The organism is Halobacterium sp. MBLA0001 (assembly GCF_049705385.1).
In the GTDB taxonomy this organism is placed as follows: domain Archaea; phylum Halobacteriota; class Halobacteria; order Halobacteriales; family Halobacteriaceae; genus Halobacterium; species Halobacterium salinarum.
The window spans coordinates 225922-282874 of sequence record NZ_JBNAMQ010000008.1 but is presented as its reverse complement, the minus strand read 5'-3'; the positions used below and the strand labels follow the sequence as shown (position 1 = coordinate 282874).

54 protein-coding genes and 5 pseudogenes (2 of these 59 running past the window's edge) are annotated in these 56953 nt (G+C 58.6%); 37 read left to right on the top strand and 22 right to left on the bottom strand.

What is annotated here, in order from left to right:
* Positions 1-74: 74 nt before the first annotated feature.
* Positions 75-635: a TATA-box-binding protein gene (locus tag ACOZ32_RS13820; protein ID WP_135823192.1), complete on the top strand. Its 561-nt coding sequence runs from the start codon at positions 75-77 to the stop codon at positions 633-635.
* A gap of 92 nt (positions 636-727) precedes the next feature.
* Here ACOZ32_RS13820 and ACOZ32_RS13815 read toward each other — a convergent pair whose 3' ends face one another.
* Entirely contained in the window at positions 728-1009 is a 282-nt protein-coding gene (locus ACOZ32_RS13815; RefSeq protein ID WP_135830702.1) for a PadR family transcriptional regulator, read from the bottom strand.
* Between the two features lie 138 nt (positions 1010-1147).
* On the opposite strand from ACOZ32_RS13815, the gene ACOZ32_RS13810 reads away from it, so the two are divergent.
* Together ACOZ32_RS13810 and xseA are read left to right on the top strand one after the other, a co-directional pair.
* Entirely contained in the window at positions 1148-1315 is a 168-nt protein-coding gene (locus tag ACOZ32_RS13810; protein ID WP_135823190.1) for a DUF1931 domain-containing protein, read from the top strand.
* A gap of 74 nt (positions 1316-1389) precedes the next feature.
* Positions 1390-2148: an exodeoxyribonuclease VII large subunit gene (xseA, locus tag ACOZ32_RS13805; protein ID WP_285253055.1), complete on the top strand. Its 759-nt coding sequence runs from the start codon at positions 1390-1392 to the stop codon at positions 2146-2148.
* Between the two features lie 12 nt (positions 2149-2160).
* On the opposite strand, the gene ACOZ32_RS13800 is transcribed toward xseA, so the two are convergent.
* Positions 2161-2697 carry a HEAT repeat domain-containing protein gene (locus ACOZ32_RS13800; RefSeq protein ID WP_424335321.1) on the bottom strand — a complete coding sequence of 179 codons (537 nt, stop codon included), beginning with the start codon at positions 2695-2697 and terminating at the stop codon, positions 2161-2163.
* A 730-nt stretch (positions 2698-3427) separates the two neighbouring features.
* Between ACOZ32_RS13800 and ACOZ32_RS13795 the strand changes: the two are divergent.
* A pseudogene (locus ACOZ32_RS13795) lies at positions 3428-3637 on the top strand (site-specific integrase); the annotation flags it as partial.
* A gap of 351 nt (positions 3638-3988) precedes the next feature.
* Here the strand turns inward: ACOZ32_RS13795 and sph1 are convergent.
* Together sph1 and rdfA are read right to left on the bottom strand one after the other, a co-directional pair.
* Positions 3989-5878, bottom strand: a complete 1890-nt coding sequence (gene sph1 / locus ACOZ32_RS13790; RefSeq protein ID WP_010904164.1) for an SMC-like protein Sph1 — start codon at positions 5876-5878, stop codon at positions 3989-3991.
* Positions 5879-5982: 104 nt separating this feature from the next.
* Positions 5983-6612 carry a rod-determining factor RdfA gene (gene rdfA / locus ACOZ32_RS13785; RefSeq protein WP_010904163.1) on the bottom strand — a complete coding sequence of 210 codons (630 nt, stop codon included), beginning with the start codon at positions 6610-6612 and terminating at the stop codon, positions 5983-5985.
* Between the two features lie 604 nt (positions 6613-7216).
* Here rdfA and ACOZ32_RS13780 point away from each other — a divergent pair.
* From ACOZ32_RS13780 to arcD, 5 genes are all read left to right on the top strand, one after another.
* Entirely contained in the window at positions 7217-8008 is a 792-nt protein-coding gene (locus tag ACOZ32_RS13780) for an IclR family transcriptional regulator (protein WP_010904162.1), read from the top strand.
* Positions 8009-8086: 78 nt separating this feature from the next.
* Positions 8087-9544: an arginine deiminase gene (gene arcA / locus ACOZ32_RS13775; RefSeq protein ID WP_285254546.1), complete on the top strand. Its 1458-nt coding sequence runs from the start codon at positions 8087-8089 to the stop codon at positions 9542-9544.
* A 238-nt stretch (positions 9545-9782) separates the two neighbouring features.
* Positions 9783-10706, top strand: coding sequence for a carbamate kinase (arcC, locus tag ACOZ32_RS13770; RefSeq protein WP_285254545.1), 924 nt, complete (start codon positions 9783-9785; stop codon positions 10704-10706).
* Between the two features lie 56 nt (positions 10707-10762).
* Positions 10763-11650, top strand: a complete 888-nt coding sequence (gene argF / locus ACOZ32_RS13765; RefSeq protein WP_010904159.1) for an ornithine carbamoyltransferase — start codon at positions 10763-10765, stop codon at positions 11648-11650.
* Between the two features lie 403 nt (positions 11651-12053).
* The gene (gene arcD / locus ACOZ32_RS13760) at positions 12054-13511 is read left to right on the top strand and encodes an arginine/ornithine antiporter ArcD (protein ID WP_010904158.1); all 1458 of its coding nucleotides are present in this window, start codon (positions 12054-12056) and stop codon (positions 13509-13511) included.
* Positions 13512-13661: 150 nt separating this feature from the next.
* Here arcD and ACOZ32_RS13755 read toward each other — a convergent pair whose 3' ends face one another.
* From ACOZ32_RS13755 to pyrB, 3 genes are all read right to left on the bottom strand, one after another.
* Entirely contained in the window at positions 13662-15557 is a 1896-nt protein-coding gene (locus ACOZ32_RS13755; protein ID WP_010904157.1) for an arginine--tRNA ligase, read from the bottom strand.
* 130 nt (positions 15558-15687) lie between these two features.
* The gene (gene pyrI, locus ACOZ32_RS13750; RefSeq protein ID WP_012289641.1) at positions 15688-16152 is read right to left on the bottom strand and encodes an aspartate carbamoyltransferase regulatory subunit; all 465 of its coding nucleotides are present in this window, start codon (positions 16150-16152) and stop codon (positions 15688-15690) included.
* A complete protein-coding gene (pyrB, locus tag ACOZ32_RS13745) occupies positions 16145-17077 on the bottom strand; it encodes an aspartate carbamoyltransferase (RefSeq protein WP_012289640.1) in 933 nt (310 codons plus the stop codon). Before pyrB ends, pyrI begins: the two co-directional genes overlap by 8 nt.
* Before the next feature lie 314 nt (positions 17078-17391).
* On the opposite strand from pyrB, the gene ACOZ32_RS13740 reads away from it, so the two are divergent.
* The 4 genes from ACOZ32_RS13740 to queC all read left to right on the top strand — a co-directional run bounded on the left by ACOZ32_RS13740 (position 17392) and on the right by queC (position 20842).
* Entirely contained in the window at positions 17392-18675 is a 1284-nt protein-coding gene (locus tag ACOZ32_RS13740) for a dicarboxylate/amino acid:cation symporter (protein WP_049892719.1), read from the top strand.
* A gap of 134 nt (positions 18676-18809) precedes the next feature.
* Positions 18810-19262, top strand: coding sequence for a 6-pyruvoyl trahydropterin synthase family protein (locus tag ACOZ32_RS13735; protein ID WP_010904153.1), 453 nt, complete (start codon positions 18810-18812; stop codon positions 19260-19262).
* Positions 19262-20035, top strand: coding sequence for a 7-carboxy-7-deazaguanine synthase QueE (locus ACOZ32_RS13730; protein ID WP_010904152.1), 774 nt, complete (start codon positions 19262-19264; stop codon positions 20033-20035). The genes ACOZ32_RS13735 and ACOZ32_RS13730 overlap by 1 nt, the downstream gene beginning before the upstream one ends.
* 117 nt (positions 20036-20152) lie before the next feature.
* Positions 20153-20842, top strand: coding sequence for a 7-cyano-7-deazaguanine synthase QueC (gene queC / locus ACOZ32_RS13725; RefSeq protein ID WP_010904151.1), 690 nt, complete (start codon positions 20153-20155; stop codon positions 20840-20842).
* Between the two features lie 54 nt (positions 20843-20896).
* On the opposite strand, the gene ACOZ32_RS13720 is transcribed toward queC, so the two are convergent.
* On the bottom strand, positions 20897-22276 hold the full coding sequence (locus tag ACOZ32_RS13720; protein WP_010904150.1) for a hemolysin family protein: 1380 nt from the start codon (positions 22274-22276) through the stop codon (positions 20897-20899).
* A 71-nt stretch (positions 22277-22347) separates the two neighbouring features.
* Between ACOZ32_RS13720 and ACOZ32_RS13715 the strand changes: the two genes are divergently transcribed.
* A complete protein-coding gene (locus ACOZ32_RS13715; protein ID WP_010904149.1) occupies positions 22348-23769 on the top strand; it encodes an alkaline phosphatase in 1422 nt (473 codons plus the stop codon).
* Between the two features lie 110 nt (positions 23770-23879).
* Complete coding sequence (locus ACOZ32_RS13710) at positions 23880-24902, top strand: AIR synthase family protein (RefSeq protein ID WP_012289639.1); 1023 nt, start codon at positions 23880-23882, stop codon at positions 24900-24902.
* 18 nt (positions 24903-24920) lie between these two features.
* Here ACOZ32_RS13710 and ACOZ32_RS13705 read toward each other — a convergent pair whose 3' ends face one another.
* From ACOZ32_RS13705 to ACOZ32_RS13690, 4 genes and pseudogenes are all read right to left on the bottom strand, one after another.
* Positions 24921-26471: an acyl CoA:acetate/3-ketoacid CoA transferase gene (locus ACOZ32_RS13705; RefSeq protein WP_010904147.1), complete on the bottom strand. Its 1551-nt coding sequence runs from the start codon at positions 26469-26471 to the stop codon at positions 24921-24923.
* A gap of 116 nt (positions 26472-26587) precedes the next feature.
* Positions 26588-27133, bottom strand: coding sequence for a PQQ-binding-like beta-propeller repeat protein (locus tag ACOZ32_RS13700; RefSeq protein WP_424335320.1), 546 nt, complete (start codon positions 27131-27133; stop codon positions 26588-26590).
* A pseudogene (locus tag ACOZ32_RS13695) lies at positions 27134-27346 on the bottom strand (hypothetical protein); the annotation flags it as partial.
* A gap of 59 nt (positions 27347-27405) precedes the next feature.
* Positions 27406-28746, bottom strand: coding sequence for an ISH6 family transposase (locus ACOZ32_RS13690; RefSeq protein WP_179908185.1), 1341 nt, complete (start codon positions 28744-28746; stop codon positions 27406-27408).
* 124 nt (positions 28747-28870) lie between these two features.
* Between ACOZ32_RS13690 and ACOZ32_RS13685 the strand changes: the two genes are divergently transcribed.
* The 3 genes and pseudogenes from ACOZ32_RS13685 to ACOZ32_RS13675 all read left to right on the top strand — a co-directional run.
* Positions 28871-30145 (top strand): IS4-like element ISH8A family transposase, encoded by a 1275-nt coding sequence (locus ACOZ32_RS13685; protein WP_006183907.1) that lies wholly within the window; start codon positions 28871-28873, stop codon positions 30143-30145.
* 978 nt (positions 30146-31123) lie between these two features.
* A complete protein-coding gene (locus tag ACOZ32_RS13680) occupies positions 31124-31276 on the top strand; it encodes a hypothetical protein (RefSeq protein WP_012289784.1) in 153 nt (50 codons plus the stop codon).
* Positions 31277-31746: 470 nt separating this feature from the next.
* Positions 31747-31940, top strand: a pseudogene (locus tag ACOZ32_RS13675) (hypothetical protein); the annotation flags it as partial.
* Here the strand turns inward: ACOZ32_RS13675 and ACOZ32_RS13670 are convergent.
* On the bottom strand, positions 31899-32039 hold the full coding sequence (locus ACOZ32_RS13670; RefSeq protein WP_158308645.1) for a hypothetical protein: 141 nt from the start codon (positions 32037-32039) through the stop codon (positions 31899-31901). The pseudogene ACOZ32_RS13675 and the gene ACOZ32_RS13670 sit on opposite strands and share 42 nt — an antisense overlap.
* A 391-nt stretch (positions 32040-32430) precedes the next feature.
* Here ACOZ32_RS13670 and ACOZ32_RS13665 point away from each other — a divergent pair, with 391 nt between their 5' ends.
* Entirely contained in the window at positions 32431-33696 is a 1266-nt protein-coding gene (locus ACOZ32_RS13665) for a Cdc6/Cdc18 family protein (protein WP_012289783.1), read from the top strand.
* 293 nt (positions 33697-33989) lie between these two features.
* Here the strand turns inward: ACOZ32_RS13665 and ACOZ32_RS13660 are convergent, their stop codons facing one another.
* Entirely contained in the window at positions 33990-35264 is a 1275-nt protein-coding gene (locus ACOZ32_RS13660) for an RNA-guided endonuclease TnpB family protein (RefSeq protein ID WP_424335319.1), read from the bottom strand.
* A complete protein-coding gene (locus tag ACOZ32_RS13655; protein WP_079234500.1) occupies positions 35261-35416 on the bottom strand; it encodes a DUF2080 family transposase-associated protein in 156 nt (51 codons plus the stop codon). The genes ACOZ32_RS13660 and ACOZ32_RS13655 overlap by 4 nt, the downstream gene beginning before the upstream one ends.
* Positions 35417-35469: 53 nt before the next feature.
* On the opposite strand from ACOZ32_RS13655, the pseudogene tnpA reads away from it, so the two are divergent.
* Positions 35470-35867: pseudogene (gene tnpA, locus ACOZ32_RS13650) on the top strand (IS200/IS605-like element ISH36 family transposase).
* On the opposite strand, the gene ACOZ32_RS13645 reads toward tnpA, so the two are convergent.
* Complete coding sequence (locus ACOZ32_RS13645) at positions 35864-36145, bottom strand: PQQ-binding-like beta-propeller repeat protein (protein WP_081477570.1); 282 nt, start codon at positions 36143-36145, stop codon at positions 35864-35866. The pseudogene tnpA and the gene ACOZ32_RS13645 overlap by 4 nt on opposite strands.
* Before the next feature lie 392 nt (positions 36146-36537).
* Between ACOZ32_RS13645 and ACOZ32_RS13640 the strand changes: the two genes are divergently transcribed.
* From ACOZ32_RS13640 to ACOZ32_RS13590, 11 genes and pseudogenes are all read left to right on the top strand, one after another.
* Positions 36538-36753, top strand: coding sequence for a hypothetical protein (locus tag ACOZ32_RS13640; protein ID WP_049892674.1), 216 nt, complete (start codon positions 36538-36540; stop codon positions 36751-36753).
* Positions 36754-36801: 48 nt separating this feature from the next.
* On the top strand, positions 36802-37425 hold the full coding sequence (locus ACOZ32_RS13635) for a hypothetical protein (RefSeq protein WP_424335318.1): 624 nt from the start codon (positions 36802-36804) through the stop codon (positions 37423-37425).
* A 97-nt stretch (positions 37426-37522) separates the two neighbouring features.
* Positions 37523-38797, top strand: coding sequence for an IS4-like element ISH8A family transposase (locus ACOZ32_RS13630; protein ID WP_424334857.1), 1275 nt, complete (start codon positions 37523-37525; stop codon positions 38795-38797).
* A 622-nt stretch (positions 38798-39419) separates the two neighbouring features.
* Complete coding sequence (locus ACOZ32_RS13625) at positions 39420-40364, top strand: PQQ-binding-like beta-propeller repeat protein (protein WP_424335317.1); 945 nt, start codon at positions 39420-39422, stop codon at positions 40362-40364.
* A 180-nt stretch (positions 40365-40544) separates the two neighbouring features.
* Positions 40545-41312: pseudogene (locus ACOZ32_RS13620) on the top strand (transposase); the annotation flags it as partial.
* Positions 41313-41629: 317 nt separating this feature from the next.
* Entirely contained in the window at positions 41630-42166 is a 537-nt protein-coding gene (locus tag ACOZ32_RS13615) for a helix-turn-helix domain-containing protein (protein ID WP_230890758.1), read from the top strand.
* The gene (locus ACOZ32_RS13610) at positions 42163-42690 is read left to right on the top strand and encodes a hypothetical protein (RefSeq protein ID WP_230890757.1); all 528 of its coding nucleotides are present in this window, start codon (positions 42163-42165) and stop codon (positions 42688-42690) included. The genes ACOZ32_RS13615 and ACOZ32_RS13610 overlap by 4 nt, the downstream gene beginning before the upstream one ends.
* Positions 42691-42712: 22 nt before the next feature.
* Entirely contained in the window at positions 42713-43240 is a 528-nt protein-coding gene (locus tag ACOZ32_RS13605) for a DUF7342 family protein (protein WP_230890756.1), read from the top strand.
* Positions 43241-43346: 106 nt separating this feature from the next.
* Positions 43347-44042: a nucleotidyltransferase domain-containing protein gene (locus ACOZ32_RS13600; RefSeq protein WP_230890755.1), complete on the top strand. Its 696-nt coding sequence runs from the start codon at positions 43347-43349 to the stop codon at positions 44040-44042.
* A complete protein-coding gene (locus tag ACOZ32_RS13595) occupies positions 44035-44544 on the top strand; it encodes a DNA-binding protein (RefSeq protein WP_230890754.1) in 510 nt (169 codons plus the stop codon). Before ACOZ32_RS13600 ends, ACOZ32_RS13595 begins: the two co-directional genes overlap by 8 nt.
* 30 nt (positions 44545-44574) lie before the next feature.
* Positions 44575-45813 (top strand): site-specific integrase, encoded by a 1239-nt coding sequence (locus tag ACOZ32_RS13590; RefSeq protein WP_424335316.1) that lies wholly within the window; start codon positions 44575-44577, stop codon positions 45811-45813.
* A 157-nt stretch (positions 45814-45970) separates the two neighbouring features.
* On the opposite strand, the gene ACOZ32_RS13585 is transcribed toward ACOZ32_RS13590, so the two are convergent.
* From ACOZ32_RS13585 to ACOZ32_RS13570, 4 genes are all read right to left on the bottom strand, one after another.
* Positions 45971-46846, bottom strand: coding sequence for a hypothetical protein (locus ACOZ32_RS13585; RefSeq protein ID WP_424335315.1), 876 nt, complete (start codon positions 46844-46846; stop codon positions 45971-45973).
* A gap of 351 nt (positions 46847-47197) precedes the next feature.
* A complete protein-coding gene (locus tag ACOZ32_RS13580) occupies positions 47198-48220 on the bottom strand; it encodes a two-component system sensor histidine kinase NtrB (protein ID WP_424335314.1) in 1023 nt (340 codons plus the stop codon).
* 90 nt (positions 48221-48310) lie between these two features.
* Entirely contained in the window at positions 48311-50482 is a 2172-nt protein-coding gene (locus tag ACOZ32_RS13575) for a PAS domain S-box protein (protein WP_424335313.1), read from the bottom strand.
* 454 nt (positions 50483-50936) lie between these two features.
* Positions 50937-52211, bottom strand: a complete 1275-nt coding sequence (locus ACOZ32_RS13570) for an IS4-like element ISH8A family transposase (RefSeq protein ID WP_006183907.1) — start codon at positions 52209-52211, stop codon at positions 50937-50939.
* Positions 52212-52335: 124 nt separating this feature from the next.
* On the opposite strand from ACOZ32_RS13570, the gene ACOZ32_RS13565 reads away from it, so the two are divergent.
* The 6 genes from ACOZ32_RS13565 to ACOZ32_RS13540 all read left to right on the top strand — a co-directional run bounded on the left by ACOZ32_RS13565 (position 52336) and on the right by ACOZ32_RS13540 (position 56048).
* Positions 52336-53676 (top strand): ISH6 family transposase, encoded by a 1341-nt coding sequence (locus ACOZ32_RS13565; protein WP_179908185.1) that lies wholly within the window; start codon positions 52336-52338, stop codon positions 53674-53676.
* A 25-nt stretch (positions 53677-53701) separates the two neighbouring features.
* Positions 53702-54181, top strand: coding sequence for a hypothetical protein (locus tag ACOZ32_RS13560; protein WP_424335312.1), 480 nt, complete (start codon positions 53702-53704; stop codon positions 54179-54181).
* Positions 54182-54388: 207 nt separating this feature from the next.
* A complete protein-coding gene (locus tag ACOZ32_RS13555) occupies positions 54389-55000 on the top strand; it encodes a hypothetical protein (RefSeq protein WP_010904228.1) in 612 nt (203 codons plus the stop codon).
* 47 nt (positions 55001-55047) lie between these two features.
* Complete coding sequence (locus tag ACOZ32_RS13550; RefSeq protein ID WP_010904227.1) at positions 55048-55290, top strand: hypothetical protein; 243 nt, start codon at positions 55048-55050, stop codon at positions 55288-55290.
* Positions 55291-55431: 141 nt separating this feature from the next.
* Positions 55432-55722 carry a hypothetical protein gene (locus tag ACOZ32_RS13545; RefSeq protein ID WP_424335311.1) on the top strand — a complete coding sequence of 97 codons (291 nt, stop codon included), beginning with the start codon at positions 55432-55434 and terminating at the stop codon, positions 55720-55722.
* Positions 55719-56048, top strand: coding sequence for a hypothetical protein (locus tag ACOZ32_RS13540; RefSeq protein WP_058984766.1), 330 nt, complete (start codon positions 55719-55721; stop codon positions 56046-56048). Before ACOZ32_RS13545 ends, ACOZ32_RS13540 begins: the two co-directional genes overlap by 4 nt.
* A 490-nt stretch (positions 56049-56538) precedes the next feature.
* Here ACOZ32_RS13540 and ACOZ32_RS13535 read toward each other — a convergent pair whose 3' ends face one another.
* Positions 56539-56953: the 3' portion of a PhzF family phenazine biosynthesis protein gene (locus ACOZ32_RS13535; protein WP_424335310.1), read on the bottom strand. It continues 2 nt past the right edge of the window; only the last 415 of its 417 coding nucleotides appear in the window; its start codon straddles the right edge of the window (only 1 of its three bases is visible, at position 56953); the stop codon is at positions 56539-56541.
* Positions 56903-56953: the 3' portion of an IS66 family transposase gene (gene tnpC / locus ACOZ32_RS13530; protein WP_203227929.1), read on the bottom strand. Its footprint extends 1386 nt past the window's final position; only the last 51 of its 1437 coding nucleotides appear in the window; its start codon lies beyond the right edge, outside the window; the stop codon is at positions 56903-56905. The genes ACOZ32_RS13535 and tnpC overlap by 53 nt, the downstream gene beginning before the upstream one ends.

The following is a 56953-nucleotide window of genomic DNA, read 5'->3' as shown; positions in this document are numbered from 1 at the left end:
CCGTTGAGAGTTTCAACAGAGCCCCAAATTTTCACCCGCCGTACTTTAAGTGAGTTGTCCGAGGAACACTCTGTATGAGCACGCTGGCAGACACGATTCACATCGAGAACGTTGTTGCATCCAGTGATCTCGGCCAAGAACTCGCCCTCGACCAACTCTCCACAGACCTTCCCGGCGCCGAGTACAACCCCGAGGACTTTCCGGGAATCGTCTACCGCCTCCAGGAACCGAAGTCAGCCACGCTGATCTTCCGGTCGGGCAAAGTCGTCTGCACTGGTGCGAAAAGCGTCGATGACGTTCACGAAGCCCTCGGGATCGTTTTCGATGATATCCGCGAGTTAGGCATCGATGTCGCGAGTAATCCGCCGATCGAGGTGCAAAACATCGTCTCCAGTGCCAGCCTCGAGCAGTCGCTGAACTTGAACGCAATCGCAATCGGGCTCGGCTTAGAGCAAATCGAGTATGAACCCGAACAGTTCCCTGGCCTTGTCTACCGGCTTGACGACCCCGACGTCGTCGTTCTCTTGTTCGGCAGTGGCAAACTCGTGATTACCGGCGCAAATGAATCTGAGGACGCCAAGCACGCGCTGGGACACGTCAAAGATCGCCTCACTGAGCTCGGCCTGCTTGAATGAGCCCATGGTCTCTAAACCGATAACTGTCCGAAAGAAGCAGTGTTGCTGGAGTGGGTGACATCCACCGTCCCTGATCGCTGGAAACAGAGGTGTTACTCGCTGAGGTCGACGTACTGGGTTTCCCAGTCGCGACGAGCAGCAATTTCACGGCGCCCACGCCGTGTGAGCGTGTACACGTTCGTGCGTTTGTCGAGTTGTCCCTTTTCGAGGAGGCCTTTGTCGACGAGGTCGTCGAGATTTGGATAAAGACGGCCATGATTGATTTCTTGTTCGTAGTAGTCCTCGAGTTCGTCCTTGACTGCGAGCCCATGTGGTTCGTCGAGCCCGGCGATCACGGTCAAGATATCCCGCTGGAATCCGGTTAAATCGTGCATCTGTCTATTTCTCTTCTTTTCGGGGATTGATTAAGTGTTCTCTGGTGCTCAGAGGGGAATACTCGATACTACTTGGCCGAAATCCGGGGTGAGAAAGTTCGAACCTTTATACGGTGGCCAAGCGAAACCTGCGATGGAATGTCTGACCTAATCGTCAAAGCAGCCGTGAAGGACGAACTTTCGGAGCACAACGTCTCGGCCGATTTCTACGACGCCCTCAACGAGGAAGTTGCCGAACTGCTCAACGACGCCGCCGACCGTGCCGAGGCCAACGACCGGAAGACGGTCCAGCCCCGCGACCTGTAGGCCTGCGTAACGCAGCTAACCCCGCACTCGAACGTAGCTTTTTGAGGTTCCTGTTCAGAAGTTAGGAAACGGAGATGGCGGACGCACCGGATACCGAACGGCAGGCGGTCGAACCCGATGCGAGAGAGGTCCTTAGCGTGTCACAGCTGAACGACCGGATCGCGTCGGTCGTCCAGGACACGCCTGCCCTCAACGGCGTCCGCTGTATCGGCGAGGTCACCGACCTCCACCAGAACAGCACGGCGCTTTACTTTACGCTCACCGACGGTGACGCCGAGCTCCCCTGTATGATCTGGGCGAACCGTTACCGGGAGATGGACGCCGACCTCGAGGACGGGACCGAAGTCATCCTCGAGGGCGATATCGACTACTGGACTGAAGGTGGGAAAATCGACCTAAAACCGTGGGAGGTGATCGTCGTCGGCGACGGCGACCAGGCGGCCGCCGTCGAGCGACTGCGAAGCGAGTTAGAAGAGCGTGGCTGGTTCGACGACGAGCAGAAACAGCGCCCGCCAGCGTTCCCGGAGCGGGTCGGCGTCGTCACGTCCCTTCGAGGAGACGCCCGGTACGACATCCAAAGCGCGATTCACGAACAGGACCCTACCGTCGATATCTTAGTGAAGGATGCCACCGTCCAGGGGTCGGACGCGCCGACCTCCATCGCGAACGGCATCCACCATCTCGACCGCTCGGCGGACGTCGATGCGATCATCGTCGGCCGCGGCGGTGGGAGTGATTCGAGCCTCCAAGCCTTCAACACCGAACGGGTCGCGGAGGCGATCTTCACCGCGAATACCCCGGTGGTCACCGCGATTGGACACACCGATTCCTGACTGCTAAGCGGTTCACTCTGGCCGCACAACCGTACTGTAGTCACACCAAGGACATTCCCACCGAGCCTTCGTATGCTCATAGACGGCAACAGACACCTGATGTGGTTCGATGCGATCACCACAGCGTGGGCACTCGGACAGAGATAAGAGCATTAATCCAGCGGTTGCTGCTGCCTGTACGTCTTCGACTTCAGTTTGCTCTCGAAGAGTTTGCAGTTCTGGTCGAGCGTCGTGGGCACCCATCCGACCCAACGCCCAACACGCGTTCAGCTGTGTCGGCGGATGATCTACTGAGAGAGCCTCTCGAAGCGCGTCTGTGGCTGGCTCAACGGCATCTGGAGCAACCGTGGCGACCCTGGCGAGAATCGATGTTGCATTGTATTTGACTAACTCGTCATCGTCTTCGAGAAATTCGCGTGCTTGTGGCGCGTATGGACGGAGTTTCTCGGGATATGTCTCAGCCAAGTCTGCGAGGACAGCGAGCCCATTTGCGCGGATCCGTGTCTCATCTGCATCAAGCCACTCCGCGAATGTCTCGATGGCTGGCACCGCAACATCTGGACGAGCCTTTGCGAGATGGCCGACAATCGCTGATGACCGGATCGGTAACGTTCGATCTTCAATGAACGTCAGCAAGGTTGATGCGAGCGGTTCAACGTGTTCTGGTTCGGCCTTCGCAAGCGAGAGAACAGCATCGAGCGCAGTCCGCTGGTCCGATGTCCGGCCATCTTTCAGAATGGTCTCAATAGTCGGAAGAGCATTCGTCTTTAGTTAAGAAATCGCGTGACAGCGGTAGGATCTCTTCGCTGTGCAAGACGCGGCTGAGATCTCTTTTGATAATATTTTAACCTAAATCGAAATAAGACGATAATCTTACCGTGCACCCGGTGCACGTATTTCTAAGAGCGTCTAAGACTATGGCTCGAACCAAAATGGGCGTCTCCATCCGAACTGAACTCGTTGATGAACTCGATTCACTCGTCGATGAGTGTTCAGATCTCGGAGCAAGCCGCTCCGAGATCGTTGAAGCCATCCTCACAGCATATTTTCAGAACGATGAAGACCAAATCAAACAGACGCGAGAGCTGATTATCCGCAACAGAAAACGCTCTAACTCGTAGAGAAGTTCGTGCACCGAGTGCACGAACTTCTTAGAGCGTCATTCAAAACCACGACCTAGCTAAATTAATATCGGATTGGTCTTGGGCGAATAGAAATCTTCTCTTCACTGTTCAGCCCTACGCCATGTGGCGGTTTCGCTCTTAACTAAAGACGAATGGGTGGGCGTCGCGGGATGGGGGAAATCCTCGTGCGGTCGTTCGGGTATACCGTTGCAGCTCGGTACCTGGATAACTCCGAGGAGATGGTTCGACAGCGGTATTCACACATCGAAGCCGGGAAGCTCGGTGATAAGGCTACAGCGGGGATCGAAGACGTGGACCCGGCGCCGCGTTCGTGGAATGGAGACGAGGACAACCCCTCGTCATAAATTATATACCGCGATATCTTTTGCCTGGGTGCTGTTTGGATAGGGTCCTTTGCGCGTGCCTGCAAAGCGCACAGCGTTCAGCATGGAAGGTCGCTCGTATCTGTATACGGGTCATGGACCAGACTCCCGCATGAATTTGAGACATAGTAAGTCTGTCCCAGATTGCGGTTCGATCCATCCACGGGACGTAGGAAGCCAGTGAATACACTCTCAGCAGCATTTCCCAATAAAAGCGACAACGTTCAACTGAAGCACGAGAGTGTCGATCACCCCCGACAGACGATGTACAGCGAGTCGTTCGGACACGTCCGACCCGCCTCTATGGTGCACGACCGAATGCAACGGTCGCTGTTAATTCGTGATTTGAGGGTGGTCTCTCGACTGGGCTGTCTCGTGTGAGATGACATCCCAGTGTTCCGGTGACACCGTTTCACCGTCGAACGATCCAGCTTCGGGATACGCGGTTGTCACCAGGATCTCGGCCGTGTTCTCTAGATACTCGATCATGTGCCGAATGTGTTCCGCTGCGAGCTGTCCGATACCATCCAAAAGAATGCACGGAACCCGGTCGCCGACACTGAACGTTCGGTAGCCCGCCAGCGCCGTCACGATCCCAACCAGCTCGCGCTCCCCCTCGCTGAGAGTGTCTAAATCGGTTGTGTGGCCGTCGCGCGCCAGATTGATTTCGAATCCGACAGTGTCGTTTGCATCGGTCTTCTGGTCGAGGTACGCCCCGTCAAAGCCGGGTGCGAACCGACCGATGATGTCCGCCATCGCTGCGTCGAACTGGTTGACGAGCTCGTTGTACTTCTGTTTCCGGCGCTGTCTGAGGGTTTCAAGCTCGTCTCGCTTCGTCTCCAGCTGTTCTTGGCGGTCGTTTCGCTTCTGCAGTTCCGCTTCGATACGCTCGAGTTCGGCTTGGGCTCGATCCAACTTGGTTTCCGTGCTGCCGATCTTCTGCTGGATCGTTTTCAGTTCGGCGCTGTGCGATTCGCCCGCCTTCTCAGCCGCTTCGTACTCGGCTTCGCGTTGTTCGATCTCCGCCTGAAGCTCCTCGATGGTCGCTTCGATCGACCGGACCTCGTGTTGGTCCTCCTGAATATCGACGCGGAGTCGTTTGATCTCGTCTTCGAGCTCTGCCTTTTGCTGTCGCTTCGACTCGATCTCACGCGTTCGTTGCTGCATCTGAGTCACCTCCTCGGTGAGCGTGGCCCGCTGTTCCCGCAACGATTCCTGTCGGTCACTGATCTCGTTCAGCCGCTCGGTGACCGCTTCCGCCGTGGTCTCCGCGCCGCAGACGAAACACGAGAACGTGTCCCCGGAGAGGGTGCGTTCGACGTCCGTTATGAGATCTATTTCTCCCTCGTCGATGATCGCCTTGGTGCTGCGGTGGAGATCGTCAAGCAGGTCGATTTTCACTGCTAATTCGTCGATTCGGGTCTGCTTTTCGGCGATGTCCGCCTCTGCTGTGGGGGAGTCTGGGATGTCGAGTGATTCGAGCGCCGCCTCCTTGTCGTCGAGTTGCGCTTTCCGGCGGTCGACCTGGTTTTCGAGGCGTTCGAGGCGGGCCTCCTCGCGTTCGAGATCCGACTGTTTGGCCGTCAGTTCGTCCCGGAGGGCGCGCTGATCGGTTTCTTCGTCGACCTTACGTTCGAGTTCGTCACGTGTCTCGTTGAGGTCGCGAAGCTCCCCTTGGAGCCGCGTCACTTTCTGCTGTGCCGCGGGCAGGTCCGCGGAGGCGGCTTCGGCTGCGGCGACTTCGTCTTCGAGCTCCTTGATCTCGCGTTGGAGCGCCTCGATACGCAGGTCGATGTTCTCAGTCTCAAGCGGCTTCTTCAAGAGCTCGGTCAGGCGTTCTTGGTTTTCCTCCCGCACGGCGGCACGGATGGGATTGTCCTCGCCCAGAACAGCAAACAAGCGAGCAGCGATCTGGTCTTGGTCTCGTGTGAGATATGGCGTTCCGCTGCGCGAGATCGCGGGTTCGTCGCTGTCGGTCGCTCGCGTGAGAGAGACGGTGTACGTCTCTTCGTCGGTTTCAAGCGTGACCTTGCCGTCGTCTTCGTTCTCCATCAACGGGTGATCCTCTGTGAGCAGCCCGGTGGTTCCGATTGCGGTCTGGATCGCAGCGAGGAAACTCGATTTGCCCTGGAAGTTCGAAGCTTGAACGATGTTTGGGCCGGGGCGCAGTGTTGCCTCGCCGGAACGAATGCCACCGATGCAAGTTACATCTACGTTCCACATACTCTGAGTTCTAGTTAGATCGATAATAAAAGGAGCGATGTTATACACTCACTAGATGATCCGAGCCGCGGAAACAATAGCGTACTAACAATAACCGGGGCGTTCTAGGCCACGTCGGAATGGGCTCGACAGATGAACCCACGTGTTCGTGCACGGCTGAGCCGGGTCTGCGTAGAACACCCGTCAACGTGGCACTGGAGAATAATCTGTGTTCGTACAGTGGCGTCCGCGCCGTTCGGAAGCTCTCCCTTTCGGTCAAGGGATTGGAGCACGTCTTCGATGTTCGTCCGCATCGTGTCCCGCGCGTATTCGATCTTATCCGATTCCCAGTCGCTGTTCGAGCGCTGTTTGCTTTTGTTCGCGCCGAGACACTGGGTGAGATGGCGGTACATCGTTGATCGCGTGGCGAAGTCGGTGGTGAGCTCCGTTCCGTCGATCCCGTCGTCCGCGAGGTCGTCGATGATTTCGCCGCGCGTCACCGCGTCGTCTGATTGGAGGGCATCGTACTCTGATTGGATGTGGACGTCGATCGCCTTTCGGTTGTGGCTGTCGTAAACCGATTTCAGCAGCTCCGTGTTGAACCAATCCGTAAGCGGTCGTGTAGCAGTCTCAGGGAAGCCGTGGTCACCAACCCAGCGTGCCGCGAGTTCCTCGTCGAATCCGTCTTCGATGGCGCGCTCCCCCAAGTCGTAGGTGGCGATCGTGCGCCCGATCTTACAGCAGTGGTCCGTCATGGTCGTCTCGGCATGCTTCGTTCTCTGTATTCAAACCTGCTGATCAGAGATTGTGCGAATCATCCACGCGTTATTCGGGCCATCACAGCCCAAATGACGCTCCACCCGAGCGACCAGTAGACCATCCCTGATCCCGGTGTGCGTTTCGACCTTGGCGCGTTGTTTGATGTGCTCAAATTCACCGAGCAGACAACGAATAAATCCGAGAGTGTCGTGCAAAAGACATTCAAAGCAGTGCCTGCAGCTATCTGTACACATAATTTAGTCGTATCAGGAGTGGTTACATGCCTTTTTTGAGTACTTCAAACACTCACGGGATGCAGATTTCCATCCTCAATTATCAAAATCTTGTACTGCTAGGACATCGTTAAAGCCTCGTTTCACCAGTTACTGTGCGATACCCGTCTACAATGTGTATAATCGACCGTTTTAGAGAACCAACCAGCGGTACTTGGTCACGGGCCCACCGGAGGCGGAATCGCTTGTACAAGGCGAAAGACTCCACAATAGTGCCATCTCACGATCAAGGACGGTGTTTTTGATAGTTTCAATCCCTGGCCGTGTATTCACGGGAGTATAAACAGTTGCTATCCATACGAGTAGTATGGACCCAGAAGCCGCCAACAACGGTGAGCCGCGACGGATAACATCCGTTCTCAACGCGGTCGAAATCATCGACGCGATCAAAGAACACCGCGGGATAACGCTCCAAGAGTTGACCACCGAACTCGACCTGACGAAAGCGACGATTCACACGTACATGGCGACCCTGCGGCAAGTCGGAATCGTCGAACAAGACGGGGACGGAACGTACCAGCTTGGGGATTGGTTCGTTCCGGTCTCGAACTATGCCCGAAACAGTACTGATCTCTACCGGCTCGGACGCGAAGAGATCGACAAGTTGGCGACCCAGACTCGGCACACGGCTCACCTCGTCACGGAGTCAGACGGCCGCCAGATCGTCCTCTACGAATCGATGGGCGAGGAGTCAGTGACCACCGAGTATCACCTCCGAATGCGGGAGACGCCACGGAAACTCCACACCAGTGCGGCGGGCAAATCGATACTCGCGTTCCTGCCCGAGGGCCGTCGGGAGACGTTGATCTCGGAGATCGAGTTCGGCACGGAGTCGTCCACCCCGATCGGCAGCCCTGATGCCCTCCGCGAGCAACTGGCGACCGTCCGCGATCAGGGATACGCGATCAACGACGAGGAGGAGATCCATGGCATCAGATCGATCGGCGCACCGATTCGTGGCCGAACGGAGGACGTCGCGGGCGCAGTGAGCGTTACCGCACCGAAGACCCGGCTGCAGAACGCGGAGTTCGCGGGGGAAGTCCCCGCACTCGTGATGGAAGCCGCAAACATAATCGAGGTGAGGTTAGAGACAGCGTAGCCGCCGCGTGTCATAAACATCGGTATATTTTGGCGACGGCTTTATCAGGCTATATCCAGAATACTCAACTGAATTCCCATGAGTAGTGAATCACCGGAGTCCGTAGATGACAGCACGAAGGTGCAGGCGACCGCCGAATGGGACCCGCTCCAAGCGGTCCGGATGCACCTCCCGGGGGCCGAAACGTTCGTTGGCATCATGGACCCCGAGCCGAACCTGTTTCTGAACGACTTCTCGCTTGTCGACGCCCAACAGGAGCATCTGAGTCTCAGCCAGGACCTGGAGGCGGCGCTTCCAGCATCGAACCCGATCCATTATCTCCACGACGATCTCGCCAACGGCAACGGCATGAACGCACTGCTCTCCTCGCGAGTCAACTTCGATCTCAGTGAACTCGGAGAGGACGAGCAGGTCAACCGGCGCGACAAGATGTGGGCACGGCTGCACGAGCTCAGCCCACATACGCAGATCCAGGCCGTGCTCGGGAACGCCGAGGTCATCCGGCACCACTCCCACTCCGACGAGGAGGTTCCTGGCTCGAACCCGGACCGCTGGGACACGACGAGTGTGCAGTTGGAGCAGCCGCTCACGAACATGTACTTCCAGCGTGACCAGCAGTTCGTCACGCAAAACGGCGTCGTGCTCTGCTCGATGAAAGAGGACACGCGCAAACCGGAGGTCGACATCGCTCGCGCGTCCTGGGAGGCCCTCGACGGGGACGAATTCGACGTCGACATCGTCGCCGACATGAGCCAGGTTCGGGAACACGACGTAACGGAGCACGTCCCCGAGCGCGACGACATCCAAGAGACGGAAGTGCTCGTTGAGGGCGGTGACTTCTATCCGGCTGGCGAGTTCTCGCTGCTCGGTGTCTCGGCGAAGATTCCCGAAGGAGAGGCGTACCCGAAACACGACATCGCCGAGGATGACACCGAGTACGTCCATCGGACCACGTACGCCGCAGGTCACCGACTCCTGATGGACGACGCCTTCGGATCCGAGGAAGTCGGCCTCGTTCGTGCGCCGTTCGAAGCCGCACAGGCCCACAAGGACGACAACGGGGAAGTCGAGATGGACATCATGCACCTCGACACGTGGTTCAACTTCGTCGACGACGATCTCGTTGTCGCCCACAAGGAACTCGTGGAGAACACGACGCTTGACGTGTACGCACGAACCCACGGCGGCGAGAAGCCGTACACGCTGGAACGACCCGACGTGAACTTCGGGGAGTACCTGCGCGAGAAGGGCTTCGAAATCGTCGACGTGTACGACTACGTTGACCCGTCCCATCCGGACACCGACATGGCGTTGAAGGCCATCACGAACTTCCTGACGGTTGGGCCACGGAAGATCCTGCCAGTCCGCTTCTCCGACGACGACGACGGCGTGATGAAGCAGTTCATCGATGGGATCCAGGAGGACTACGATGTCACGGTCATTCCGGACGGAGAGGGGCGCAAGATCATCAACCTCCGTGCGGGCTACGGGGCGATCCACTGTATGACGACGCCGCTTCGACGCACTCCGGAATAGCGGTCGACGCGGGCATCGGGAGTAGGCACGTCCACCGCGGTTGGGCTCTTCTTTGACTGCGTGTGTCTGCGGTGTACCGGGCACGTTCGTTCCGGCGGTGGGACGTTCACTGTGTTCTGCGGTCCGTGGCTGATCCGTTTCGTGTCAGTGCTGCGCTGTATCGCGGCTTCTGCACGGGGTCGACGGGTGGGAACCGGCGCAAGAGTTTTTGCGTCACCCGTGTAACTACGAGGCACCCATGAGTTACACCGTTGTAGCTCTGGGTGGGAACGCCCTACTCAGAGGTGGCGAAGGATCAATCCAGGACCAGCGAGACACGATCGAGCAGACTGTCCCCCACTTCGTGGATCTCTACGAACGCGGACACGAACTCGTCTTCACTCACGGCAACGGCCCACAGGTCGGACAGCTCCTGTTGCAGAACGAGGAGGCGGAGTCCGCCGCCGAGAAACCGCTGGACGTGCTCGGTGCCGAGTCACAGGCCCAGATCGGATACCTCCTCCAGCAGCAGCTCCGCGAAGAGCTCGGTGAAACACCGGCGACGGTCATCACACAGACGATCGTCGACGAGGACGACCCGGCGTTCGACGATCCGACCAAGCGCATCGGTCCGTTCTACGACGAGGACGAAGCCTCAGAGAAGGACTTCCCTGTCAAGGAGGGCACCGACGGCGACGGCAACGTGGGATACCGGCGGGTCGTTCCGTCCCCGAAGCCGGTCGACATCGTTGAGGCAGAACACATCAAGACGCTCGTCGAAACCGGGAAGCCGGCCATCAGCAGCGGCGGCGGTGGCGTTCCGGTCGTCGAAGACGGTGACAGCCTGACTGGTGTTGCGGCCGTCATCGACAAGGATCGTGCTGCCCAGTCGCTTGCGACCGACATCGGTGCCGATGAGTTCCTCGTGTTGACCGACGTCGATGCGGTCTACCGGAACTTCGGCACCGAGGATGAGGAGGAACTCAGCGAACTCACAACCGAGGAAGCGGCGGACATGCTTGCCGCCGGAGAGTTCGGTGAGGGGAGCATGGCGCCGAAAGTCGAAGCGTGCATCGAGTTCGTCGAAAGCGGCGGTGACCGTGCGATCATCACGAAGCCGGAGACCGCAACCGAGGCGCTCGATGGGGCGGCCGGCACGACAGTCGTGCCAGCCGACGAGTGACCGCGAGTTGGGAACAGTCGAAGGATTAAATAGTCGACCCGGAGATACACAACACGATGGAGCATCTAGTAGACATCAACGACGTCGAGAGCGAAGAGATCGAACAGCTGCTTGACCTGGCGGCGAGCATGAAGGAGAACCCGGGCGAGTTCTCCGGCGTGATGGACAACAAGTCTCTCGTGATGTTGTTCGCGAAGCCGTCGACGCGAACACGGCTGTCCTTCGAGACGGGAATGACCCAACTCGGTGGGCACGGCATCTTCTTCGAGATGGGGTCCTCGCAGCTCAGCCGCGGGGAGCCGATCTCCGACGTGAGCCAGGTGATGTCCCGGTACGAGGACGCCATCATGGCTCGGTTGTTCGAGCACGACGAGATGATGGAGCTTGCTGAGAACGCGGACGTGCCAGTCGTCAACGGGCTGACCGACTTCCTGCACCCGTGTCAGGCGCTCACCGACATGTTCACGATGCAGGAGAAAGACCGCCTCGATACGCTTGCGTTCGTCGGGGACGGAAACAACGTCGCCCACTCCCTGATGCAGGCGTCCGCGAAGATGGGCGTCGACTGTCGGATCGCGACACCCGAGGGAATGGAGCCCGACGAGGAGATCCAGGACCGTGTCAGCGACGCCAACGTGACCGTCACCAACGATCCCTACGAGGCGGTTGATGGCGCGACCGCAGTCTACGGCGACGTGTTCGTCAGCATGGGCGAAGAGGAGCAGCGCGAGGAGAAGCTCGCCGAGTTCGACGGGTTCCAGATCGATCAGGATCTCATGGACGCCGCCCGCGACGACGCGATCTTCATGCATTGTCTCCCGGCCCACCGTGGCGAAGAGGTCACGGCGGAGGTCGCCGACGGTCCGCAGTCGGTGATCTTTGACCAGGCCGAAAACCGCATGCACGTGCAGAAGGCCATCGTCCACACGCTCGTCAACCAATAACTGCATCGACCTCACTGCTTTTTTGTTGCCGTATGCGCTGTGTGAATGGCCAGCGTGAGCGGGACTTGTGGAACAAGCCGCGGTAGTAGTACGGAGGCGCTCATTAGTCTTGCCCACTGGCAGTGGTGTGATGAGCCGGCCTAGGTGTTTGACGTTGGCCAGCAGTGAGCTGACTCAGATGCCCCGAGCATCATATATGAATTATAATAATTATTGCTAGCTGTGGAGTTTGTAGACAATAATTTATCTGAGAATAGGATTAACTACGGCCGTAGGAATTGGCGGTAGCTTTATCCTACCCAGGGAATAACGCCAACACGTAGGAGAATAAGAGATGCTCCTGACGCCACAAACGGCAGCTGATGGATCGCCAACTAAAATGAAAACAAACAAATAATTACCAATGGTAGAATTCGAACCGAGAAGTTACGAGGACTTTGATCCGGAGAAACGACCGTCGTTCGGACAAGCGCTCCTCCCGATCGCTGGGATGATTACGTTCCTGGCCGTCGGTATCGTTCTTTTGGGCCTTGACGCCCAAATGCCCCTGCTTTGGGGGATCGCCTTCACTGGTGTGATCGCACGATACGGCTGGGGATACACGTGGGACGAACTCTTCGACGGGATTTCAAACAGCATTGTCATGGGATTGGGGGCGATATTTATCCTGTTTATTATCTACATGCTGATCGCGTCCTGGGTTGATGCTGGGACGATCCCGTTCATCATGTACTGGGGGCTGGAGTTCCTCACACCGGCGGTCTTCGTTCCGTTGGCAGCGCTCCTTTCGTTCGTGGTTGCGACGGCAATCGGTTCCTCATGGACGACAGCCGGCTCGCTCGGTATCGCGCTGGTCGGCATTGGCTCCGGACTCGGGATCCCAGCGCCGCTGACTGCGGGTGCGATCCTCTCCGGCGTGTACATGGGCGACAAGCAGTCGCCGCTTTCCGACACTACACTGCTCGCCTCGGGTGTCAGTGACGTTGACCTCTGGGATCACGTGCGCGGGATGTTCCCGAACACTATCATCGTTGGGGTTATCTCTCTTGCACTCTACGCCGTCCTCGGGTTGATGGCAGAGACCGGTGGCACTGGTGGTACAGGCGCGGAAGTCGCACAGATCCAGGGCGGTCTGGCAGGCACATACACGCTTTCTGTCCTGGTGTTGCTCCCGCTGGTCATTACCTTCGGGTTGGCGATCAAGGGGTACCCCGCGCTGCCGTCGCTCGGTGCCGGCGTGTTCTCCGCGGCAGGCGTCTCGATCCTCATCCAGGGTCGTGGGTTCGCTGAGGCATGGCAGATCATCTATAGCGGAACAGGACCGAAGACGGGTGTCGACCTCGTTAACAACCTCCTCAGTACCGGTGGGCTTGAAGGGTCGATCTGGGTTATTACCATTGTCTTCGGTGCCCTCTCGATCGGAGGTATACTTGAGGCGACAGGCGTATTGTCGGTTATAGCGCACAACACTGCAAAAGCTGTCGATAGTGTCGGAGGGGCAACTCTTGTCACCGCGCTCGGCCCGCTCGTGATCAACGCACTCACTGCGGACCAGTACATGTCCATCGTTATCCCTGGCATGACGTTCCGCGACCTCAACGACGAGTACGATCTCGACGGAACGAGCCTGTCCCGGACCCTCGAAGAGACTGGGACTGTCTCGGAGCCGATGATTCCGTGGAACTCCGGTGGCGTGTTCATGGCCAGTGCGCTCGGGGTGCCCGTGTTGAGTTATCTGCCGTACTACTTCGTGGGGATTCTCTCGCCCATCCTGGTTGTTATCATGGGTTTCACCGGCTGGAAGATGTACATGAAAGACCCCGAGGAGTCACCCGAAGAGTCGGCCGATACGGCCGCATAACGTCGGCGTCTCGGATCCGGTCTTCGAGCCGTCTTTTTTACTAGTCCGTACGGAAGACACCGGCGCTCCTGTGTCGTTCTTACAGCGATCGTAGTAGCTGCCAACCGAGTTTCACGGACCTCAAAACCGATTCAACGATGTCCAGCGCGGTTACATCTCTTCGAGCACGTCGATGCCGAGCAGGCCGAGGCCGTTGTCGAAGATCTGTGTCGTTGCCTTCGTCAGCAGGAGGCGCTCCGTGCGTGCGTTTTCGGCGTCCAAGACCGCGTTCTTGTGGTAGAAGGAGTTGAACACGTGTGCGAGCTGGAGGAGGTAGTGGGCAAGCGGTGCCGCGTCGTACCGTTCCTCACAGCGTTCCAGGACGAGTGGGTAGCGGGCCAGCTCGAACAGCAGCTCCACATCGGTGTCGTTGAACACCGATGGATCGAGGTCGTCGATCTCGGGAGCGGCGTCCGCTCCGTCCAGAATGCTGTAGCCACGGGTTGCCGCGTACTGAACGTACGGTCCGGTGTCGCCCTCCAGTGCAACCGACTCGTCGATGTCGAACGTCGTGTCGCGTTCGCGTTTGGCCGCCACCATCTCGTATTTGATGGTTGCGAGCGCGATCTTGGTTGCGACCGATTGGGCTTCGGCGTCGTCGATTCGGCCTTTCTCCGCGATGATCTCCTCGGCGCGGTCCTGGGCACGATCAAGGACTTCCCGGGCGGTGATGATCTGTCCTTTCCGTGTCGACATGCTCCCTTCGGGGAGGCTGATCAGCCCGTAATCGATGTGCTTAAGTTTGATGTCGTTGTATCCCATCTTTCGGGCAGCGACGAACAGCTGTTGGAAGTACTGGTTCTGTTCGTTTGCCACCACGTAGACCGACTGATCGGCGTCGTATTCCTCGATCCGGTACTCGATCGTCGCCAGGTCGCGGGTTCCGTACAGCGTCGATCCATCGGACTTGACGATGTAGAACGGATCGAAGTCGGCGTCTTCGAGGTCGTCGTTGGCCTCCCGCATCTGGCGTGCGCGATCGAGCGAGGCGTCCACGTCTGCCGCTTGCGGGTCGCCGACGTTCTCGTAGTCGTCAGGGTACACCGGGATGTACACCGACTCGCCCTCGCCGCGCATCGCGACGTCGTTCTCGATCGCCTTCTCGATGATGACGTCGTTCCAGCCCTCCTGAGCGTAGAAGCTCTCCCCGTTCCAAACGTCGAATGCGACATCGAGGTCGTCGTAGGTCTGCTTGAAGCGATCGATGCTCACGGTACGGAACCGCTCCCAGAGGGCAGTCGCGTCCTCGTCGCCCTGCTCGAGCCGGGTGAACCACTCCTTGCCGCTGTCGGCGTGGTAGTCACGTTCCTCGGTGACGGCGTCGGCGAACTGGTCGGTCACGGTCTCATCGTCTTCGAGATCCGCGAGCATCGAGTCCCGCTGCTCGAACTGCTGGTAGAGATCCAGGAGGTGTTCGATGGCGTCGTCTTCCAGCGTCGCTTCGTCGCCGAACTCGGTGTACTCGTGCATCAGGTTCCCGAACTGCACGCCCCAATCCCCGAGATGGTTGTCCCGCGTGACGTCGTGGCCGCGCGCCTCCAGGATGTTCATCACTGCATCGCTGAGGATCGTGTTCCGCAAGTGGCCGACGTGCAGCGGCTTGGCGATGTTGGGCGAGGACACGTCGGCGAGGATGGTGTCCGGGTCGGCGTCCGTCCGCGTGCCGTACTCCGAACCGTCGCGGAGGATCGTCGACAGCGTCGCGTCTGCCAGATCGGTCGTGTCGGCGTGGTAGTTGATGTGGCCGCCTTCGACGGTCACCGCCTCGACTTCAGCCGGCAGCCCGTTGGAGCGGTGGGCGTCGGCGATCGCCGCCGCGACATCGACCGGGGGCGCTCCGGCCGCGGCCGCGATCGAGAACGAGATCGGTGAGGAGAACTCGCCTTTCTCCTCATCGGTGATGTCTTCGAGTTCGATCGCGGACTGGTCGACTTCATAGTCGTACCCCGCGTCAGAGGTGGCAGCCCGGATTCCAGCGAGCAGTTCCTGCCGAAGGTTATAAAGCATTATATGCGAGCCTTCACCCTCCAGAACGATAAATTCTGCTACATCCGGGCCAGTGGTTCGCCCGGCAGCAGTCGAACAGTAATCAACACAATAACGAGAGAAAGCCACGAAAAACCACGAGTACGGCCGCCTACTCCGGATCTATCAGTGACGGGATGTCCTCACTGACGATCTGTTCGCAGTACTGACATCGCATCCCGTCGTCGAGCACGTCGAACCCGGATCGCACGGGCTCGTCGTTGGCGGTGATGCAGTTGGGGTTCGGACAGGAGAGCACACCCGCAACGACGTCGGGACGGTCGACGCGACGTTTCTCGTCGACCTCGTAGTCACGGACGATGTTGATCGTTGCGTCGGGCGCGATCAGCGACAGGACGTCGACTTCGTCCTGGCTCAGCTCTCGACCCTCGATCTTGACGATGTCCTTGCGGTGGTGGCGTTCCGAGGTGACGTTCATCCCGACGGTGATCTGGTCGTCGCTTGCTCCGTTGGTCCCGAGGATCTGAAGCACTTGCAGCGCCTGCCCGGCCGGGATGTGGTCGATGACGGTTCCGGCCTGGATTTTGCTGACCTGGAGGTGTTGGTCGCTACTCATCGTCGACACCCCCATCGGCGGACAGCACCAGATCCAGCAGTGCCATGCGAACCGGCACCCCGTTGTGTGCCTGCTCGAAGTAGGCCGCGTGGTCGGTGTCGTCGATTTCGGGTGCGATCTCGTCGACTCGCGGGAGCGGATGCATGATGGTCAGGTCGTCTTTGGCGGCTTCGAGGTGGGTGGCGGTGAGTTGGTACTCTCCGGCAACCTTCTGGTACTCGTTTTCGTCGGGGAACCGCTCGCGCTGGATCCGAGTCACGTAAAGGATGTCCAGCTCCGGGAGCACGTCCTCGAAGGAGTCGTGTTCGCGGACACGAGTGCCGGACTCCTGTTCGAGGTCGTAGACGACGTCTCGGGGGAGCTGGAGGCTCTCGGGACTGATGAAGTGTTGGTCGACGTCGAAGTTCGTGAGCGCGCGGGACAGCGAGTGGACCGTCCGCCCGTACTTGAGATCCCCCATGATGCCGATCGTGAGGTCTTCGAGGCCGGCGTTCTCGCGGATGGTGTAGAGGTCCAGGAGGGTCTGTGTCGGGTGATGGCCGGCGCCGTCGCCGGCGTTCAAAAGCGGAACGTCGACGAACTCGCTCGCCATCTGGGCTGCTCCCTGGTTGGGGTGGCGCAGCACCAACGCGTCCGCGTACCCTTCGATGACGCGAACCGTGTCTGCGAGTGTCTCCCCCTTCTTGACGCTTGAGGAGTCTACGGACCCCATATCGACGATGTCGCCGCCCAGGCGTTTCATCGCGGTGTCGAAGCTCATCTTGGTGCGGGTGCTCGGCTCGAAAAAGAGGAGTCCGAGCACGGTGTTTTCGTACCGGTCGGCGAACGCCGACGGGTCGGCGTCGATCTCTGCCGCGCGGTCGAGCACGGTCTCGATGTCCGCCCGGGAGAGTTGTTTGCTCGTGATGATGTGGTCGAGATCCATCACTCTGTGTCTCCGGTCCAGGTGACTTGAATCTTCCTTTCTATCATGAACAACTAACTGATCGAACGTTTCAACGGCATCCGTCGACAGCATCCGCCGATCCCGCTGTGGTCTCGCTAGCTATGGCGCGTTTTTCCGGAATATCCAAACAGGAGCTTTATTCGTGGGAGTTCAAACGCGTGTTGAGTTCCCGACGATCCCATAGCGAATGTGACGAGAACGCCACGGATACGAAGCAGTCGTCATGTGTTTTTGAAACGACGCCAGCATATGGTATCGTTAGCTTTACAGCCAGCATTTCGGAATGCTGTGCTATGTTGAACCGCCTTCGAGACGCATGGGCTGCGTATCGATCCGTTGCGATCATCTACCGGATCGCGGTCGCGTTCGTTCTCGGCTCGGTCTGTGGGCTCGCGGTCGGCGCGCCAGCCGCACAGCTTGAGCCGCTCGGAACGCTGTTCGTTCGGTTGCTCAAAATGATCATCATTCCTGTCGTCGTGTTCACGCTGCTCATGGGAGCGCGGCAGCTTTCGCCGACCCGCATCGGCAAGATCGGCGGCGAGGTGATCGCGCTCTACCTGGGGACGACGGCGGTCGCGATCGCCATCGGGCTGTTGGCGGGCAACCTCATCAACCCGGGAGTCGGGCTTGAGGTGGCTGATGCCGCCGTGGAGACGACGCAAGCCCCGGATCTGGGGACGGTGCTGATGAACGTCGTTCCGACGAACCCGATCGGTGCGATGGCCAACGGGGACGTGTTGCCGACGATCTTTTTCACGATCGCGCTCGGCATTTCGTTCGCGATCCTGCAGGACGAGTTCGAGCCCGGCACACCGGTGCACGACGGTGCACAGGCCGTGTTCAAGATCGCAGAGGCGGGCTCGGAGGCGATGTTCAACGTCGTCTGGGGCGTCATGGAGTACGGCGTGATCGGCGTGTTCGCGTTGATGGCGACGACGTTCGGGGAGGCAGGCGTCGACGCCATCCTGCCGTTCGCAAAACTCATCGGTGCGCTGGCGCTCGCCGTGGTCCTCCACATCGGGGTCACGTATCTGTTCGTCATTCAGTGGGGGCTGCTGCGTGAATCGCCGCGGGCGTTCCTCGCCGGCGCCAAAGAAGCGATGGTGACGGCGCTGAGCATCCGTTCCAGCAGCGGGACGCTGCCCGTCACGATGAACAACGCCGACGAGAACTTCGGGATCGACGAGGAGGTGTACAGCTTCTCGCTGCCGCTCGGTGCGACGATCAACATGGACGGAACGGCGATGTATCAGGGCGTGGCGGCCATCTTTGCGGCCAATCTGGTGGGGCAAACGCTCACGCTCGCCGAACAGGCGACAGTCATCGTGACCGCCCTGCTCGCGAGCGTCGGCACTGCGGGTGTCCCGGGCAGCGGGCTGATCATGCTCACGCTGGTGCTCACGCAGCTCGGGTTGCCGCTTGAGGTCGTCGGCATGGTCGCCGGTGTCGACCCGATCCTCGACCGGCTTCGGACCATGAACAACGTGACCGGTGATCTGGCGGTCACGACGCTCGTCGCGGACTGGAACGACCGGATCGACCGCGAGAACACGGTCTGGGAACGCACCGACGACTGAGCCGGTGTGGCGGGCAACGATGCCCGGACGGGCGCGGCCGCCCGTGACGTGTCCCGGATCGTGGGTCGGCGACGGCAGAGCATCGTGGATATGACTTCGATATTCTTTACCGCATACTCGAAGAATAGGGAGACATGCGTTCAGCACAGTCCAAACGATCACAGTCCACAGCCACCGGGGAGCGGACGCTGCACATCGGGCGGGATCGCCCGATCCGGATCAGCGCCGGCCACCGACTGCAACACCACGACGGCAAGTGTAGCCGCCCACACGGCCACAACTACGAGATCAGCGTCGAAATCACGGGGCAGCTCACGGACGAGGGGTGGGTTGTGGACAAGGGCACAGTCACGGCGGTGGTGTCCGACTGGGACCACCGGTTCCTGCTTGAGGACGGCGACCCGCTCGTTGACGCGTTCCGGGAGGCGGGCGACGGCGACGCGGTTGTCGTGCTCGAACAGCCGCCGACCGCCGAGGTGATGGGCGTCGTGCTGGAGCGGAAGCTCCACGACGCGCTCCCTGAGACGGTGTCAGCGGTCTCCGTCACGGTCGCGGAAACGCCGGCGCTTACTGCTGGCCCGAACTGATGCCGGTCAGCGAAACCACGGACCGGCAGGCGAGCAACGGTGGTGACGGGCCGGCGCTTCCGATCAACGAGCTGTTTTACTCCCTGCAGGGCGAGGGGAAGCTCGCCGGCACGCCGTCGGTGTTCGTCCGCACGAGCGGCTGCAACCTCCGGTGTTGGTTCTGTGATTCATACCACACGTCCTGGGAGCCCACCCACGCCACGATGTCCGTCGACGACATCATCGCGGAGGTGCAGTCGTACGAGCACGCCGACCACGTCGTACTCACCGGTGGCGAGCCACTGCTCCACGACGACGCCGTGGTGCTGCTTGACCGCCTCGCAGCGCTTGGCTACCACACCACCGTCGAGACGAACGGCACCATCCACCGTGACGCCCCCATCGACTTGGCGAGCGTCAGCCCGAAACTCGCCTCCAGCACACCCACGGCCGAGACCGACCCCAAAGGCGACGGTGAGTGGGCGGCCCGCCACGACGCCCGCCGCATCGACGTGGCGACGCTCGGCGCGCTCGCCGACGACTACGACACCCAACTCAAGTTCGTCGTCACCGATCCGTCGGATATGCCCGAGATCGAATCACTGCTTGCGGAGATCAGGACAGCCACTGACACCCGAATCGGCGACGAGGACGTGGTGTTGATGCCGGAGGGCACAACCCACGCGGAGCTCGACGCGCGACGAAACGAGGTTGCGACACTCGCGATGGAGCACGGCTACCGGTATACGCCGCGGCTCCACGTTGCACTGTGGAACGACGCCCCGGAGACCTGAAACAATGACAGACTCCACTGACGATACGATCGACACGAACGCACGCGCTCGGCGCGACCGCACAGCGACGACCAACCGCAGAACGGCCGCGGGTGCCACGCACCCGAGTGGTGGACGATGAGCGCGAAGCGCGCTGTCGTGCTTGCATCCGGCGGGATGGACAGCGCCACCGCCGCTGCGGTTGCGCACAACGCCGGCTACGAGGTGTACATGCTCCACACCTCGTACGGCCAGCAGACCGAGCACAAAGAACACGAGTGCGCAACGGCCCAAGCAGCGGCCCTCGGTGCCGCGGACTTCCTCCATTTGACCACGGATCACCTCTCGAAGATCGGCGCGTCGAGCCTCACTGACGACGAGATGGCGGTCGCGGACGCCGACATGGAGAGCGACGAAATCCCCACCTCCTACGTGCCGTTCCGGAACGCCAACCTGCTGGCGATGGCGACGTCGTACGCCGAGGCCAACGACTGTGAGGCGGTGTTCATCGGCGCGCACAGCGAGGACTTCTCGGGGTATCCGGACTGCCAGCCCGCGTTCTTCGAGGCGTTCCAGCAGACCGTCGCTGCCGGCACCAAACCCGACACCGAAATCAGCATCAACGCACCGTTCGTCGACTGGTCGAAGACCGACATCGCCGAGCGCGGCCTGGAACTCGGTGTCCCCTACGAGCACACGTGGAGTTGCTACCGCGCCGAGGCCCCCGCGTGTGGGACGTGCGACGCGTGTGCGTTCCGCCTCCAGGCGTTCCAGAACCTGGGCGAACGCGACCCGATCGAATACGCCGAGCGCCCGTCGTACACGTAATGGCGGCCGTTCGCGCGCCCCGGTGGAAACGGCGAGCGCCGGTGACCGCTCCGGTCAGGAGTCGGGAGTCACCGTCAGCGACGTGATCCGTGCGCCGTCGACGCCAGTCACGCGGAACGTGTGCGTGTCGATCACGGCACGATCACCGACCGTGGGGGCGTGCCCGAGTCGGCTGACCACGAGCCCGGCGACGGTTTCGACCGCCTCGTTCTCGAAATCCGTGCCGAGGTGGTCGTTGAGTTCGGTGATCGACACCGCGCCAGGAACCTCGTAGCCGCCATCGTCGCGGGGCTCGATGGACTGCGCGTGGGTCGCCAGATCGAACTGGTCGCGGATGTCGCCGACGATCACTTCGAGGGCGTCTTCGATGGTTGCCAACCCCTCGAAGGCACCCCATTCGTCGATGACGACCGCCATCTGGCGGTGCTCGGCCTGGAACTCCGCGAGCAGCTCGTCGACGCGCAGCGTCTCGGGAACCACGACGACCGGCCGGCTCAGCTCCCGGGCCGTGACATCGCCCGACTCGTCGATGGCGTCGCTGGCGCGCAAGATGTCTTTCACGTCGACGAACCCGATCACGTCGTCGTCCGGGCCTTCGGTGACCGGGTAGCGGGTGTATTCGCCGCTGGCGGCCATCGTTCGGAGTTCGGGGAGCGGAGTGTCTGCGGACACGCTGGTCACGTCGGGGCGTGGCCGCATGATCTCACGAACAGTCGTGTCGTCGAGGCTGAAGACGTGCTCGATCATCGACACCTCCGCCGGGCTGATCCGGCCGGCGGCGCTGGCTTCCGAGAGCACGCTCAGGATCTCCGGCTCGGTGTGGGTGTCGTGGCCCTCTGTCTCCGGGGAGACGCCGATGAGTTGGACCGACCGTGTCGCGATGCCGTTGAACAGGATCGTGCCCGGCAGGAACACGTAGTAGAACAGTTTCATCACGGGCGCAACCACGAGCGCGACGCGCTCGGCGCGCTGGATCGCGATCGTCTTCGGCGCGAGTTCGCCGTACACGACGTGCAACAGGGTCACGATCCCGAACCCGAGGGCCACAGTCACGGTGTGGCGAACGGGAGCCGGGAGCACCGGCTCCAGTAGTGGGTCGACCAGAACCGCGACCGCGGGTTCACCGACCCACCCGAGCCCGAGCGACGCGATCGTGATCCCGAGTTGGGAGACCGCGAGGTAATCATCGAGGTTGTCCGTGGCTTCCTTGACCGCCGTTGCGCCACGCCGTCCGTCCTGAACGAGCGTCTCGACGGACGCCGACCGCAGCCGCACGAACGCGAACTCTGCGGCGACGAAAAAGCCGTTCAGGACGACGAGGAGGAGGGCGAGCGCGATCCGACCAACCGCAAGTGACGTAGCTGACACTACGCACGGCGTTCGCCGGCCCCGCTCATCTGCCTTCCGAAGGGCGCTGGGGTGACGCCACCGCATATATAGGCGTCCGGACGACTATTATAAGTGGCTTTGAGCGCAGTGGTGGTACAGCCGTGTAGAGCGATCAGATGCCAACACCGCACACCACAGAGTCACCCAGTGTCGATCGGCGCACGTTCCTGGCGGGCCTCAGCGGGGCCGTCGCCGGGGGCGCAGTCGCGTCACAGTTCCAGACAACGGCGCGCGCACAGGCCACGGCGTCCCCGGCTGCGAACGCCATCGCGTACATCGTCGATGGGATGGGGCAGACACAGATCTCCGCCGCGCGCTACCTCAACGCCTACAAGACAGCGCCCGAGCGCTTCCCGCTGAACGTGAGTCCGGCCGAGACGCCGACCGGGTTCGACGCGTTCTCGTCCCGCGGTTCGATGACCACGTTCCCCGATGACCCCTACGAGACGACCACCGACTCGGCGGCCGCCGCAACCGCGTTCGCCAGCGGCGTCAAAACCTACAACGGAGCGATCGGTGGCGTCCAAACCTCAGGCGGCGGGTTTCAGCGCGTCGATACGGTCCTCGAACGGGCCAGCGCCCAGGGGTACGCGACCGGCCTCATCACGACGACCGAGGCGACACACGCCACACCCGCAGCGTTCGCGGCACACGTCGAGGATCGCGGCAACCAGACCGAGATCGCGCGCCAGTACATCGAAGAGACCCAGCCGGACGTGATTCTCGGGGGGCAGCGCCGCGACTTCGAGGCGGACGCGTCCAACGGCGGCACGCTGGTGGATGCGGCCAGGGACAACGGCTACACGATCGCCGAAACGGCGGCTGAACTGGACGCGGTCGACGACCCACCCGTACTCGGGCTGTTCAGCCAGGAGAGCCACCTCGACTACTACCTGGACCGCAAAAACGACCCCGAGAACACACAACCCAACCTCGATGCGATGGTCGACGCGGGGGTTGACCTGCTCTCGTCGGCCGGCGACCCCGACAAGGGGTTTTTCCTGCTGGTGGAGTCCGGGCGCGTCGATCACGCCGGCCACGCGAACTACCCCGCCCAGGTCGCCGAACAGTACGAAGCCACGCAGGTGGCGGGCCAGTTGGTGGAGTACGCCGAGACGACCGCCGAGCCGACGTTCCTCGTTTCGACCGGCGACCACGAGTGTGGCGGTCTCACGCTGGGTCGCGACTCGCCCTACGAGGTCGAATACGACGTGCTCGCCGCGCAGAAAGCGACCACCAGCCGGCTTCGGGATCTCCTCGCCGGGGTCCGGAGCGCTGACGAACTGGAGTCGATCGTCGCCGCTCACACGGGCATCACCGCACTGACCGACCGAGAGGTGGCAAAGCTCCGCGACGCTCCGGGTTCGATCAGCACGATTCTCGCGGAGCGAGCCGGGATCGCGTTCACCACCGACGGACACACGGGCACCGACGTGCCGGTGTTCGCACACGGCCCGAACGCGGCGCGGTTCGACGCCGCACGCGACAACACTGCGGTCGCCGACGCGCTCGCTGCGGCGCTCGGTGTGTCCCTGTAAGCCGCGGCCGCATCCGGTGTTTTTTACTGGTGGGTGTGCGGACGGAGCAGTATGTCACGCCCGTCCTGTGAGCCCTTGACAGCGAACGACGAGTTGTTCGGTGGTCTCCCGTGACCAGCCAGATCGGGAAGATCGACGCCGAGTTCTTCGCACAGCACCTGTCCCCGAACCTCGGTGCGGACGACGACGCGGTGACCGTCGGCCCCCAGTACGGGGTTGACTTCGGTGTGCTCTCGATCGGCGGCCAGCGCCTCGTCGTGAGCGCGGACCCGGTGTCAGTGAACCCCGGCGTCGGGATCGAGCGCGCCGGCCGGCTGGCCCTCCACAGCGTGCTTTCGGATGTCGCCGTGAGCGGGGTTCCGCCGTCGTTTCTCTCCATCACCCTGGTGCTCCCGGCGTCAGCACGAGACGACACCATCGCGGCGCTGTGGGACGCGATGGCCACGGAGTGTGAGCGGCTCGGCGTGAGCGTGGTCACAGGACACACCGCGCGCCAGGACGTGTCGTTCCCCTGGATCGGCGGCGCAACGGCCATGGGTGTCGGTGACCCCGCCGAGATCGTCCGCCCCGATGGGGCCACCGCGGGTGACACGGTGCTCATGACGCACAGCCCCGGGGCAGAGGTCGCGGGGCTGTTCGCCGCGCTGTTCGGCGACCACCTCGATGTCGCTGACGACACCGTCGAGCGCGCCGACGCGCGGCTCGAGGACACCACAGTGGTTGGCGACGCGTGCGCCGCGGCGTCCGCACCCGTGACCGCGATGCACGACGCAACCGAATGCGGCATTCAAGGGGCGCTGGTGGAGTTGGCGACGGCCGCCGGCGTTTCGATCAGCGTCTCCAGCGACGCCGTCCCCGTTCCCGAGGACGTGAGCGCCGTCTGTGCGGATCTCGGGCTCGACCCGTGGCAGGTTTCCTCGCGTGGCACGCTTCTCGTCACAGTCCCCGAGGCGCACGCCGACACGGCGATGGCTGCACTGGACGCACGGAACACTCCCGTGGCCGCGATCGGGACAGTGAGTGAGGGCAGTGGCGTGACCGTCGATGGGACGCAGGTCGTGCACCCGGGGAGCGATCCCGCCTGGACAGTGTTCAGTGCGCTTCAGCGGGACGCCGCCGCTCGTTCGCCGTGAGCTGCGGCCGCCGTGCGATCACACGACATCGGTGAGATCCGGCGGCGCGTCGGCGAACAGCCGCGCCGGCATCACGCCCAGTGGGTCCGCAACAGCGGGGTCGAACCCGAGCTGTGCGATCACGGCTCCGGGGTCGATGCCGGGTGCGACCTCCGTGAGTGTGAGGCCGTCAGGCGTCAACTCGAAGACGGCGCGCTCGGTGACGTACACAACCGACTGGTCGGTTTCCAGCGCGTGATCAGCGCTGAATGTGACGTGTTCGACGTCCTCGACGAACTTCGAGTGCGCCCCCTCGGATGTCACCGTGATTGTTCCGTCGGCGACCGCGACCGAGAGACCGCCCGTCGTGAGCGTGCCACAGAACACGACTGCAGCGGCGTTCTGCGTGATGTTGATGAACCCGCCACAGCCCGGGAACTGGGAGCCGAACCGGCTGACGTTGACGTTTCCCTGCGCGTCGACCTGCGCCATCCCCAAGAACCCGACATCGAGTCCGCCGCCGTCGTAGAAGTCGAACTGCTGGGGTGAGGACACGAGGGCATCGTGGTTGACTGCCGTTCCGAACTCGATTCCGCCGGACGCAGCCCCACCAACCGGTCCGGACTCCACGGTTTCCGTGATCGCGTCGCCGACACCTCCCTCAGCGGCGGCCGTTGAGACGAGTTCGGGGATCCCCACGCCCAGGTTGATGACCGCGCCCGCGTCGAGTTCCATTGCGGCGCGGCGTGCGATGATCGTTCGTTCGTCGATCGGGAGCGGATCCGTACTGGGCGTCGGTGGCTTGACTGTGCCGCTGTGTGCGGGGTCGTAGGCCGAGCCGTACGTTTGTGGGTGGTCTTCCGGCGATGCCTCGACGACGGAATCAACGACCACACCGGGTACAGCGACATCGTGGGGCGCGAGTGTCCCCGCGCTCGTGACGCGCTCGACCTGCGCGATCACCCTGCCGCCGGTGTTGTGTGCGGCTTGGGCCAGCGCCAGCATGTTCGAGGCGAGTGCCTCCCGCTCCATGGTGACGTTCCCGTGCTCGTCGGCCGTGGTGCCGCGAATGACCGCGACGTCGATCGGAACCGCGTGATAGAACAGGTACTCAGTGCCGTTGAGTGTGACGCGCTCGACGAGGTCCTCGCTCGTGACGGCGTTGGCTTTGCCACCATCACGTCGTGGGTCAACGAACGTGTCCAGTCCGACATGCGTGATCGTTCCAGGCTTGCCAGCCGCGGTGTCCCGGAGCAAGTGATCTAGGACGCCAAACGGGAGGTTGTACGCCTCGATTTCGTTGTTAACGACTGCCGCCATCAGGTCCGGTGTGAACCCCCAGTGACTGGCGATCGTCCGTTCGAGCATGCCCTCCTGCACGAGATGTGAGACGCCATGTCCTTGCCGGTCGCCCTCTGCCGCGGGCTGGTAGAGTGTGAGATCCTGCGGAGCCCGCGTTCGCTCATAGCGGTCGCCCAGCGCAGCAAGGACTGCTTCCGGGATGCCAGTCGCCACGAACCCCCCGATCCCAACCGTGTCACCGGACTCGACGCACGCGACCGCCTCTCGACGTGACTGTTGTGTTACCATACAGCCCCGTGCAAGGCCAGATAGTTTTGTCTTGGTGTTGGCTCCGTGAATAGAGCCACCGAGAGAGCAGGATCGCTGTGACAGTGAAAACTGGGGGTGCGATCGGTTCGAGCCGCTTACGCGCCGTCAGAGATCTTTACCACGCCATTTCTACTGGCAAAGAACAGGTCAGACCCATGAACTGACAGCGAAGAATAAGACTCTACCGTGGCATTCACATCCAATGACCACTTGCGAGAACCGGTATCAGCGTCGGACGCATACAGTGTCTCCTCCCCAAGCCAGAACTGGGTCCCATCAGCAACGATTGGCGGTGATGTACGGCCATCGGGATGCTTCTCGATGTTGATTGTGCTTCCATCCGCAGCGTCCAAGGTCGTGAGAACGCCACGATCAGACGAATCGGAGGCAGACACGTGGATTCGATTATTGCTAACGGCGAGCGAATGACCATACTCGTTTGGAATGGATGTTTTCCACTGTGTTTCACCCTCCCGTTCCGTCGATAACGCATACAGCTTCCCACCTTCTGCGGAATAATACACGCTTTCATCACCAATAACGATCTGTTGGTCTGTCTCAGGGAGGAGGGACCGCCGCCAGACCTGATCACCAGATTCAGGATCAACCGCTGCAACGCCTGTTTCAAGTTGGATATACACGATCCCGTCCCGAAGCCCTACACTATTGGGTCCGGTGTCTTCAAAGCTGAACGTCCAGCGTTTCTGCCCCGTCGTGGCGTCGTACGCGACGACCGAGGAGGAGTCCCAACTGAGAATCTTGCCACTGACGAAAACAGGTGCATTGCCCAGGAATGGGGAACCTGTGTTCGCCCGCCAGCAAAGGTCACCACTTCGAATATCGTAGACGCGGATGCCTCTGCTTGTTGAGGCGAAAGCCGCGTTCCCAGCGATTGGTCGCGTCGCAAAGCGGTCTAGAGTTTGCCTCTGGTGCTCTCAATTGAGAGGTCACAGCTCATTGCTGTTTTGGTCGATCGCTGGAGCAGTTCGTCGAGGAACGACTGGTAGTGCTCTGGATCGGCGTACTTCACCAGCCGAAGCTGGAGTATCGCCTCTAACCCCTCCGTTGTCCAGCGCATCCACTGGTTCTTGCACCGCTTGCTGACTTCGCCCATCAGCCGTTCGACGGGGTTCGAGGTCCACGGCACCTCGAACCCCTCGACAGCCTGCTCGGCAAACGTCACGATCGACGGCAGCCACCGCTGTAGATACCCCGCAGCTTTCTCTGACCCGAACTGATCCAACTGCCACGCTGTCTTCTCGATACGCTCGGTCGTTCGCGCGATCCGCTCGCGGATCGCCGCGAACTCCTCGTTTGGACGGTGCTTGGCGACCGAATTCTTCAGATGGAACACCTCGTCGATCACCTCCGAGACGATCTCGTTCCGCCGATCCAAGGAGAACACGCCGTCGTCCCAGAGGTTGTAGTCCAGCGTTCGGCCGACGTGGACGAGATCAAGTTGATGATTACGGTTTTCGTCGGTAAATGCCGTGACGATACCCTCATCAGCGTCACTGACGACCGTCGCGTCGTCAGTGACTGCGTCCATGTCATCGAGTTTGGCGGCTGTCTCGTCCCAGTCAGCGTTGATCGAGAGATCCAGCAGAGAGCGTGATTCCTTGGCAGTATCTTCGCCGAGCGTGGCCTGGACGGAGTGGTACGCGCGGTCGTCGTCTTGGCTGTGACACTTCGTGCCGTCAGGAATAACGGCGTCAGCGTCTGTGTCAGCGACACAGTCTGGAAGGAACTGCTTGAGCTTGTTGCCGTACTCTTTGGCGCGACGATTGATGGTGGTCGGCGACGGCATCTTCGAGAGGATGCCGTCGCCGTGGTCAGCAGCGTCACGATAGCTGACCGAAGTAGCGAGATCGACGCTCTTGGCGGCGATGTCCTGCTGATAGCGGTTTTGCCCGTCGAAGCTGAGAACATCTTCGACGGGCCGGAAGTAGCTGGATTCGTCGTGGTCAGCGGCGGTGTCTTCGACGTAGTGAAGGTCGAATTCGTGCTCACCGGCGGTTGTGACGGCTGTGCGGGTGTCAGTACCGGCGCGTTGGAATCGCTGATCACCATTGCCGTGAGCGTGTTTCTCACCACAGAGCGCCTCGACGCGGCTCGCGTCGAGGCTCTCGACCATCGATTCGAGCAGTACAGATTCGACGTTCTGCTCGGTAACGAATTCGGCAAGCGTGGCGAGCGGTACCGTTTTGTCCTCGTCGATGCTAATCGTGAACCGCACGTCGATTGTGGCGTGCATGGGACACCTCCATCCGTCTTTAGTTAAGCGAGAAACCGCGTGATAGCGGCGGCTTATCGAGGCACCTTTCGGAAGGAATGAGGAAGTCCAGTCTGTGCACGACAAGGACTCCTCATCTCGGATTATGCGTCGGCTCACTACACTGTTTCCCTCTGAGTTCCTTGAAGAGCACGCCGAGGAACTCGGCGTGGTCGAACGTGACCGCAAGCTCCAGATCCCTGCCTTCGTTTGGGCATTCGTGTTCGGCTTCGCCGCAGGCGAAAGCCGAACACTCGCCGGGTTTAGACGCTGTTACAACTCGACTGCCGATGAGACGATCTCTCCGGGTGGATTCTATCAGCGGTTGACACCGACGCTTGCGGAGTATCTCCGCGACCTCGTTGAGCATGGTCTCGACGAGGTCGCTGTTCCTAACGCTGTTGACGCTGATATCGACCGATTTAGAGACGTGATGATCGCTGATGGAACGGTGTTGCGGTTACACGAATTTCTCTCAGATCAGTTCGAAGCCCGCCACGAGGAGCAGGCTGGAGCGAAGCTCCACCTGCTCCACAATGCCACAGAGCAGACGATTGAACGGCTCGATACTGCTAACGAGAAAACGCACGACAGCACCTTGTTCAAAACAGGGCCGTGGCTTGAGAATCGCCTCGTGTTGTTCGATCTCGCCTACTTCAAGTACCGCCGGTTTGCGCTGATCGACGAAAACGACGGCTACTTCGTGAGTCGGCTGAAGCAGAACGCGAATCCGCTGATTACGAGGGAGTTACGGGAATGGCGCGGTCGCGCCATTCCCTTAGAGGGCAAGCAGCTCCGAGCTGTTCTCGACGATCTCGATCGGAAGTACATCGATGTAGAAGTCGAAGTCGAATTCAAACGAGGGCCGTACAATGGGACGCGGTCACTAGATACGAAGCGATTTCGCGTCGTCGGCGTCCGCGACGAGGACGCCGACGACTACCACCTGTACATGACGAATTTAGCGAGGAAGGAGTTCTTTCCGGCGGATTTAGCGGAGATCTACCGCTGTCGGTGGGAAGTTGAGTTGCTGTTCCGGGAGCTGAAGACGCAGTACGAATTGGACGAGTTCGACACGAGTGACGAACACGTGGTGAGGATCTTATTGTACGCAGCGCTGCTGTCGCTGCTTGTAAGCCGCGATCTGTTGGATCTAGTCACTGAGCAGGCGGATGATGAGCTTGTGTTTCCGACAGAGCGCTGGGCGGCGACCTTCCGGTCGCACGCCCAGCTCATTCTCCACGAACTCGGTGAGTTCCTCGGCTATTCACCACCGCCGCTGCTCGACCGGCTGATCGAAGACGCTCAGAAGATCCACAAGCAACGACCAATCTTACAAGAGACGCTCGCTACCACTACACAACCGAGGTGTGAGGCTTAACTAAAGACGGATGGGGACACCTCTTGGGTGGACACCAGAGGCGTCCCGTTCCTCACGGGAGCCAGTTGCTACTGAACTCTAGAGGACTTTGCGACACGACCAATGAATTGAGGGACCGCGCTACTCCGGAACTCCCTCCTTGGTTTTCGGCCACTGGGTGAAAGAAAATCCAATGATTGCTGCAAGAGTGAGCGCCGTTAGAGCGGGAACTGTTTCACCTAAGACGAACAACAGCACGCTGCCGGTCAGGGCCATTCCCACTCCTAGCAAATGGAAATAGGAGAGATATCTTGTTCGGAACGCGTCCGCCGCGTCATCGTGGGCCTCGAAACAGTACGGGCTGGGTCAGGAGTTGATACAACTTGGTGGCGGTGTGTTGCCACTGGAGAGGTATTGCATGTGATTCAGAGGCGGGAGGTGATGGGGCGACCACGCCAGAACAACACCGTGCTGGGTCGTGGCCGTCACATCCCTTTTCAATCCCACCTCACCCTACTCGGGAGTTACAAACTTCCCGTCTTGAACCGACCCCTCTCAATCTCTCTAAACGACGTCATTACAGACATCAGCTCTTCTCCGATTTCTTCACTGCTGGCTGTGATTACTATAGCAGACCAAACACCCATTCTAAATTCCTCCCGTTTCCAGAGAAAAGAACGAAATCGGCGGCCTCACGGCTGGGTGGTAGCTACAGTGTTGCTCACTATCGGCGGAATTTCTCCGCCGGCATCCGCCTCGGAGCCTCGCGGTTGGTGGTTCCGAGTGAACCATGTCGTTGTTGATTGCACGGAGGCGAGCGAGGAGTGTCCGAACCCCCATCGTCCATAGACTCACTGCAGGAAGGTATGTAGACGTATTGGCCGCACGTAATCGCCCACAATTCGGCCTGCTAGCCGCTAGGACAGCCGAAACCATTAGGGCAACGAAATCAAACATCGAGATGGACGGACGAGTTACACGCTCCGTCCACCCCGTTCCATGACCACAAACACATCGGTACTTGGTCGGTGTCCGAACTGTGGCGACCAAATCACCGACGCGTGGTTGCTTGTCGAATACGAGACAAGCGATGGCGAGAACGGTCTTTGGGCGGAGTGCCCGGGCTGCGAGGACGTCGTCGCGCCCGAGTGAAACGCAGTCGTTGAATGGTCTACGGGCGGCGGGGGCTGAGCGCCCAGCGAGTTGACTCTGAGGGCGATTCACGGGGGTCGGTTCGGATGTTTCGGGTGCTGTAGTGCCGAAAATCACCGTAAGCAGACCAAATACCTGAAGGGGAACGCTGAAGGCGAGTGGGTTGTCCGTAGAAAATATTAGAGTGGTCGGAAAGTACACATAACTCGAGTGACTACTACCGTGTGTATCGCCGAGTTGGCGCCAGAATTGAGACCGCTGCCGCCATATTACCTGTCACCACCCTTCGCCCTCCATTCCGTGGAGGAGCACCGGCGATACACCGCTTCACCGTTTTCGACTATACTGTAGAACCCGCTCGTTCTGAGAAGTCACTCCCCGTATTACCGCAAGTCGGCGTGGATCAGTCCGACTGAGATAAGGAGAATAGAGGATACGGGCGGTAGTCGTAGCTGGTTCGCCGATGGAAGCAGTACGTTGCCAGCGGCGACGTCGGCGAGCAGTTCCAGAAACGGCACTTCGACAACCGGCTGGGCTGGCACGAGATTACCGTCCCTCGACGGACGTTCGCGACGAGCTCATCACTCAGCTCACGCAGTTGCCCGCAACACCGGCGAAGCGGTCAGGTGAGGGAGTAGCCAGCGAGCCAGACACCTTCGTCCTGCCCGAACGGGTGTACGAGGAGCTGACCGTCGACGATCCCGACATCGAGGCGTCCTCCAGCTGTGACGGTTTCCCTGTTGGTGGCGTTGATTGAGGACACGGCTGTCGAAGCTCTCGCCTCAAACACAAAGACCACTTCCGCTACCCCCGGAGACGGGGGTGCGTCCAATGTAAACTCGCGAAGCTTCAGTCGCACCTGCACAACCAGCAACCAACATCTACACTACACCGCAACGTCATGAGGAGTACGGATACTGTTTGAGTAGTGGTGTAATAAACGTTTCCCTGATCAAAGTCGATACTGCCGTGTAATCGCGTCGCTGTTCCTATTGCTCTACTCTTACATTGGACACACCCCCGTCCCCCCGTGTCTGATCAATCTGACCTAACACCACGCCGCACCAGCTTACATCGGACGCGCCCCCATCATCTGGACATTACCCTACCACTCGGACGACAGGGTTATGCTCCACCACTCACACGTTGCCATTATGCGCTCGTTCGGGGATGAGGACTCGATCTTCGTCGACTTGGATCGACTCAACCCAAACACCCAGACGTACCAACCCGACTCCCTCCCCGAGCGAGAGGGAGAACTGAACCAACTCCACTCGACACTGAAGCCGGCAGCGATGGGTTCGACGCCGCTGAACGCATTTGTGTTCGGCCCAACGGGCCAGGGAAAGACTGTTGGCGTCAAACTAAAGACGAACCAACTGCAGTCTTTCGCGAACGACAACGGCCTCGACCTCCATGTCGTCCATGTCCGCTGCAAGGGGATGGACAAGAGCTATCACGTGATGACGCATCTCCTGAAGGCGCTCCGCGAGAAACGCTACGGGCCAGGGGAGGAACTCCCGAGCGGCTACCAGAAGAAGACGCTGCTGTCGATGATTATCGACGAACTCGAGGCGATCGGCGGCACGGTGATCGTCATCCTCGACGAGATCGACGCCATCGGGAGAGATGACTACATCCTCTACGAGCTCCCTCGCGCCGAACCCGACGATGTCCGGCTCTCGATCATCGGCATCACGAACGACCTCCAGTTCCGGGAAGGCCTAGACGCCGACGTCCGCTCCTCGCTCGGTGAGGATGAAATCGAGTTCGCGCCGTACGACGCTAACCAACTCAGAGACATTTTGGCCCGGCGCGCGGCCGGTGCTCTTCGTGACACCGAAATCGACGATGAGGACGAGCCGTGGCAAACACTCCAGAGCGACGTGCTCACTGACGATGCCATCCCACTCACCAGTGCGCTTGCCGCCCAGGACTCCGGTGACGCTCGTGAGGCGATCAAGCTGCTGTTCCGTGCCTGCCGGTTCGCTGACGACGGGGGCGAATCCGAGGTCACCGAGCAGCACGTCCGTGACGCCCACGAGTACCTCGAGCGGGCTGCCGTCGAGCGCGGGATTAAGTCTCTCCCGCTGCAACGTGCGCTGGCCCTTTTGACCGTGACGCACGCGACGGTAACCGGCACCAAGTCGCCGGAGACGAAGGACCTTCACTCGCTGTACGAGGTGTTCTGTGAGCATATCGACGCGAAGGCCATCTCGGAACGCCGATTCCGCGATAAGCTCAACGATCTTGCTGATTCCGGTATCTTGGCGAAGACGACGAAGGGACGTGGCCAGGGGCTTGGAAAGACCAACCGCTACGAACTGGAGGTCAAAGCTGAGACCGTACTCGACAATCTTGTCGATGAGAGTCGGATCGAGGACATTATCCAGGACATGCTGCGACCGAAAATGGAGTAGGTGACGGGGATACGTCCGATATAAACCCGGACGGGGGTGCGTCCAGTGTAAGGTCCGAACGCACAGCGAACTCAATGGTAACAAGAGTAGCCCGCTCTCCACAACCGTAGGACGAACCGGCGGGCCAGTCAATCAGCATTCGACTCGCTGTGTGTTCTTGCCCTGCCGTCCGCCTTGGTGGTCAGATCCTTGGCGCCCAAGACTAGGATAGAGCCGTATCTGCGCAAACAGCGATCTAAAGGTGATTCTGTTTGTGAACCGCCTCGGGGTCAAGCCCCGAGGCTTCCCGTGGGTTAGTCGGACACTCCCATCCGACCATCGGCCTGATAGCCTCGAACGGTCGATTGGGTCACGGTCGGGGCGTCCACGGCCCCCGATGCCCGCCGTCGCACCTTCCGCACGGTGGGAAGGCTGTTGAGAGCAGGCACATTCCAATCGAGTTTCTTGCCGCCTTTTACAGCGATATTGACGCTTGCACCACGGTCGCTGTGGTCTTGATGCCCGCAGTCCCGACACTTGAACCGCTTCTTGTTCCGATTCGCACGTTCCGTGTGTCCGCAGAGCGGACACCGCTGGCTGGTGTACTCGGGGTTAATCCACGCGGTCGGAATGCCCTCGAACGCGGCCTTGTACGACGTACAGAACTGGAGGGCGCGGAACGGGAGGTGGTGCAAGCGTCGGTTCATTCGCGTGCCGTAGTCGATACTGTCGCGCATCTCTTTGATGTCTTCAAAGACGATGCACGGTTTCTCGAACTGACGGCTCCACTCCACGATGTGACGACTCACCTTGTGGAGTCTGTCGCGGACGAACCGTTCCTCACGCCCTTCCAGCGTGTCGTGGATGCTGTTCTTCCCCGCGTTCTGCACGCGCTTCCGCATCGTGAAGTAGCGATGACGTTCAAACTTGATTTCGGGGAAGTCGATAACCAACGAGTCCTCAATGCCATCCTCGGAAAGAGCGGTGAGAGCCACGTTGTCTTCGTTCACGTCCACACCGACGACCGTCCGTGAGTACTGCTTGTCTCGAACGGTCTGCTCGGTGTTGGTAACGTTGACGTGCAACTCGGGGGTGTCGTTGTGGAACAGGGCTTCCGCCGTCCCAATCTTCCACTCGTCACTCGTGAGAGCGGTCTTGAGAATGTCGAGGTGAGCGTCGCTCCCTTTGAGGACGCCCTTGACGTGTTTGTAGGGCTTCGCGCTGATGCGGAACGCCACGTCACCGTTGTCGGTGAGCGACAGGTTGTACCCTTCCTCGTAGTTCGCACGAAGCGGGTACGCGCCGTCCTTGGTGTGACTGGGTTGGCCGAAGTCGTCGTACTCGTAGTAGTTCTCCATCGCGCCGAGTGCTTTGGCGACGACGCGCTGAGTCGTGTTCTTCACGAGGTTGGCATCGTCGGCCACACGGTCGGGGATGGCGTCCCAGTCCACACCCTCTTTGGCGAGACGGATGGTTTCGTTGTACACCGAGCGGGCTTCGAGCGTGGCGTCGTACAGCAGGCTCTCGTTGTCACTCTGGATGTCGAGTTGGAAGTCCAGCGTCTTGACAAGAGCCTGTGCGTCGGTCATTCTTCGTCTTGTTCGGTGGGTTCTGAGGTTCGGACGACTTTTACGTCCGCACCACGCCAGCGTTTGGGAACGGTGACGTGGGCACTGTTCCCGAACGGCTTGACCTCGCCGTCGAGAACTTCCTCGCCGTCGATTTCAAAGCGATTCGTCATACCTGCGTATATCCTTTGGATATACTTAACTGTGCTGGTGGGGTGGGTTCGATATGGGCGAGAAGCGGTCGAATCACACGGTGTACAACGTCAACTATCACTTCGTGTGGTGTCCGAAGTATCGCCACGCCATTCTCGAACCAATCGAGGATTCGCTGGAGGCGAGTTTTCGGGATGTGTGCGACGAGTACGGCTACGAGATACTGTCGCTCCACATCTCACCCGACCACGTACATTTTTCCTCTCCACCCATCCGAAGCACGCGCCGGGCGAGATTGTGCGGACGGTCAAGAGCATCACGGCGCGGGAGATGTGGGAACAGCACGAGTCGTACTTGGAGGAGTATCTTTGGGGCGGTGGGTTCTGGGAGGAATCGTACTACGTGGGGACGGCAGGTGATGTTTCGACCGACACGATTGAGCAGTATATCGAGCGCACGGAACACGTTTAACGGGGCTTACGGCCTTCACCCTCGGGGTCAAGCCCCGAGGCACTCGGCCTGCTCCGCCGGTAGACGGTGTCGCCGACCACTGTCGGAGCTGATCCGGTCGGCCCGTCCATTTCGAGCCGCCACTGTTCGGTGCCGTCGGCGGCGTTGACCGCGTACAGGACGCCGTCGGTGTTACGCACGTATACTGTCCCGGACGCCACCGCGGGCCCGGTCCGAAGCCCGCGAGCGGTTTCGAATGTCCAGCGCCGCTCGCCGCTCTCGGCGTCAAGTGCGTACAGGTGGCCGTCCGTACATCCAACCTAAAGGATTAGTGGCCCGCACTGACGAAAACACCCCCCGGTATTCAACATCGTTCTACAAACTCCTAGGAGAGATGGAAGGAGATTACACCGCAAGCGAAATTGACAGTCTCTGTGAATCCACTGGTATGTCGAAGCGGCAAGTCTACTATCACATATTCACCGACTGAATCTGGACGCTGATCTAACAGCGTAATTAATGTGAACAACATTTCAGAGACCAACCGGTAGTTCCCTATAACAGACACACCTTCCAAAATGTACGTATCGCGTGCAATACAGAGAAGTTGTTGTTAACGCCACTGGGACGACCATCAGCCGAAATATGTGAACTGCCCAATATTTATATGACTATCACAGCATGAGTGGGTATGGGAGATACGAAAGGTACTGCGGACGATGCAGCACATTTCGGTGAGGAACGGGACCGCACGAATCCGGATTTCTCAATTATCGATATCTACGCCGAGGAAGAAGAAGTCTGGATCCAAACTGGCGGGATACACGAGCCATATAGCGTCGAGGTTGCCGAGCGGATCCGTGACCGGCTTGACAGCGCAATCGAAGACGCAAGAAATGACGATTGAATTAGTCGACCGAGCTGTTAAGCTGATGGAATCGATTCCGGTACCGACGTGCCAGACGAGGACGTGGTGAGTGACAGAGATGACCTCACCTCGCTTATGACCGACGCCAACCTTCCCGAAGAAGACGACTCACGACGCGCGCTAGCACAGGAACTTGCCTCGCAGGCCAGCGACCGACCCGAGAGCATCACGGATACGGAGATGACGCAACTCGTCGCGTTGCTACGTGTGCCGGATGTGGAAACCCGCGTGCAAGCTGCTGAGGCCCTGCAACATCTGTATGAACGTCCGACACTCTTTGCCCCGGTAATTGCTGAGCTTGTCGGGCTCGGAGACACGTATCCTGAAACTGTCGACGGGATACCCTCCCCGCAGTTAATGATGAGTTCGCCGGAGATCCGGACCGTCATCTATGTTGCCGACTCGCTAGCGCGGGTTGCACAACGAGATCCGGCGTTGTTCGCCCCGGTCGCCGATCAAATCGCTAAGGCAGTCGTTGCTGGTAATCGGACACCCAAGTACTATGTCTTCGTCCTTGGGTTGATCCATGATGTCGTTCCGGAGGCCGTTCCCGAAGCAACAGTAAAAGAGGAACTCTGTACGTTGCTTGACCGTGGACATGGGTTCGGCTATCCATCGTGGGCAGCGGACACACCATCCGTCTTTAGTTAAGCGAGAAACCGCGTGATAGCGGCGGCTTATCGAGGCACCTTTCGGAAGGAATGAGGAAGTCCAGTCTGTGCACGACAAGGACTCCTCATCTCGGATTATGCGTCGGCTCACTACACTGTTTCCCTCTGAGTTCCTTGAAGAGCACGCCGAGGAACTCGGCGTGGTCGAACGTGACCGCAAGCTCCAGATCCCTGCCTTCGTTTGGGCATTCGTGTTCGGCTTCGCCGCAGGCGAAAGCCGAACACTCGCCGGGTTTAGACGCTGTTACAACTCGACTGCCGATGAGACGATCTCTCCGGGTGGATTCTATCAGCGGTTGACACCGACGCTTGCGGAGTATCTCCGCGACCTCGTCGAGCATGGTCTCGACGAGGTCGCTGTTCCTAACGCTGTTGACGCTGATATCGACCGATTTAGAGACGTGATGATCGCTGATGGAACGGTGTTGCGGTTACACGAATTTCTCTCAGATCAGTTCGAAGCCCGCCACGAGGAGCAGGCTGGAGCGAAGCTCCACCTGCTCCACAATGCCACAGAGCAGACGATTGAACGGCTCGATACTGCTAACGAGAAAACGCACGACAGCACCTTGTTCAAAACAGGGCCGTGGCTTGAGAATCGCCTCGTGTTGTTCGATCTCGCCTACTTCAAGTACCGCCGGTTTGCGCTGATCGACGAAAACGACGGCTACTTCGTGAGTCGGCTGAAGGATAACGCGAATCCGCTGATTACGAGGGAGTTACGGGAATGGCGCGGTCGCGCCATTCCCTTAGAGGGCAAGCAGCTCCGAGCTGTTCTCGACGATCTCGATCGGAAGTACATCGATGTAGAAGTCGAAGTCGAATTCAAACGAGGGCCGTACAATGGGACGCGGTCACTAGATACGAAGCGATTTCGCGTCGTCGGCGTCCGCGACGAGGACGCCGACGACTACCACCTGTACATGACGAATTTAGCGAGGAAGGAGTTCTTTCCGGCGGATTTAGCGGAGATCTACCGCTGTCGGTGGGAAGTTGAGTTGCTGTTCCGGGAGCTGAAGACGCAGTACGAATTGGATGAGTTCGACACGAGTGACGAACACGTGGTGAGGATCTTATTGTACGCAGCGCTGCTGTCGCTGCTTGTAAGCCGCGATCTGTTGGATCTAGTCACTGAGCAGGCGGATGATGAGCTTGTGTTTCCGACAGAGCGCTGGGCGGCGACCTTCCGGTCGCACGCCCAGCTCATTCTCCACGAACTCGGTGAGTTCCTCGGCTATTCACCACCGCCGCTGCTCGACCGGCTGATCGAAGACGCTCAAAAGATCCACAAGCAACGACCAATCTTACAAGAGACGCTCGCTACCACTACACAACCGAGGTGTGAGGCTTAACTAAAGACGGATGGCGGACACACTCCGTCGCCTTGGGGATCCGTCAGTCCTCCCTGAACTAGAGGCAAACTATCCCGAAAATCCATCCGACGAGACTGCTCAGGAAGCATTCGACGAGGCAATCGCCGAGCTCAAAACGCAACAACCGTAGCCTCGTACTACACTCAGCGATGATCCCGATCGATGAGAGAACTAACGTTGGTGGTTAAATGAGTTTGAAATCAACATAGGTCGACTACTACATAGATCCTCTGTAATTAGCGAAGCTACGTATCGAGACGGGTTCTTACCAGCGGATTCGGAATAGATGGTCAGTAGGGATGCGAATCTCGCAATACCCGACACAAGTTTTATTTTATACTCATGTTAATCAATCTATAATGGGTATCAGCCAAATCCACAGTCCATATCGCTGCCAAATACCAGACAAGCCGTATCAAGGTGGCCCAAGATGACGGAATCTTCAGATTGGTTAATGTACGGGCCCGATGCCGCGCAGACATCCGCAGTAGGCGGTTCGGGGCCAGCTGAGACAGTTGTTGTTTCCTCGTTATTCGAATCGGAACGACGTCTCTCGGGGCCAGTCTCTGCGGACGGGATATTATATTTCGGAGAACGTGGCTTGCCTGACGAAGAGACGTACGTGTATGCCATTAAAGCAAACGACGGCAGTGTTCAATGGAAGGCAGCTGTTGATTCTATCGATGCGCATTCACTTGCGGTGGTGGATGAGACACTGATCGTTGTCGAGAGTCACGACCCGTTCGATGGCGAAAATGCTGGGGCGGTTACCGCACTCAACCGGCAGACCGGTGCTGAACGGTGGCAAACCGAGATGTCGGACTGCATCCTCGCTGCGCCCACAGTTGTTGACGACACGGCTTACGTGGGTTGCCACGATCAAACGCTCTATGCTATCGACGTGGACTCTGGCAAGATCAAATGGAGCTACGAGACGCTTGGAGACATCTTTTCACCACCTTCAGTAGCCAATGAGACAGTGTACGTTGGCGGTGGAGAGTACGTCTATGCTATCGACGCGGATGAAGGGACGCGAAAGTGGTGGTTCAAAACGAACGACCACGACTTGTTTGGTGGGCTATCCGGAATTGCAACTCGAAATGCGATTGCTGTCGCTGATGGAACTGCATACGTTGGATCCGGTGACGGACTCTTGTACGCACTTGATGCAACAACTGGAACTGTAGACTGGCATTTCCAGCCCACGAAAGTAAATACGACCAGCGGTACCCCATCAATTACATCTTCGCCGGCAGTAGCTGATGGCGACGTGTATTTCGCAACCGCCGGTGATGAACTGTACTCAGTTAGTGCAGACAGCGGCTCAGAGCAATGGTCAGCTGATGTACCACATTCGGGTGACGCTCGGCCAATTGTGACTGATGAGATGCTCTACCTTGGAGCGGGTGTTCTTCGAGGTTTTGATCGAAAAACTGGGACCGAGAAATGGCAGATAACAACTGTTCGAGGCGCTCAGAATCCAATAATACTTGACGAGACGTTATACGTCCCGGCCAACGACAATACCTTGCACACCGTGCGATAAGCTCGGATCCCTTTCAGTGATTTACTGCTTTGAATCGTTTGAGTCGATAAAACGACTCTCTACATCTAACGATTAGCTGCATCACTCCTGTTCGCGACTGAGGAATCCAATAGAGCTACTGAAACCACTATACAGGTCAGTTAGACGGACTCTTGGGCATATCCGGGCTATCTATCCGTAGTGGTCGCGACTCGCGAGTCTCGGCGCAGCGTCTTTCGACGAATTGCATACCAGCAGCGCGTCGAGTGGCCCGCATATGACTCGACACCGCTGTACGATCGGGCCTCGCTCGTCGGGTTAGAATCGGATGTTCGAGTCGTCTCGAGTGTCTGGTTTATCCATCCAGATCATGACTCACTCGAACAGTTCATCTGCGAACTTCCAATAGCTTACTTCAGATTCGAAGCCCACGACCGGTACGAGAGTTCGACACGCTACGAGATGGATACCCTCTTTCGCGTGTTCGTGCTGAAAGAACTCCACGGATAGCAGCACGAAACACCTCTCCTCGAGTACCTCGATAGCCATCCCGCACTCTGCGAACGACTAGAGTTGGGGACGGTTCCCGATCAATTGACACTGCGGCGCACCTGGAACGAGCGCTTCACGGGAAATCTTCGGGACACTGTCCAGAAAGCGGCTCGAACGATCCTCATCAAAGCGCAGCACGCGGGTGTCGCTGTACCACGTGAACCAGAACGAAACCTCCCGGATCGAGGCGACGACGCTACTGAATCGGACCTCAACGACCAAGCCATCCTCGACAAGGCTGGGAAGATCACCGACCACATCAGTCGCGTCGTCTTTCCCGCGTTCTCGCTCAACCGGGGCGAGGTCTGTGAAATTCCCGTGAACGCCTACTGGGGCTTACAGACCTACTTGGGGCTCCGTGAGAACTTGGCCGCCAACGAGGGCGCTCGCAGTTTCATCCACGAGTCGACGCGTGAAGCCCTCCAATTTGATATAGCGGCATATAATTTATACTGGGGTTGGTACCGTCTATTCAGAGGGTAGGAGGCTGTTAACCACCGAAATCGGTGAATCATAACTCTAGTCTTATTGGTCGTGATTACCCCAATAATCATGACCACTTTGGAGTGCCCCGACGCCGTCGGGGAAGCACAAATGCTGCACCCACCTCAGGACGGCGTTTCCTCCGGGGTAGAGCCGCTATTAGCCTGTCGTCAGTCGGTCTCGGATTGATTGCGTACATCTCTCCTGTCGCCGAAAGTCCTATTACGAATTATCCATAATTCATAACCAAGATGGCGCAATCACCTCCGCAATCGGGACAGCCACCCATTCAGCAGCTCCAGACGGTGGCCAATCTTCTCGAAACGCCGCCGCTCGCCCGGATCTACGCCTATATCTTGCAGCACGGCCCCGCCACCGTGTCCGAGATTGTCGACGAGCTCGATATCCCGCAGGGGACTGCCTACGACTACGTCCAAAACCTCGAAGCAGCGGGGTTAGTAGCGAAAACCCGCGAGCAGCGTCCGTACGAATACGATGCTGAGTCGATCGCACTCACGCTCTCGGTCGATGGTGAGACCCAAACAATCACGCCGGCACTTATCGCCGCCGTTGCCCGCCGCGAGAACGACGAAGATATCGACGTCTACATCCAGCGGCATGGTCTCGACGGCCTTGCTGTCGCACTCGAGTATGCCTACGAGTACGTCGACGGGACGGTCAATCATCGAATTGCAGCCCGAGAACTTGATCTTTCTCCGCTTGAAGCCGAGATCATTCTCCAAGCGCTTGAACCAGTTGCCACTGAGTACTCCGACGCGGCTACATGACGACGGTCTACATCGCCGATACCGGCGTCTTCGTCCGGTGTGGTGGGCCGGACAAAGACAAATTCCAACGGCTTCGTCGGGCCCTCCGACAGACCGGCGTCTCGCTGCGGATCCCACAGCGTGTTTATGAGGAACTCGGGGGTGATCCTGCAGCAGACGCGTACCCCTCCGGAAACATCCCCTATCCTGATGGATTTGAAGAGGGCTGGATCGTTGTTGCCGATGACCTCGACTACGCCAATCCACTCGTTTCGACGGTGATGGACGAAGCACGCCGGTTTATCGCCAATGAGACCGATCGTGACCAAGACAGTATCGAGAAAGCGGATACGGCACTTGTCGGGCTTGCTGCTCAACTACTCGACACCGGACGGGCCGACGACGTTGTGCTCTTAACGACTGACAAACCCGCGGGTCGGGCCGCCGAGACGCTTCTACCGAAACATGGCTTCAGCGGCCGTATCGAATTTCGGTATGTCAGCGTCAACTATCTCGAAACGATCACGGCCGACGAATTTCAGTAAGAAGGGGTGTAGATACCCAGATATGACTGAGGATACCGAGCTACGGAAACAACAGACTACGGGTGAAGACCGAGTACGGATGGTCGCTCGGCAGCTCTCGGAACCGCAGACGGTCAACTGGATCGCTTCCGAAGCGGACTGGTCACACGAGCCGACCAAGCGCGTTCTCGAACGACTCGTCGATGATGGTATTCTCCACCGTGACGAAAGCGGCCCACACACGACGTACTACCCTGATTACCGCCGTCAGGCGATCCAAGAGGCGATGCGTCTGCGGGATAGCGGACACTCTGTCGAGGAGCTCACGGACCGTCTTGTCGATATGAAGACCCAAATTCGGGACTGGGAGGCTGAATTCGACGTTGAGTCGCCGAACCAGCTTCGTGGGACGCTTGCTGACGAGTCTCTCGACGCCGAGGAGGAAGACCGCCGCCGCGAGATTGCCCGCGAATGGGAGCATCTCCAGCGCCGGATCAAAATCGTCGGCTTCACCATACGCGAATGGGACTTTCTCGCTCCAACGACCGACCGTGCGGAGACCAACAGCTAACGGATGTCGCCTCCACAAACACGTTGCCACTGAGAGTATCGAGCGTATTTATGCAAATTCCCCTCTACATATAACCTTTTTATAGTAGTGGTCCGTGCTACGGCATATGGAACGTGAGACGGAACGTATTGATTCCGCTGGCGTATCTATTTCGCTTTCGATACCCCCATCAGACCCGGATTTATTCAAACACAAAGCGACGAGTGACGTTCTCCTATTTTTAACTAACCACCGGTTCAGTGATTTCTCACTTCGAGAACTCGCAACGCAGATCGGCCACTCGCACCAGTCCGTGCGACGGGCAGTGAATGTTCTCAGTGCGAATGGCCTGATTACCGAATCACGCAAACGCAACCAGCGACTCGTACAGATCAACAGACAGCGCCTCTCTATCCCGGACGATCCGATTCTCCGGATTCCCCAATCGGAGTTTCATGAGCCGGTCAAAACTGCAGTCACGAAGCTCCGGGAGAGCATTAGTGACGTCGTTGGCATCATCCTGTATGGGAGTGTTGCCCGGGGAGATGCGGATCGTCGGAGCGACATCGATCTCTGGGTGTTGACTCGTTCTAACCGGGCTGAAGGCCAACGAAAAGCGAACACGATTGCGCGCAATCTCGAAGACATGGAATTCGATGGTAGCCGGTACGCGTATGATATCGATGTCGAGGCTGTCCAAGCGATTCCGACCTACACCGATGACATTCGAGAAATCATCGTCTCGGGAATTCCGGTCTACAAGACGAATGACTTCGAAACCGTCGAAAACCTGCTCTTGGCGGAGGGTGCTGGCGATGAGTAGCGGCTCGGACCCGGATTCTGTGCTCACAGCACTTGACCGCGCCCAAGACGCCTTCGAGATGGTGGGGCGTGGTCGAACCGAGTTTGAGGACGGGATTAGCCCCGATGCGGACTGGGAAACACAGCTGACGAAAGCATGTAGACTGCTCGAGGTCGTCGACACACTCCAGGCACAGGACGGATACTATACCGCTGTCATCGAGGTTTGTTTCGGGGCCATCGAACGGTCGATCGAGGCATATGCGCTCTCGATGACGAGCGACACGCTTCAGGAGTTCCAGAATCACCAGTTCGGTTACGACCGTGCGCATCAGATTGGACTGTTTGAACGGGATACTGCAGAGGAGATGAAGGCTCTTTACAGCGAAAATCGGACTGAGAGCTATTACGGGGGTGGTCGTCCAACGGCAGAGCAAGCAGATGCGATGACTGAATTAGCAACCGCAGTCCACCAGTTCTCGGTTAGTCAAATCCGTGAGGGAGGGGTCTGTCTCTGTGATTAACTACCGACAGCAATCCTCGTGAGACCTATAATGGATCAAAACTTAGCTACAGACCGAACGCAGTTGACTCCCTTCACCAATACGTTTGAACGCTATCTCCAAGACAAGGGGAAGGGCCGCGGTGGCGACGGCGGGAACTACCGACGTAACGCTGCGCGCGAGCTCGAGCGGTTCGCCGAATGGGCCGCCGGCGACCGCGGTGGCGACGACTGGACCGGGATCGTTCCCGACGACGCCGACCGAAAACCTGCCTTTACAGACCTCGACGAACGCGTGTTCCGGGAGTACGCCCGGAATCTTTCTGGTGACCGTGACCTCAAGCAGAACACGGTACAAACCTATTACCGCTATATCTCTGCGTGGTGTGGCTGGTGCGTCAACGAAGGATATCTCGAAGCGCATTACGCGCAGCGGGCGAGTGCGATGGCGCCATTACCGGAGGACGACGGCCGCAAGCCCGGCGACCAGCAGGCCTGGACGTCCGAACAGCGCCACGCCCTCACCCGCTACGTCGACGAACGGGCCCGCGACGCCGTCGAGGCGTACACGACACTCCCAGAGGATACTGACCCCATCGATAAGCAGCGAGCGCGCTACGCGGCGCTGAAGGCGGCTCGTGACCGGGCGCTGGTGTTCGTCCTCGCGTACACCGCCGTCCGCGTCGGCGAACTCCTCCGCGATCCGAACGACCCGCGACGGCGCGGCGTCCGCTGGGAGGACCTCTCCCTCGACGACGGGAGTATGGACGTCTACCGGAAGAAACAGCAGTGGGACGCCGCGAGCCTCCCTGACCCGGTGATTTCGCCGCTGCGGAGCTACCGCCAGTTGATGGACCCACCCACGGAGCGCTGGCCGGTGTTTCCGACGTTCGACCAACGGACGCTCGCAGAGCTCGTCCAAGATGACCTCGCCGATCGAGGGGAACGCCCAGAAGCAATCACTGAACGCCGTGCGGAGTACGCTCGCGACCTACTGCTAGCGCTCGATGAGGATATCCGGCCGCCGTCAATCACGACGGACGGCGCACGGTCGATTCTCCAACGGCTCTCGGAGGCCACGGAGATCGACATCGACCATCCGAAACACGATTATCTTGCTCCCCATGGCGGTCGCCGAGGGATGGGAGAGGTGCTTGTCCGCGCGTTCGGATACACGGTGGCGGCCCGGTATCTCGATAACTCGGAGGAGATGGTTCGGGAACGATACTCGCACATCGAGGCGGGGGAGCTTGGTGACGTAGCTACCGAAGCACTAGAACAGATCGATTGACGCAAGCGTTTATACGGGAGCAGAACCTAGATTCGATTGTTCAATGAGTCTTGACCAAGCGGTTGACGAAGCGCTCGCGACATACAATATGTCGCGGAGCGAAGAGGCCGAGGAAGCGGGCCGAACAGTCGCTACGCTTCAAGACTGAAAGGGCCACTTAGTCGAGATCCCGAATCTTTTCCGCGAATTCCGCTTTCGAGAGTCCTGGCGTCTCTTTTAGCTCCGGATAGCCGGCACGTTCGACAGCCTCCTCAACGAACGTTACCCAGAGATCTTCGTGCTTCTCCGCGTAGACGATTTTCGCCTCACTCGGGTACATATCCAACTCGTATTCAGTCAAGTCGATTTCGACCGCGTGTTTTCGCTCAAGCGTTCTCCCGCCGAAGCTATACAGGTGCTTGAAAAGGACGTTCTTCCGTCGAACGGTCAACAGCTGCTTCGATTCGTTGATGTACTCGTTCACCCATTCTCGCCAGTCGTAGGAATTTGAGTCGGTTTCTACGGAGGTTTCCGGCATGGCGAAGTCCGGATTCAGGCGCCGGAGGTAGAACTGAATCAGCGCAACAGCGGTTCGATGGTTGGCATTCGGAAGCGCGTGTTTGAGGATCAAATTCGAGGCGAGTCGACCAGCTACGTCTGTCGCTGATCCTTCCCACGACGTCCGATCGAGAACATCCGGCAGCGCATCGACGTCGATATTCTTGTATGCCTCGACAGGCACCCCCTCTTCTTCTTCGTTCTGATCGAGAAGTGCGCGATAAATCTCGAGGAGACGAACGACAATGGTGCTGTTGTCAGCACTCATCTCTGAAAGCGACTCTTTCAGGGTAAAGTCAATCTCCTTCACGGGTCCACCGCTGATGCGGGATGTGTAGATGACGTAGAATGGTTCGTCGAGGTCGTATTCTCGGAGCTTTATCGCGACATCATCGTCGTAGCTGACGATCTTCGAGACGATTTCGTCGGGATCTGGATGGACGAAGTCAAGAGAGAACTGCTTGTCGCCGGGGTGGTGGTAGTAGACGTGGCCCATCTGCGTGCGTATTACTACTCAGCTGTACTTAATAATCAAGTTCACGAGCGAGACTTCCATCGAAGAGTGGGTGGACTGTCTTTCAACGCTTCCTAAGAGTGCTGGATCTCTACCTTCAGCTGAAACACGAGTATTCGACACTTGGACGCTGGAATTACTTTCCTACAAGACTGTCTTCCGCCATATTCCGCGTCTGGAGGGAGCGCTGGACGCGCCTTGACCACAATTGGAAGGCCCCAGTCGGGATCGAAGAATAGTACGTGAAAGCCAGTCTCAAAGGCCGCGAGTGCGGCTTCTGACCGCTCTTATGACCTGTTTTATACCTTTTCTATTTACTTGGGAAACTAAGAACTACCATGTGATTTCGAACTGCGCTCCCTCTGAGGCACTCTCCGTCACGACGATCTCCCATCCGTGCCCCTCAACAATTTGAGCCACGATTGAGAGCCCGTAGCCGGTCCCCTCCTCGCTTGTTGAATACCCGTGTGCAAAAATCTCTGATCGAAGTGACTCTGGAATTCCTGGCCCATCATCTGCGATATATACACCCGCTTCGGGAGATAGGCTGCCCACACGAACGGTGGCATTACTGCCAGCATGCTCGATCGTATTGCGAAACAGATTCGCAAGCAACTCCCGAAACCGGCTTTCATCAGCCGTAATTGCCCCTAATTCATCTTCGATTCTCACTGTCGCTTCCTGCGTATCAACGCTCTTCCAGGCTTCCCGAACACTGTCTTGAATATCGACTGACTCAACCTCACCAATATACTGTCCCTCCTTCGAGAGGGCGAGGACATCATTAACGAGGTTGTCAATCCGAGTGAGCGACTCTGCAACTCTTTCTAGTTCTGGGCTGTCGTGGTTCTGTTGTGCGAGTTCAGTATATCCCTGGGCGACAGAGAGCGGATTCCGAATATCATGTGTAAGGATTTCTGCAAAATCATTCAACCGATCTTTTTGCGCTTCTAATTGATTCTCACGTCGTCGCCGCTCCGTAATATCGCGAATAATGCCCGTGAAGTACTGTTCGCCGTCGTGTTTGTGCTCGCGGAGACTGATCAGCGTCGGCACCTCGTGGCCATCCTTGTGAAGCGCAGGCAGTTCCATCCCATCCCAGTCGATGTTGCGCTCTCCGGTTCTGACGTATGACTCAAGCGCGGCAGCATGCACAGGTTCCAGGCGCTCTGGAATGATTTTCATCTTCGAACTACCGATTAACTCAGCAGGTGTGTAGCCAAGAATCTCCTCAATCGCCGGGTTCGCGTACACGATCTTGCTCTCCTCGTCAATTGTCAGCATTCCCTCAGCTGCGTTTTCAACAAGCGTCTGATAGAAATCACCAGCAGTGGCGTGCGGTGGAGGGGTTTCCATTCGTTGTTAGCCTAGGCACGGAAGTATGCTTAACACTTCTTCACAGTTTCTCAGTGTGGGAACAGTCGATAAAGTCCACTAGACAAGTGATCAGAGTGAGTCTTCCGGCATGATTTCGAATCGAACACCATCGAGGTGTATTCCATCGTCAATCTGGATGTCCCACTCGTGAGCTAACACGATTTGACGAACGCTCGCCATCCCCATCCCAATCCCCTCATCACCATTCTTTGTGGAGAAGCCAGGAGTGAACACGCGGTCTCGATGGTCGGGGTTGATTCCGGGACCACTATCTTCGTAGTAGAATCCGTCCTCGAGGGCTCCGATACGAATCCGCACGTCGCTTGGACCATGCTCGATGGAATTCCCAATAAGGTTCTCGAGCATCCGCTGGAGTGCGTCGCGATCGGCGTCAATCTGTATGTTGTCGGCGACTGTGACAGACGCCTCCTGTGGCGGATCGACTGTCGTCCAGACATCCTCAACCACAGATCCGACATCAACAAGTGCGGTTTCCGAGATTATCTCTCCGGTCCGTAATGTTGTCACGAGATCTGTCCGAAGGTCATCGACACGTTCGATGGCCTCCCCAGCACGTTCGACGTGCTCCATGTCTCCGGTTTCCAGAGCTAACTCTAGGCGTCCTTGAACCGTTGAAATAGGGCTTTGCAGGTCGTGTGAAACGAAGCTCGCAAATCGGTCAAACTGTTCGTTACGCCGTTCCAATTCACGTTCTCGTCGTCGCCGCTCCGTCACATCCGTCGCTGATGCGATAATACGAATTACCGCTCCGTCATCATCCGTAACCGGCCGAAATTGTCCCTCGACCGTCGCTGCTCCACCGTCTCCTTTCGGATGCGTTGCTTCGTACTCGACGTACTCTCCCTCTGCTGCAGTCGCCACCCACTCTTTGACCGTTGCTTGGTAGTCTTCGGTCCACCACGGCGTTTCCCAGAACGGATCGCCGATGAGTTCCGCTCGTGTCCCCTCAACGTAGTCAAGCGCGGTCTGGTTTACGTCGAGTGTTGTCCCATCGACATCAAGGAGCCCAACGAGGAGATTTGGATCGTCGAAAATCGCGTCAAACTGCTGCTCTTGTTGGTGCACGGTCTGCTCACGCTCCTTCAGCTCCGAGATGTTGCGCCCCTCCGGGATCAATAACGTAACCTCGCCAGCCTCATTGATGACTGGTCGCACCGAGAAATCGATAATCGCGTCCTCGTTCTCGCCACGAATTGTGATCTCATCCCGGAATGACTCACCGCGCTGTGCCGTCTTAACCGCGTTACGAGCAATTCGTTGGGCTTGCTTGTTCGACTGGAACCATGCACCCTCCCAGAGCGGGAGGCCAACCACATCGTCTCGGTCAACGCCTGCAAACGAGAGTGCGGCCTCGTTTGCCTCAATAATTGTCCCGTCTGGCTCAAGGAGTCCAGTAAATTGATAGGTGTTGTTGAAAATTGCCTCAAACCGTCGCTCACGCCGCTTCGACTCCGTTATATCCGTGATAAACCCCTCTAATATGTGGTCCTCGCTGTCGGCGTTCGTAATACTCCGGCCACGTTCCCAGACCCACTTGGTCTGCCCGTCAGCGGTTTCGATGCGATACGTCGTCTCGAATGGCTCGCTATCGTCGAGTGCAGTCTGTACGTCCGTCCAGACTGTTCTCTGGTCGTCTGGATGAAGTACATCCTCGCCCCATGAGACGGCGCCGGATTCGAACTCGGAGGCAGGATACCCTGCAAGCTGCTCGCACTCCCCGGCCACTTCTTCCATCGGCCATCCCGGTTCGTTCCGACACCGGTACACAAGCCCAGGAACGTTACTGACGAGCGTTTCGAGTCGGCGTTTCTGCTCTTGGACGGCTTGCTGTGACAGATAGCGGTCGACAGCATTCTCAACCCGGTTGGCGAGTAGCGTGTATTGTTGCGTGCCACTTTCTTTCTGGAGATAGTCCGTGACACCGGCGGAGATCGCGTCGCTTGCGATTTCTTCGGAGCCCTTTCCAGTAAAGAGAATAAATGGAAGATCCGGGTAGTCATCGCGAACTGCGGTGAGTAACTCAATCCCTGTCATCGAGGGCATGTCGTGGTCTGCGACAACACAGTCTGGAGTGTCATTCCGTATGTAGTCCAGTGCGTCAGTGGCCACCGTTTCAGTTACAACATCAAAGCGGCTGCTCTCTCGTTCCATGAACTCGGCCGTGAGACTCGCAAAATCCGGCTCATCATCGACATGCAGCACTCGAATGGAGGCCGCCATAGCCAGTCCTTTAACACAGAGAGGGCCTTGTTTAGACGCCCGAAATCTGGGTCTTGAGAGGCTCTCGCCCAAACCGAGCATAATACTATGTATTATTACAGAGTGTTAAAGGCGGAAATAAGTCTGGTTGTGGCGGGTTTTCGCTCTACGATACTAGATACTGCATTCCTTCCCCCGAGAATGACCTCAATAAAATAACTCTGTTCCCAGTAGAGCCGCTCATACTGCCAAATACTAGCGTCTAAACAAGGCCCACAGAGAGTGAAAAGATATTCCCCTATATTTTATCCTTGTTTCTTTTAATCACTCTTAATAAATAGTCAATAATTCCATCCTACTAGACTCAATTTATTGGTCGTGTCGCAAAGTCCTCTAGAGTTCAGTAGCAACTGGCTCCCGTGAGGAACGGGACGCCTCTGGTGTCCACCCAAGAGGTGTCCCCATCCGTCTTTAGTTAAGCCTCACACCTCGGTTGTGTAGTGGTAGCGAGCGTCTCTTGTAAGATTGGTCGTTGCTTGTGGATCTTCTGAGCGTCTTCGATCAGCCGGTCGAGCAGCGGCGGTGGTGAATAGCCGAGGAACTCACCGAGTTCGTGGAGAATGAGCTGGGCGTGCGACCGGAAGGTCGCCGCCCAGCGCTCTGTCGGAAACACAAGCTCATCATCCGCCTGCTCAGTGACTAGATCCAACAGATCGCGGCTTACAAGCAGCGACAGCAGCGCTGCGTACAATAAGATCCTCACCACGTGTTCGTCACTCGTGTCGAACTCGTCCAATTCGTACTGCGTCTTCAGCTCCCGGAACAGCAACTCAACTTCCCACCGACAGCGGTAGATCTCCGCTAAATCCGCCGGAAAGAACTCCTTCCTCGCTAAATTCGTCATGTACAGGTGGTAGTCGTCGGCGTCCTCGTCGCGGACGCCGACGACGCGAAATCGCTTCGTATCTAGTGACCGCGTCCCATTGTACGGCCCTCGTTTGAATTCGACTTCGACTTCTACATCGATGTACTTCCGATCGAGATCGTCGAGAACAGCTCGGAGCTGCTTGCCCTCTAAGGGAATGGCGCGACCGCGCCATTCCCGTAACTCCCTCGTAATCAGCGGATTCGCGTTCTGCTTCAGCCGACTCACGAAGTAGCCGTCGTTTTCGTCGATCAGCGCAAACCGGCGGTACTTGAAGTAGGCGAGATCGAACAACACGAGGCGATTCTCAAGCCACGGCCCTGTTTTGAACAAGGTGCTGTCGTGCGTTTTCTCGTTAGCAGTATCGAGCCGTTCAATCGTCTGCTCTGTGGCATTGTGGAGCAGGTGGAGCTTCGCTCCAGCCTGCTCCTCGTGGCGGGCTTCGAACTGATCTGAGAGAAATTCGTGTAACCGCAACACCGTTCCATCAGCGATCATCACGTCTCTAAATCGGTCGATATCAGCGTCAACAGCGTTAGGAACAGCGACCTCGTCGAGACCATGCTCAACGAGGTCGCGGAGATACTCCGCAAGCGTCGGTGTCAACCGCTGATAGAATCCACCCGGAGAGATCGTCTCATCGGCAGTCGAGTTGTAACAGCGTCTAAACCCGGCGAGTGTTCGGCTTTCGCCTGCGGCGAAGCCGAACACGAATGCCCAAACGAAGGCAGGGATCTGGAGCTTGCGGTCACGTTCGACCACGCCGAGTTCCTCGGCGTGCTCTTCAAGGAACTCAGAGGGAAACAGTGTAGTGAGCCGACGCATAATCCGAGATGAGGAGTCCTTGTCGTGCACAGACTGGACTTCCTCATTCCTTCCGAAAGGTGCCTCGATAAGCCGCCGCTATCACGCGGTTTCTCGCTTAACTAAAGACGGATGGAGGTGTCCCATGCACGCCACAATCGACGTGCGGTTCACGATTAGCATCGACGAGGACAAAACGGTACCGCTCGCCACGCTTGCCGAATTCGTTACCGAGCAGAACGTCGAATCTGTACTGCTCGAATCGATGGTCGAGAGCCTCGACGCGAGCCGCGTCGAGGCGCTCTGTGGTGAGAAACACGCTCACGGCAATGGTGATCAGCGATTCCAACGCGCCGGTACTGACACCCGCACAGCCGTCACAACCGCCGGTGAGCACGAATTCGACCTTCACTACGTCGAAGACACCGCCGCTGACCACGACGAATCCAGCTACTTCCGGCCCGTCGAAGATGTTCTCAGCTTCGACGGGCAAAACCGCTATCAGCAGGACATCGCCGCCAAGAGCGTCGATCTCGCTACTTCGGTCAGCTATCGTGACGCTGCTGACCACGGCGACGGCATCCTCTCGAAGATGCCGTCGCCGACCACCATCAATCGTCGCGCCAAAGAGTACGGCAACAAGCTCAAGCAGTTCCTTCCAGACTGTGTCGCTGACACAGACGCTGACGCCGTTATTCCTGACGGCACGAAGTGTCACAGCCAAGACGACGACCGCGCGTACCACTCCGTCCAGGCCACGCTCGGCGAAGATACTGCCAAGGAATCACGCTCTCTGCTGGATCTCTCGATCAACGCTGACTGGGACGAGACAGCCGCCAAACTCGATGACATGGACGCAGTCACTGACGACGCGACGGTCGTCAGTGACGCTGATGAGGGTATCGTCACGGCATTTACCGACGAAAACCGTAATCATCAACTTGATCTCGTCCACGTCGGCCGAACGCTGGACTACAACCTCTGGGACGACGGCGTGTTCTCCTTGGATCGGCGGAACGAGATCGTCTCGGAGGTGATCGACGAGGTGTTCCATCTGAAGAATTCGGTCGCCAAGCACCGTCCAAACGAGGAGTTCGCGGCGATCCGCGAGCGGATCGCGCGAACGACCGAGCGTATCGAGAAGACAGCGTGGCAGTTGGATCAGTTCGGGTCAGAGAAAGCTGCGGGGTATCTACAGCGGTGGCTGCCGTCGATCGTGACGTTTGCCGAGCAGGCTGTCGAGGGGTTCGAGGTGCCGTGGACCTCGAACCCCGTCGAACGGCTGATGGGCGAAGTCAGCAAGCGGTGCAAGAACCAGTGGATGCGCTGGACAACGGAGGGGTTAGAGGCGATACTCCAGCTTCGGCTGGTGAAGTACGCCGATCCAGAGCACTACCAGTCGTTCCTCGACGAACTGCTCCAGCGATCGACCAAAACAGCAATGAGCTGTGACCTCTCAATTGAGAGCACCAGAGGCAAACTCTAGACCGCTTTGCGACGCGACCAAAGGTTTGCGCTTCACTGACGAGTGCTTTCAGCTCTCGTCGTTTCGTCTCATCGTCAGCGTCTGGTGCATAGTATATCTGAATGGCAGCGTCGATCACGTCCGCCTTCGACTCAAGGGCATCTCGCGTCAAGCCCGTATAATCCCGGGGGAACATCCAACCTTTCTCGAAGTAGGGACGCTGATCGAGCAGCCCCAATTCGGGGCTTTCACCGCCACTCTCCTTCTCGTAGACGCCAACGAGGTGGTCCGCGAACTCGGCGAGCGCGTGAAACTTGATGAGGAACGACGGCACGACACGCGTGTCTGGATCAGCGGTGTCACCGATGAGTGTGGCTTCAGCGTCGATGGGTTTGCTGAGTTCGTACGCCATCGCTCGGAGCCGAACCTCGTAGTCGCCGCGATAACTGCCGAACACAAGATAGGTCGTGATGCCCGCCTGGGTGAACGCGGGCACAGCCTCGTTGATGAACCGGGCAACCTCTGATCGATCCGGTCGCGGAACCGCAACGCCGTGAAGTGCCCGATCCACGGCGGCTTTCACGCGTCGCCAGCGGTCCTTTCGCGTCTCCTCAGTCACAGTGGGTGCTTCTCAGGCAACGGTGTTAGGTCTTGCTAACTACGTCGGGATTTCCTCTCTAAATCGTCATGGTACACCCGAACAGTTACAATCGTTCAGGAAGTAGAACTTCATATGAGCGAACGGACGGACACGCCGGCACCGGCAGACGCACACGCTGATACGGTATTCGACGTCGGTAGTGCTGACGCCTATGAGAAACAGCGGCGCGTCCACCGGTTTCTCTCGCAGGAGACACGAAACCACATTATCCAGGTGCTCCTCGGCCATCCGTCACACCTCGCCTCGATCACGGAGCTTGACTACTTCATCCCGAAGAGCCGGTCAACGATTCGCGAACAGCTCGACAACCTCGCGGATCGAAACATCGTCTCGAAGTACCATCACGAGCCGAACGAAGGTGAACGCGGCCTGCCGACAGACTTCTGGGGACCTACCGAATTCGGCGTCGAACTGCTCTACGAGTACAAATATCTCCGTGGGGTCCCAATCATGCGGTCGCTCCACGACCACACGGCGTTGACTGAACAGGTCGAACGCCACCTCAATGCTGCGCGCCCCGACCTCCCGGAGGCGGTCACAGATGCGCTCGAATTCGACGAGATCGACGTTACAGAGTCGGAATCCGCTGAAGATAGGAGAGCGGCGCTCCAAGAAGGGTCGTTGTTTACTGATGAGACTCCCAAAGAGGAGCGTAGTGAATCCCCAATTGACGATCTCTTCTAGGGGGATACGCGAACTATGCTTCACAAAACTCGGTAGTGCGAACTACAATGCTGGATTCAGAAGAATTTGAAGAAAACCAGCGCGGGAATACAGAGCAACGGCGTACCATGATCAAGCAGTGGGCGGAATACATCCGGACCCACGGTGACGAGGAGTGGTCACGCCAGCAAAACAAACTCATCAACTCCCAGCTGCAGTCGGTGAACGATCTCGCTGAAACTGGTGACACCGATCCGGTCCAATTTGCAAATGTCCGAGATCGACTACAAGACCCAGAATCGGGAACCTAGGTCTCGCTCTTTCGCTCAGAGAACCATATCTTGACAGCCCTGGCGGTATTCTGGAAGACCATGCAGTGTCCGGAATGTGGATCTGACATCACGATAGAGGTTGGGCCAGAGCGGCCACTCTCAATGTCGCTCGTAGAGGCTGTGATTGCTGCTGACGAAGACGACCAAATCGCCTGTTCGCAAAACTGCTGGAACTGTGGCTGGCAGGAGAAGCGCTCGATCCGTATCCAGGCCATCGAGAGAACCGACGGCGATGAGCAGGCCGCCAAACGCGCGTCGCTCATCGACGAGATCGTGAGTGAGGCAAAGGGCATCGAACGTATCACGATGCTCGAGGATGTGCTCGCAGAGGTCCGTCGCCAGCGCCGTCTGGAACCGAACACGTCGAATGCCTCTACTGACGCCACCTTTGATGATAAGCCCGATTCATGACTGTTGATGAGGCGTTCTACGACGTACGGGAGCGAACCGAGAATCCCGCCCACGCGTCCGTCGAAGACGTCTGTGAACTCGTTCGCAAGCGAGCCCAGGATCCCCGTGACGATCACATGAATGCGCATTTCGACGAGGCCATGGCAGATATCGTCGAAAGACACGGGATAGAAACTGTTCAAACCGTGATCCGCCGTATCCTCGTCGAGCACTACCCGTTCCGCACTGCGACAGTTGACCTCGAAATGCGCAACGTCGATGGTGTCTGGATCGGCACCGCAGCCACCGGATACCTCCGAGAGCTAAACTCGGAACAAGACAGCTGAGGCCTCTCCACTGAAAGCCCTCGGCCGCTCGACGTCCCGCGACCACGTGAGACTGCGTCTCGCTTGCTCCCGTTCGCTCCGCTCACGGGAACCCCGCTGCGCGCCTCGTTCCTGCGGTGCTTGCGGGGTCGGGAGACGACCGAGACGGCCTCGCCCTTTCTGAGTCCACCGGGCTGTCGGCTAGTTCATCGAGCGCCGGATTCGGTTGAACGAGGTTTCTCTATGGCCCGCCCCGCTTGCCGCATGCCGCCCTCCGCGTCGTTCGCGACCGACCATTCCGGGCGTGTGGGCGCTCTCCGCACCGCCCGCGCCCGTTCCGGGCTAAAATGAATCTGGTCTCGACGCCAGCGGGTAAGCGCGAGGGGTTGCGCGGCGTGGCTGCTCACCACCTACTGATTGATCTTTAGCTGAGGACACAGCGGAAATAGACATACGATATCAATTCTGCCGCAGAACCCGAACGAACTAATAGAATGATATCGGAGCCAGTTTAGAGGCTATTCGACTCGACGAGAGTCCCAGTCGCAGTCGGAATTACTCGCCCACCGACCTCTACCTGAATCGAATCTGCAGTTGTCTGCCCACGTAGATACAGTAGTGAGGGTCGGTTCACTTCATATCCTTGTTCGACACGTACGTCGATCTCAGACGTGTCGAAGTACTGGTGCTCAGTAAGGTATGCAGCGAGACACCCATTCGAAGCACCAGTCGCAGGATCCTCAGGGATACCGAAAAACTCTGCAAACACTCGGACGTTGAGCTCGTTTTCTGGTTCGTATGTCTCCGGAGCGAACACGAGGAGATTCCGTACTCCGTACTGATCAACCAATTCCGAATACACTTCATGTATGTGTTTACCCCGAGGTCTCGACAGCCGGCACAGCGTGAGCCCGTGAGATAACCTC

What these genes read in the sequence shown, in the direction of transcription:
- ACOZ32_RS13820 (WP_135823192.1), top strand. Translation starts at nt 75, where the DNA reads ATGAGCACGCTGGCAGACACGATTCACATCGAGAACGTTGTTGCATCC.
- ACOZ32_RS13815 (WP_135830702.1), bottom strand. Translation starts at nt 1,009, where the DNA reads ATGCACGATTTAACCGGATTCCAGCGGGATATCTTGACCGTGATCGCC.
- ACOZ32_RS13810 (WP_135823190.1), top strand. Translation starts at nt 1,148, where the DNA reads ATGTCTGACCTAATCGTCAAAGCAGCCGTGAAGGACGAACTTTCGGAG.
- xseA (WP_285253055.1), top strand. Translation starts at nt 1,390, where the DNA reads ATGGCGGACGCACCGGATACCGAACGGCAGGCGGTCGAACCCGATGCG.
- sph1 (WP_010904164.1), bottom strand. Translation starts at nt 5,878, where the DNA reads ATGTGGAACGTAGATGTAACTTGCATCGGTGGCATTCGTTCCGGCGAG.
- rdfA (WP_010904163.1), bottom strand. Translation starts at nt 6,612, where the DNA reads ATGACGGACCACTGCTGTAAGATCGGGCGCACGATCGCCACCTACGAC.
- ACOZ32_RS13780 (WP_010904162.1), top strand. Translation starts at nt 7,217, where the DNA reads ATGGACCCAGAAGCCGCCAACAACGGTGAGCCGCGACGGATAACATCC.
- arcA (WP_285254546.1), top strand. Translation starts at nt 8,087, where the DNA reads ATGAGTAGTGAATCACCGGAGTCCGTAGATGACAGCACGAAGGTGCAG.
- arcC (WP_285254545.1), top strand. Translation starts at nt 9,783, where the DNA reads ATGAGTTACACCGTTGTAGCTCTGGGTGGGAACGCCCTACTCAGAGGT.
- argF (WP_010904159.1), top strand. Translation starts at nt 10,763, where the DNA reads ATGGAGCATCTAGTAGACATCAACGACGTCGAGAGCGAAGAGATCGAA.
- arcD (WP_010904158.1), top strand. Translation starts at nt 12,054, where the DNA reads ATGGTAGAATTCGAACCGAGAAGTTACGAGGACTTTGATCCGGAGAAA.
- ACOZ32_RS13755 (WP_010904157.1), bottom strand. Translation starts at nt 15,557, where the DNA reads ATGCTTTATAACCTTCGGCAGGAACTGCTCGCTGGAATCCGGGCTGCC.
- pyrI (WP_012289641.1), bottom strand. Translation starts at nt 16,152, where the DNA reads ATGAGTAGCGACCAACACCTCCAGGTCAGCAAAATCCAGGCCGGAACC.
- pyrB (WP_012289640.1), bottom strand. Translation starts at nt 17,077, where the DNA reads ATGGATCTCGACCACATCATCACGAGCAAACAACTCTCCCGGGCGGAC.
- ACOZ32_RS13740 (WP_049892719.1), top strand. Translation starts at nt 17,392, where the DNA reads ATGTTGAACCGCCTTCGAGACGCATGGGCTGCGTATCGATCCGTTGCG.
- ACOZ32_RS13735 (WP_010904153.1), top strand. Translation starts at nt 18,810, where the DNA reads ATGCGTTCAGCACAGTCCAAACGATCACAGTCCACAGCCACCGGGGAG.
- ACOZ32_RS13730 (WP_010904152.1), top strand. Translation starts at nt 19,262, where the DNA reads ATGCCGGTCAGCGAAACCACGGACCGGCAGGCGAGCAACGGTGGTGAC.
- queC (WP_010904151.1), top strand. Translation starts at nt 20,153, where the DNA reads ATGAGCGCGAAGCGCGCTGTCGTGCTTGCATCCGGCGGGATGGACAGC.
- ACOZ32_RS13720 (WP_010904150.1), bottom strand. Translation starts at nt 22,276, where the DNA reads ATGCGGTGGCGTCACCCCAGCGCCCTTCGGAAGGCAGATGAGCGGGGC.
- ACOZ32_RS13715 (WP_010904149.1), top strand. Translation starts at nt 22,348, where the DNA reads ATGCCAACACCGCACACCACAGAGTCACCCAGTGTCGATCGGCGCACG.
- ACOZ32_RS13705 (WP_010904147.1), bottom strand. Translation starts at nt 26,471, where the DNA reads ATGGTAACACAACAGTCACGTCGAGAGGCGGTCGCGTGCGTCGAGTCC.
- ACOZ32_RS13690 (WP_179908185.1), bottom strand. Translation starts at nt 28,746, where the DNA reads ATGCACGCCACAATCGACGTGCGGTTCACGATTAGCATCGACGAGGAC.
- ACOZ32_RS13685 (WP_006183907.1), top strand. Translation starts at nt 28,871, where the DNA reads ATGCGTCGGCTCACTACACTGTTTCCCTCTGAGTTCCTTGAAGAGCAC.
- ACOZ32_RS13680 (WP_012289784.1), top strand. Translation starts at nt 31,124, where the DNA reads ATGACCACAAACACATCGGTACTTGGTCGGTGTCCGAACTGTGGCGAC.
- ACOZ32_RS13665 (WP_012289783.1), top strand. Translation starts at nt 32,431, where the DNA reads ATGCGCTCGTTCGGGGATGAGGACTCGATCTTCGTCGACTTGGATCGA.
- ACOZ32_RS13660 (WP_424335319.1), bottom strand. Translation starts at nt 35,264, where the DNA reads ATGACCGACGCACAGGCTCTTGTCAAGACGCTGGACTTCCAACTCGAC.
- ACOZ32_RS13655 (WP_079234500.1), bottom strand. Translation starts at nt 35,416, where the DNA reads ATGACGAATCGCTTTGAAATCGACGGCGAGGAAGTTCTCGACGGCGAG.
- ACOZ32_RS13640 (WP_049892674.1), top strand. Translation starts at nt 36,538, where the DNA reads ATGGGAGATACGAAAGGTACTGCGGACGATGCAGCACATTTCGGTGAG.
- ACOZ32_RS13630 (WP_424334857.1), top strand. Translation starts at nt 37,523, where the DNA reads ATGCGTCGGCTCACTACACTGTTTCCCTCTGAGTTCCTTGAAGAGCAC.
- ACOZ32_RS13615 (WP_230890758.1), top strand. Translation starts at nt 41,630, where the DNA reads ATGGCGCAATCACCTCCGCAATCGGGACAGCCACCCATTCAGCAGCTC.
- ACOZ32_RS13610 (WP_230890757.1), top strand. Translation starts at nt 42,163, where the DNA reads ATGACGACGGTCTACATCGCCGATACCGGCGTCTTCGTCCGGTGTGGT.
- ACOZ32_RS13605 (WP_230890756.1), top strand. Translation starts at nt 42,713, where the DNA reads ATGACTGAGGATACCGAGCTACGGAAACAACAGACTACGGGTGAAGAC.
- ACOZ32_RS13600 (WP_230890755.1), top strand. Translation starts at nt 43,347, where the DNA reads ATGGAACGTGAGACGGAACGTATTGATTCCGCTGGCGTATCTATTTCG.
- ACOZ32_RS13595 (WP_230890754.1), top strand. Translation starts at nt 44,035, where the DNA reads ATGAGTAGCGGCTCGGACCCGGATTCTGTGCTCACAGCACTTGACCGC.
- ACOZ32_RS13590 (WP_424335316.1), top strand. Translation starts at nt 44,575, where the DNA reads ATGGATCAAAACTTAGCTACAGACCGAACGCAGTTGACTCCCTTCACC.
- ACOZ32_RS13585 (WP_424335315.1), bottom strand. Translation starts at nt 46,846, where the DNA reads ATGGGCCACGTCTACTACCACCACCCCGGCGACAAGCAGTTCTCTCTT.
- ACOZ32_RS13580 (WP_424335314.1), bottom strand. Translation starts at nt 48,220, where the DNA reads ATGGAAACCCCTCCACCGCACGCCACTGCTGGTGATTTCTATCAGACG.
- ACOZ32_RS13575 (WP_424335313.1), bottom strand. Translation starts at nt 50,482, where the DNA reads ATGGCGGCCTCCATTCGAGTGCTGCATGTCGATGATGAGCCGGATTTT.
- ACOZ32_RS13570 (WP_006183907.1), bottom strand. Translation starts at nt 52,211, where the DNA reads ATGCGTCGGCTCACTACACTGTTTCCCTCTGAGTTCCTTGAAGAGCAC.
- ACOZ32_RS13565 (WP_179908185.1), top strand. Translation starts at nt 52,336, where the DNA reads ATGCACGCCACAATCGACGTGCGGTTCACGATTAGCATCGACGAGGAC.
- ACOZ32_RS13555 (WP_010904228.1), top strand. Translation starts at nt 54,389, where the DNA reads ATGAGCGAACGGACGGACACGCCGGCACCGGCAGACGCACACGCTGAT.
- ACOZ32_RS13550 (WP_010904227.1), top strand. Translation starts at nt 55,048, where the DNA reads ATGCTGGATTCAGAAGAATTTGAAGAAAACCAGCGCGGGAATACAGAG.
- ACOZ32_RS13540 (WP_058984766.1), top strand. Translation starts at nt 55,719, where the DNA reads ATGACTGTTGATGAGGCGTTCTACGACGTACGGGAGCGAACCGAGAAT.